The following is a 57,671-nucleotide window of genomic DNA, read 5'->3' as shown; positions in this document are numbered from 1 at the left end:
CGCCGAGGGCTTCGGCCAAGCTGCGCAGCGAACCATGGGCACGACTCAGTTCGGCGGCGATCATGGCGCGCTCGAAGGCCTCCACCTGCTCGCTGAGGTTACCGCTGGGCGGCACGCCGCTCTGCGGGCTGTCCAGGCTCAGCTCCAGGCCGAAATCCAGACCCAGGTCGAGACCGATGGCGAAGCGCTCCGCGGCATTCTGCAGTTCGCGCACATTACCCGGCCAGGGATGGCGCAGGAGCATGGCGCGCTGCCCTGGTTGCAGTTCGCGCACGGCCAGGCCATGGCGGGTGCTGGCGCCATCGGCGAAGTGCTGGAACAGCAGCAGGGCGTCTTCGCCACGTTCACGCAGGGGCGGGATGCGCAGCGGGGCGACGTTCAGGCGGTAATACAGGTCGGCGCGGAAGCGGCCCTGATCGGCGGCCTGGCGCAGGTCTTCCTTGGTCGCGGCGATCACGCGGATATCCAGGGGGATCAACTGGTTGCCGCCCAGGCGCTCGACCACCCGTTCCTGCAGCAGGCGCAGCAGCTTGACCTGCACCTCCAGGCTCATGCTCTCGATTTCATCGAGGAACAGGGTGCCGCCGTTGGCGAACTCGAACTTGCCGATACGGCGTTTTTGCGCGCCGGTAAAGGCGCCGGGCTCGTGGCCGAACAGTTCGCTTTCCACCACCGACTCGGCCAGGGCGCCGGCGTTGATCGCCACGAAGGGCCCGTCGCGGCGGTTGGACAGGTCGTGCAGGGCGCGGGCGACGACTTCCTTGCCGGCCCCCGTCTCACCGAGGATCAATACATCGGCGCTGATGTTGGCCAGGGCACCGATCTGCTCGCGCAGGCGCGCCATGGCCGGCGACTGGCCGACCAGGCGCGCGCTCAACTGCTGGCGGTCGGCCAGGGCCAGGCGCAGGCAGCGGTTATCCAGGACCAGGCGGCGCAGGGCGAGGGCGCGGCGTACGCTGTCGAGCAGGTCTGCGCTGGCGAAGGGTTTCTCGAGAAAGTCATAGGCGCCGGCGCGCATCGCCTGCACCGCCAGCGGCACATCGCCATGGCCGGTGATCAACAGCACCGGCAGGTCCGAGTCCTGCTCGTGCAACTGTTCGAGCAGTTGCATACCATCGATGCCCGGCATGCGAATATCGCTGACCACCACACCGGCCCAGTCGCGCTCGATGCGCGCGGCGACGCCGCGAGCGTCGGCCAGGCTGACGACTTGCAGCCCAGCCAGGTCGAGGGTCTGGCTCAAGGCCTGGCGCAGGTGCGGGTCGTCGTCGATCAACAGCACTTGAGTGCGTGGGTCGAGGGTGGTCATAGGTAGTAGTCCTCGGGCGACTGGGTTCTAACGCCGTGTTCGGCGGCGCGCAGGCGCAGGGTCAGCAGGGCGCCACCGTCGGGGTGGTTGGCCAGCAGTAGTTCACCGCCGAGGGCGCGTATCAGGGTATCGCAAATCGCCAGGCCCAGGCCCAGGCCCTGGGCGCTGGTCTTGGTGGTGAAGAAGGGTTCGCGGGCGCGTTGCAGGGCTTCGGCGCTGAAGCCCGGGCCGTTGTCGCGCAGGTGCAGGTCGATGCCCGTGGCGTGGCGTTCGGTGCTGAGCCAGATGCGCCGTGGTGGCGCTTTTTCGCCCAGGGCGTCGAGGGCGTTGGCCAGCAGGTTGCCGAGTACCTGGCGCAGGCGGGTTTCGCCAGCCTGAACCCACAGGGTGGCTTCTGGCAGGTCGCGGATCAGCTCGACTTCCATCGCCCGGCGGCGTTTGGCCAGCAGCGCCAGGGCGTCGTCGAGGGCCGGTTGCAGGGCCACGCTTTCCGGGGCGTGGCGGTCACGGCGGGCGAAAGCGCGCAGGTGGGAAATGATCGAGGCCATGCGCTCGGTCATCTGGCTGATCAGCTTGAGGTTGGCGCGCGCATCTTCGCTGCGCTGGTGGTCGAGCAGCACGCAGGCGTTGTCGGCATAGCTGCGAATCGCCGCCAGCGGCTGGTTGAGCTCATGGCTGATGCTCGCGCTCATGGTGCCCAGGGCCGACAGTTTGCCGGCCTGGACCAGTTCATCCTGGGCGCGCAGCAGTTCCTGCTGGGCGTGTTCGCGCTCCAGTACTTCCTGTTTCAGGCGGCTGTTGAGCCGCTCCAGATCCTGGGTGCGCTCCTGCACGCGCTGCTCCAGTTCCTGGCGGGCACGGGCATCCAGGGCGATGCGTTCGAGGTAATGACGGCGGCGTTGCATCAGCAGACCGAGCAGCAGGATTAGCACCAGCAACGCCGCGCCACCGATGGCGACAGCGCTGCGCACGGGACGATCGAGCAGCAGGCGCGGCGCCAGAATGCTTACGGTCCAACCGATATCGTCGAGATCGCGGCCCTGCCGTAGCCAGGCCCCTGGCTCGAGTTGCAGGGGCGGCGGCGACTGGATGCGGTAAGGCTGGGTGGCGGTAATCGCGGCGCGTTCGGCATTGTCCAGCTCGCGGGTGGCATGGAAGCGCCAATCGGCCTGCGAGGTGAGGATCACCACGCCGTAGTTGTCGGTGACCAGCAACTGCTCGGGGCGATTGCCCCACAGTGTTTCCGTATGATCGAGGTCGACCTTGACCACCAGCACGCCGAGGATCTGCGCGCCCTCGCGTACCGCGGCGGCGAAGAAGTAGCCACGCTTGCCAGATGTGGTACCGAGGCCGAAGAAGCGACCGGGACGGCCTTGCAGGGCTTCGCGGAAATAGGGCCGGTAGGAGAAATTGCGCTCGACGAAGCTGTCCTCTTGATCCCAGTTGGAGGCCGCCAGGGTCTGGCCGTCGGGGTCCATCAGGTAGATCACGTCGGCCCCGGTCTGCTGCTGCAGGCCGGCGAGCAGGCGGTTGGTCTGGTCGCGCAATTGGACATCGGCGCTTTGCTGCAACAGCTGGCGCAGGGTCGGTAGTTGGCCGAGGATCGGCGGCAACACCTCATAGCGGTTCAGGGTGCCGAGCAGGTTGGCGACGTACAGGTCGAGGGTCTGACGGTTCTGCTCGCTCAACACGCCGCGGTAATAGCGCTCGGCCAGTTGTTGCAGCGGCCAGAGTAGCGGGGTCAGGAGCAGGGCAAGCAACACCAGGCTACGCCAGCGGAGACGTTTGGGAGTGCGGAGGGCTGCGGTCATGAAGTCAGGCGCCTGGGTGTCGCAGGAATTATGCATCTTCGAGCTTTAGCAAGGGATGTGCCAGTGACGCTTGGCTGGCCAGGCCACCCTTTGCCTGGCCAGCCCGCTCGAGCCGGCAACCCTGTCACCTGGATAAGCCGCAGGGCGCCGTACAATCCTGGAAAGTCAGCGCGGGTGCGCGGGCGCCTATGCGGACACCGCCGGGCCGCTCAGCGGCGTGCGCGTTATGCCTGGCGAGGGCTGTGCAAACATTCCAGCAGGGCGCTGTGCCAGTCCGCCAGCTGGACCTGCCAGTCGCGTTGCAGGCGACTGCAGTCGAGTCGCGAGTTGAGCGGGCGCTGCGCCGGGGTCGGGTAGGCGCTGCTGGGGATGGTCTCTAGCTGGGCCGCCGATTTACCCTGGGTGCGCAGTTGCTCGGCGATCGCGCTGGCAAAACCGAACCAGGAGATTTCGCCCTGGGCGGTCAGGTGATATACGCCCCAGGGGCCGTTTTGGCCGTTGCGCCAATGCTCGATCAACTGGGCGCTGGCGCTGGCGATGCTGCCGGCCCAGGTTGGCGCGCCGATTTGATCGGCCACGACTTTGAGCTCGTCGCGTTCTTGCAGCAGGCGTTGCATGGTCAGCAGAAAGTTGCGCCCGTGCAGCGAGTAGACCCAGCTGGTACGCAGAATCAGGTGGGCGCCAGCGACGGCCTGAATCGCCCGCTCGCCGGCCAGCTTGCTCTGGCCATAGACACCGAGCGGGTTGGGCGTATCGTCCTCGGCATAAGGCGCCGGCTTACGGCCGTCGAACACGTAGTCGGTGGAGTAGTGGATTAGCGGCACGCCTAGGCTGGCGGCTTCCTCGGCCAGCACGCCGGGCGCCGTGGCGTTGATCGCGAAGGCCAGTTCTGGCTCGCTTTCGGCCTGGTCGACCGCCGTGTAGGCGGCGGCGTTGACGATCAAGTCGGGGCGCAATTGGCGCACCTGCTGGCGAATCTGCGCGGGCTCGGCCAGGTCGAGTTGAGCGCGACCGCGCACGATCAGTTCCCCTTGCCCGTGCAGGCTCAGCTGCAATTCGCGGCTGACTTGGCCGTGTTGACCGAGCAGCAGAATCTTCATGGGAACAGCTCCGCATCGGCCAGGCTGAGGCCGAGTTGGTCCTTGGCCGACAGCTGCGGCGCTTCGCTCAGCGGCCAGTCGATGGCCAGGCTCGGTTCATCCCAGCGGATGCAACGTTCATGGGCCGGGGCGTAGTAGTCAGTGGTCTTGTAGAGGAATTCGGCGAATTCGCTAAGCACCAGGAAACCATGGGCGAAGCCCTCCGGCACCCACAGCTGGCGCTTGTTCTCGGCGGACAGGTGCACGCCGACCCAGCGGCCGAAATTCGCCGAGCCGCGGCGAATATCCACGGCCACGTCGTACACCTCGCCGGCAGTCACCCGCACCAGCTTGCCCTGGGCCTGCTGCAGTTGGTAATGCAGGCCGCGCAGCACGCCGCGCTGCGAGCGCGAATGGTTGTCCTGGACGAATTCGCGATTCAGGCCGGTGGCCTCGGCGAAGGCGCGGGCGTTGAAGCTCTCGTAGAAGAAGCCGCGCTCGTCGCCGAACACCTTAGGCTCGAGGATCAACACCTCCGGTAGAGCGGTTGGGATGACCTTCATGCGTGCTCCTCCGCCAGTTTGAACAGGTATTGGCCATAGCCGGTCTTGCCGAAGGCCTGGGCTTGCTTGAGCAACTGTGCGCGATCAATCCAGCCATTGTGGAAGGCGACTTCCTCCAGGCAGGCAACTTTCAGGCCCTGGCGATGCTCGATAGTCTGCACGTACTGCGAAGCCTCCAACAGGCTGTCGTGGGTGCCGGTGTCGAGCCAGGCGAAACCGCGACCGAAGCGTTCGACGCGCAGCTCGCCGCGCTCGAGGTAGGCGTTGTTGACGTCGGTGATCTCCAGCTCGCCACGCGCCGACGGCTTGACTGCTTTGGCGATCTCGATCACCGCGTTGTCGTAGAAATACAGGCCGGTGACCGCGTAGCTGGACTTCGGTTGCTGGGGCTTCTCTTCGATGGACAGCGCCCGGCCGTCGGCGTCGAACTCGACCACGCCGAAGCGCTCGGGGTCTTTTACCCAGTAGCCGAATACGCTGGCGCCTGAGGGTTGCGCCGCAGCCCGCGCCAGTTGGTCGCCGAAGTGCTGGCCGTGGAAGATGTTGTCGCCGAGGATCAAACACACCGAATCGTCGCCGATAAACGCCTCGCCGATCAGGAAGGCCTGGGCCAGGCCATCTGGCGAGGGCTGCTCGGCATAACTGAAGTGCACGCCGAACTGGCTACCGTCGCCAAGCATCTTCTGGAAGTTGGGCAGATCCTCGGGGGTGGAAATGATCAGAATCTCGCGGATGCCGGTCAGCATCAGCACCGAGATCGGGTAGTAGATCATCGGCTTGTCGTAGATCGGCAGCAGTTGCTTGGATACGCCCAGGGTGATCGGGTGCAGGCGGCTACCGGAGCCGCCTGCGAGGATGATGCCTTTCATGCCGATGCTCCCAATCGTTCGCGTTGATAGCTGCCGTCCTGTACGCGGCGGCACCAGTCGAGGTTGTCCAGGTACCAGCGCACGGTCTTGCGCAGACCGCTGGCGAAGGTCTCTTGCGGCGTCCAGCCCAACTCGCGTTCGATCTTGCTGGCATCGATGGCGTAGCGCAGGTCATGGCCGGGACGGTCAGCGACAAAGCTTATCAGCTCGGCATAGGCGCCGCCTTGCTGCGGTCCGGCGCCCCGGCGCGGCGCCAGCTCATCGAGCAGGGTGCAAATACTCTGCACCACATGCAGGTTGGTCTGCTCGTTGTGGCCGCCGATATTGTAGGTCTCGCCGACCTTGCCTTCGGTCACCACCTTAAACAGGGCGCGGGCGTGATCCTCGACATACAACCAGTCGCGCACCTGCTGGCCATTGCCGTACACCGGCAGCGGCTTGCCATCCAGGGCATTGAGAATCACCAGCGGAATCAGCTTTTCCGGGAAGTGGTAGGGGCCGTAATTGTTCGAGCAATTGGTCAACAGCACTGGCAGCCCGTAGGTGCGCTGCCAGGCGCGCACCAAATGGTCGGAGGCGGCTTTGCTCGCCGAATAGGGCGAGCTGGGCGCGTAGGGCGTGGTTTCGCTGAACAGGTCATCGACCCCGTGCAGATCGCCATACACCTCGTCGGTGGAAATATGATGGAAGCGAAACGTTTGCTTGCGCCCGGGCGGCAGCGCCGACCAGTAGGCGCGGGTGGCCTCTAGCAGGCTGTAGGTACCGACTATGTTGGTCTGGATGAACTCGGCTGGGCCGTCGATGGAGCGGTCGACATGCGACTCGGCGGCCAGGTGCATGAGCGCGTCCGGCTGGAACTGCGCCAGCGCGGCGCTGACCGCAGCCTGATCGACAATGTCGGCCTGAAGAAACTGATAGCGCGGGTTGTCCGCGACGCTGGCCAGCGACTCGAGGTTACCGGCGTAGGTCAACTTGTCGAGGTTGAGAACCTGGTGCTGGGTGTCGTTGAGCAGGTGGCGAATCAGCGCCGAACCAATAAATCCGGCGCCGCCGGTGAGCAGAATACGCATGAAATGAGTGCCTTTTTCGACATACTTTGAGCATCCGGCTTAGCTTGTCGGCTGAGCGGCCCGACCGCAAGCGCTGGATGCCGGCAGACGTGCAGTTGTAGGCCCATGAAATCCGAGCAAAGCCAGCGCCGGTAATATCTGCCAACCAAGGCCCGCGCTCAGGCGCGCAACTCGGCAGCCCCGACCATCACCGGCACTATCGTATAGACCACCCGCGCAAACGCCGGCTCTTGCTCTGGTATCCAGCACTTCCAACGAGAATCCTGCGTGAGTGGATACGGGGCATAGCTGCACCAGCTTGGCCCTTCAGTTCGGGTGGCGAGCAACAACCCTAAGTCGCTTGATGTCCTTGTCAGATATGTACCCCAAATCCACCCCGCGCCGAATTTCAGGCACAAAAAAGGGCTACGTCTTCACGTAACCCTTTGTTTTGTATGGTGCCGGCACCAAGAGTCGAACTCGGGACCTACTGATTACAAGTCATTAATCTACGCTGATTATCAGTGGGGTTGAGCAGTTAAGTTATTGTTATTTCTTATTAAAAAAACCTTTTAAATCAAGGATTAGGTGTAAATCTTTAGAAGATATGTGGAAATCATATCACTGTGTTTTAAATCGTCAAATTCCTACCCCAATCCTACCCCGTGAGCTATATTCCTACCCAGAGTCTACCCAGGAAATGGTCAGGTTTTAGTTATGGCAAGAACTGCTCCCATCAAGGACCACACCCTCAGGAACCTTAAGTACGACCCTAAACGGGGGCGTTTTGAGATATTTGATCCGACCAACTGGGGGCATGGAACCTTCGGGTGAGGGTCAATAAGGCATCGATTGCATTCATCTATCTGTACAGCTTTCATGGCGCGGCGCGGCGGATGACGCTGGGCCAGTACCCGGCCCTTAGCTTGGCGGATGCGCGTGCCGCAGCGCACCGTGCCGCTCAACTAGTGGAGCAGGGTCTTGATCCCGGGCAGAAAAAGGTGATGGAGTTGTTCGAGTACCGCGAAAGTCCGAGCGTGGCTGAGGCGGTACAGACCTACATCAAGTGGGCAGAACTCAATAAGAAGTCATGGAAGGAGGATCAGCGGCAGCTTGAGCGTGAGTTGGTAGAACCGCTCGGACGGATGAAGATTCAGGACGTTAAGCGTAAGCAGATTCTTGCGCTGCTTGATGAGAAAGCCAAAACAGCTCCTGTTGCTGCCAATCGCATCCAGGCCGTCATCCGAAAGCTCTTCAACTTCTGTTTGGAGCGCGAAATCATTAGTGCCACGCCCTTGGTGCAAATGAAAAAAATTGCGAAAGAGGCGCCGCGTGAGCGATCGCTCAATCGCCATGAGTTGGTCTGGTTTTTCCATCGACTCGTTGAGCCGACGCTAACGATCGATACGCGCTTCGCTCTGCTTATGTCGCTTGTCCTAGCGCAACGTTCGGGACAGGTCGTAGGTATGCGCTGGGTCGATCTGGATCTGGAAGAAGCTCTCTGGGACCGTACCGGTAAGTTTGAGAAGAACAACAATCCGGTTGCGATTCCGCTCCCACGGGGCGTGATCGATATTCTCGAATACCTGCGTGAGCGACGTCTGCACAAGTTGCGACAAGGTCAGCCTGAAGCTAAGAGCAAGATCAGAAATCCAGGGGCGTGGGTTTTCCCTGGACGGGTGGCCGGTACGCACATGTTGCAACCGACGCTCAACCGCGGCATGCGCCGTTTCTACGACAACTACGTTGCCCAGGAAGGCAAAGTGGAAGAGGAGGGGTTATTGCGGGTCGCGGTGGGTTATCCGCGTCCAACGGTTCACGATCTGCGCCGCACCGCTACGACACATATGTCTAGCCGCGGTCTAGGCAAAGATGTACGTGGACGCTTGCTCAACCACAAGGATGTGTCGGTTGATGCTATCTATGATCGTTACTCCTACTTCGATGAAAAATCGCGGGCGCTGGACGATTGGTTTGAGTATTTGATGGGGCTCTTCAGGAAAGAGTTTGGCGACGTCAGCTGGGTGGAGTTTTATGGTTCGCGGATGGAGCATAGGGAGCTGGCAGATAAGATGGAGCCGTCATAGTCCGACCTGACTCATCGAATCGATCAGCGTCCATCGAGAGGTTTGCTGGAGCGGGAGAAGCACGACGGCAAAGCCGGGCGGATTGCCCAGGCACTGCTGCGCATGGATTTGGTCATCCTCGACGAGCTGGGCTATCTGCCGTTCAGCCAGGCAGGCGGTGCCCTGCTGTTTCATCTGCTGTCCAAGCTTTACGAGCACACCAGCGTAGTAATCACGACCAACCTGAGCTTCGCAAAATGGTCGAACGTGTTCGGCGACGCCAAGATGACCACCGCCTTGCTGGATCGGCTTACGCACCACTGCCATATCGTCGAAACGGGCAACGAGTCCTACCGCCTGCAACACAGCCGCTTGGCGGCTCAGGCAAAGATCAAATCACGCGAGCGAAAACGTAAGGGCGACAACGACACGGCGGTTGACGAACTGTTTTGATTTTACGCAATGGATGGTCTGCTACATGAAGTATGTGGCAGGTCTTCAGTCGCCGACTGGGACGATCGAAAGGAAGGGATGCAAAAGCAGCTCCGCTGTTAAACGTATCCACAGTTGCTGTTGCAAAAATCAGCAACCAGCCCTGGGCCAAATTTCAATCGGCAGAATGGGTCAATTTTCCATCAGCGCCAACATGCCTAGAAAACCCGGGGCGATTCAACGATCGGATAGTTGCACACCACCAGGGTGGAAACTATTGGACGGTGTTTACCCCGGGAATCTGGAAAATTTTGCACGCTGATTAACAGTCAGCGAATTCCATCAGGGCCAGCATGCGTTCGGTCTGCGTAAACAGGCCGGATATAGACTGCTCCTACCTAAAAGCCAACAACGTTACCTATTGAGCTCCGGGAGGCGTCCATCTAGGCCATCCCTAGGCGCCGATGGCGATTCCCATATAATTTGAGTACATAAGTTAATCTTAATGCTGAATTTAGATTATATGGCTTTATATTTTCAATGGGTTGCAATACTTTAACAATTGATATAAGTCTGCTGGTAATCAAATAAAAAATAAAAAGGAGGTGGTAAGAATTCATTGTTTTTCTGATATTTGAAACGTCGGTTTGGCAGACGAAGCTTTGTTGTAGTTTCGCTTGCTGCCAAAATAATAACAATTATTCCTGCCCGTTTGTATATCTTGGAGAAGATATGATTACTATCTTGTCAGTTTTTTCTGTAACGATAATAGGTGTTGTGCTCGTGTTCTTGTTACGCTGGGGCAATACCACTTGTAAGGGCTCAATGCCTTCTTCCCTCTTTGTGTTTATTGCGATTCTATTTACGTCAGGTCTGGATGTGGGGTTGATTATGTTCCCGTTGATGGAGTTTCCAGATTACGCATCGAAGCCTGATTACAGTTTTACCAATCCGTTGGCAATAGAGTTTGGCTTTTGGGGAGGGTTGGTTTGGCTCTTCTATTTTGTACCAACTTTCTATTTTTGCGTCATTGAGCCTAAGCTTCAACTTTTTGAAATCCCGATAATAAAATTGGCAAATAATTTTGTTATTATTGCAACTTGTGCCTTTACTGGCTGGCTCTTTATGGATTATTTGCCCAGTTATATCGAAGGCATCAGTGACTCGGCACGCTATGCATTAGTCGCAGTTGTAGTTCTTTTTGCTGTAATGTCCAGCACTCATATACGCTATATTAAGATTCTTAGTGTTTCATCTACTTGGGTGTTCTTTGGCCTAATTGGCGTTATGTGGATTAACTCGGAAATGGGGATTATCAAATTCGCTGAAACCGCTTCGTTAGCGGGAGATTATGTCGTCAATGTGGAGCACTTTTTGAAGCCATTTAACGATTATCATGGCTTCTACATTGCCTGGTGGACCACGTGGAGTATCATGATCGGTCAGTTCGTGGCTCGTTTCGTTGGGGGGATCAAGACCTGGCAGTTACTTATAGCGTTGTTGGTATGCCCCTCAATTCCCCTATTGATTTGGTTTACGGTTCTTTTCTATTACTTTGATACCGGTCTGGCTGTGGCGGGAGCACTCAATGTAGCAATGATAGTTGTTGGAATCGTTTTTGTGGTGAACTCATTCGACTCGCTGATCCGCCTTTACACAGTTAGTCTCAACCTAACCGTGCAGCGGCTTAAACTACCTGGCTATATTGCTTTAAATTTTTCAATGATGTTTGGGCTTATTCTGTTCTTTCAGTTCACTCCCCTGAAGATCGAGTGGATTGCAATGGTTTCGATCAGTATCTACTGTATGGTCGGCACATTGATATTCCTACGTCGTAAGCAACTTGGTAACGATTGCTCTGACAAAGAACTTGCTAAGCAACAAGTGCTCTGATCTATTGCTAAGCGGGCTAGAATAATTTGAGAGAATAATGAACGGCATTAGTAGAGTGAATGCTCTCTAATGCCGTTCATTAGAAATATTGGATCGCCGCTATTTCTTTAGATACACGCTGATCGTTTCTCGGAAACTATCAACAAACCGCACACTGGGTTCCGTTTTCTAGTGAGGTACCATGACGACAGCCTCTCGATAAGGACTACGATTATGAATCGCCACGGATTTTCTAGACACTCTCTAAGCTTACTAAATGTCGCCATGCAAACCCTGCTGGGGATAGCGGGCTCTCGAAACCGTGTCGAACTTAGAGGTTGTAAAATTCGGTGTAATTGAACACATCAGCACGAGCATCCTGTAGCGTGATGTAGATATCTCACTTGAATCGTTCCCGTTACAGCAACTGAAAAAGCTCCATGCTACGGCATTGTATTGGCAGTTGTCGCGTCAATTCATGATACCAGTCAAGTTGTTGGCGTTAAGAAAATTGCGCTAATCAGTGCTGCTGTACTGGCTACCTTGAATTGAATTGGTCATCACTTCCTGTTTCAGCCTGCGCTACCGTGCCGCCATCAGCAGCGCATCAATTGACGAGCGGGTGGTCATTTGCGACTTCATCGACCAGCCGATGATCTGCCTAGAAAACAAGTCAAAGATAAGGTCTGTTCAACAAGCATGCTGTAGTGCTTTGGCAGGCATGAAGGCTATGTACGAACATGCCCAGTCGTGGAACAACCTCGGTAACGGGTAGGCCGCGATCAGTCACTTGCTTGACGGCTTCAATTTTGAATTCTCCGGGATAACGCTGGTTGATCATGGCACCTCTTGGTGGGCCTTAGTTTAAGCCTGAAGGTGTCCACGAAAAAAGTAACGACTCATCCCTTGAAGGAGCTGGTTACCCGATAAGTGTCAGATAAAGTAAATTATCGATGTAGATCAAATGAATTTTAAATTTATCTGTTACGCCTTATATTTAAAGCATGTTTCGCGTAGGTGTTGTTTGTTTGGTTGGATTATCTATTTAATCTAAATAACGAATATTTTGGCAGCAGTGTATGCAGTCTTATAGCAGAGGGTCTATATTGATGGGTAACTCAATTCATTCAGATACGGAAAACACTGTTCAAGTCGGCGCGAGGCGCTTCGAGAAGTCTCCATATTATGACTTCTACGCAAACTCAAGCACAGTTCTTGGGGTTGTTGCTGGACGATACTATGGTGTATTCAATGGCGAAGATCCGATAGATACATATTGGACACTACGTCGAAAAGCTGTTCTGTATGATGTGCCCGAAAAACCCTGGCAAATCGAGGGGCCGGACGCCGTCCCTTTCATGGAGCGTGTGTTTGCTCGTCGCATAGAGAATTTTAAAGAAGGGCGGGGGCTCTATGCTATTGCCTGTACCCATGACGGCGGCACTTTCATGGATGGTATTCTGTTCAAGATGGGTGAAAACCGGTTTTGGTACGTGCAGCCTGATGGTGCACTGGAGCCTTGGTTGATGGCGCTTAGTGACGGGTTCGATGTGAAAATATCTGACCCAAAGTCGCGCGTACTCCAAATACAAGGCCCTAATTCTATGAAAATCATGTCCGATCTGACCGGTGGAGCGGTTAATGACGATATGAGGTATTTTCAATCCGGTTTCTACGATATTAAAGGGCAGGAGCTTTATGTCTCCCGCACGGGGTGGACCGGAGAATTGGGATACGAAATCTATTCTGAAGGGGGCAAAACAGATCACAAAAAGCTTTGGGATGACGTGATGACTGCCGGAGTCCCGCATGGCATGGTCTATGGAAGTATGGCCTCAATGGAGATCCGACGAATTGAGGCTGGTATTTTGGACAATGTCACCGATTTTGACACCTCGATGACGCCTTTTGAGGCTGGGCTTGGTGCCTTCGTCGACGTAGATAAAGAGGGTTTTGTAGGCCGGGATGCATTGCAGAACGCGGATAGGCAGGTGGCGCTTTACGGTGTGAAATGCCAGGCGGATACACCTGAGTATCGCGGGGAAGTCCTTGATGGTTCTTCAGCGGTTGGTCACGTCACCGCCGCAGCCTGGTCACCATATTTGAACTGCGGAATTGGCTATGTCCGTTTCAAGAAGTCAGGAGACTGGGCTGGAAAGAAGCTGTCAATGAAAAATCAGAACGGAGAGACCGTGGAGTGCGAGATTGTGGAATTGCCTTTCTACGATAAGGAAAAACGCATCCCACGGGGGCAGGATAAGACAATTCCATAAGAATGCAGCGGGCGGGCGCGATCTTGGTTCGCGTCCTCATTGACCAATCACCATCGGAAGATTTTCGCTGAAAAGGGCAAGTCTTCAGATGTTTTGATTGGAATTATAAAAAACTTATCTATCAAGCCCCAGTCTATCGTTGTTTGGGTTCTGGGCGACTTTTCAATGTTGTGTTGAGATTAGGGTCGATCGTTAATCCATTTTGCAGGATGCTTTTTCCAGAAAGCACACGATGCTGCATTTTTAGCGATGAAATAGCCTAAGTTTACCAAAAAGTTGGGTTTTGACTGCCTCATTATGGCGCCGCTCACAGGTGGCCATGTATAAAAACTCGCTTTAATCACTGCATTCAAAATGTGCAGACTGGGTGTCTAACCGTTATTCATCCCAGCCAAGCTGTTAACTGTTCAGCAATGAGGAGTTTCGGGAGTCACGAGTCTGTCCCTGATAATGATCAAGTACTTTTCATCTGACTTATAGGTTTGTGTCATGTCAAAAAAAATTAATAACGCCAATCGTTTTATATTGACTATCAGCTGTAGTGCTGCTCCAGGCATTGTTGCAGGGGTAACATCTTATTTAGCGGGTAGAGGTTGTGATATCGTCGAATCTGCGCAGTTTGATGATGAAAATACAGACAAGTTTTTTATGCGCCTCGTGTTTAAGATTCTAGAAAATTCCACTCATGCTATCGAAGAGATAACAAGTGGATTTTCTGATGTGTCGGAAAAATTTAACCTGAATTGGGCCATACATGATTCTTCTCGCCCAACAAAGGTTCTGTTGATGGTTTCTAAGTTTGATCACTGCCTGGATGACTTGCTCTACCGGTACCGTAAAGGCGAACTGTTTATTGAGATTACTGCGGTGGTCTCCAATCATTTGGATCTCCGTTCCATGGCCGAACGGGAAGGAATTCGGTATGTCTATCTTCCAGTGACGCGAGAGAACAAGGCGGAACAAGAGGCCGAACTGCTTAATATTGTGAACGAAACTGGCAGCGAATTGGTTGTTTTGGCGCGCTATATGCAGATACTTTCAAATAACCTGTGCTCCCAGTTACATGGGAAAGCTATTAATATCCATCACTCATTTTTACCAGGATTTAAAGGTGCACAACCTTATCATCAAGCTTTTGAACGAGGCGTTAAGCTTATCGGAGCAACGGCGCATTACGTGACTTCTGACCTGGACGAAGGGCCCATCATTGAACAGTCCGTACAACCCGTCTCCCACACGTACAGCTCAGATGAATTGGTTACTGTCGGTCGTGATACTGAGACCATGGCTTTGGCACGTGCAGTAAAGTTGCATGTCGAACATCGGATCTTCTTAGATGGAAATAAAACTGTAATTTTCAAATAAGGACTGGGAACAGCATGGCTCAACTAATTGACGGCAAGCAGATATCGGCACAGGTTCTCGCAGACGTTGCCCGCGATGTCGAAATACTAAAGGCTTATAATGGGGTCATCCCTGCGCTGGCAGTGATACTCGTCGGCGAAGACCCTGCAAGCCAAGTTTATGTCCGCAACAAGATTAAGCGTGCCGCTGAAGTGGGGATTATCTCCATCGAGCATCGATTAGAAGCGGGTACTTCCCAAATCACACTGAATACGTTGATTGAAGAGTTGAACCAGGACTCGTCGGTTCACGGCATCTTGGTGCAGCTGCCCTTGCCTGACCACTTAAGCGAAGAGGAAATTATCTCATCAATCAACCCGAAAAAAGACGTGGATGGGTTCCATCCGCTGAACGTAGGCGCTCTGGCTTCCGGGAGATCAGTACAGGTGCCATGCACCCCGCAGGGCTGCATGATCATGCTACAGCAGATACACAAAGACCTGAGTGGTAAATTTGCGGTAGTCATTGGTCGATCCAATATTGTCGGTAAGCCGATGGCGGCCCTATTGTTGCTAGCCAATTGTACCGTGACCATCGCACACTCACGTACGCGCGACATTGAAAATCTGTGCCGCCAAGCGGACATAGTGATAGCAGCGGTTGGCCGGGCGAAAATGGTTAAAGCAAATTGGATTAAACCAGGCGCAACTGTGATTGATGTAGGCATCAATGCAGTTGATGAAGATGGCAAGCGTAAGCTGTGTGGCGATGTTGACTTCGAGGCGGTTGAACTCATTGCCGGTGCAATTACTCCGGTGCCGGGCGGCGTCGGTCCGATGACAATAGCATGCCTACTCTTAAACACTCTAAATGCGGCAAAGCGATTGACTGCTTAAAGCACTGGGATGGACCCCCTTCAATCGACATCTATGTGCCAGAACACCGAAACACAATGTGTCTGCTATCCTGGGTATCCCTGGTCCTACTACAGTTATGACAGGCTGTATAATTATTTTGCAGCCTCTGCTTGAATCCACTCAATGAATCGGACAACGCTGGGGCGTGATAGCGCAACCTCAGTTGTGACAAGATCGTACCCGATGTCTGTTGCAATTGATGCGGTGAAGGGATTAATAAGTAGATTTGCGTCGACAATGTTTTGCAGGATTGGCTGGCTACCGAGAATCAATCCTTGTCCGGCGATCGCTGCCTGGACCGCTAAGTTGTAATCAGTGAATCTAATACGTTCGCCAGGCTTGATGTGGTCGGCTCCCAGATGCGAAAGCCAGTGCGTCCATTGATTCCATTTCCTCGTATTTGATGCTAATTCTAAATGCGATAAATCCCAGCACAGCAAGGTTGTATTTTCAAGGTCCTCCAGGCGAGTGATTTCCGGGGGGCCCTTCGCCAGCACGGGGCTACAAAAGACGCAGAGCTTTTCATCGAAAAGACGGTGCACAACCATATTCCCGTGATCTACTACGCCAAAACGAATGCCGATATCAGCGTTACTACGATCGAGATCGATAACCTTTATCGTTGAGTCAATTAGTAGTTCGATGGCCGGGTGTTTGATCTTGAAATCAGCCAATCGGGGAATGAGCCATGCTGAGGCAAATGATGGATCGACGGAGACGATCAACTGCGTATCCTGATCTGGCGATCGCATTTTCTCAACAGCCCTAGATATTTTTCGGAATGCGTCGATCAGGTCAGCGCTCGCTCGGATGCCTGCAAGGGTCAATGCAAGACCGCGACCTTGCCTCTTCAATAACGGTGTTCCAACGGCTTCTTCAAGCTTGACGACCAACTGTTTGACAGCCGCAGGAGTTACGCAGAGTTCATCTGCCGCTAGGCGATAACTTAAATGTCGGGACACAGCCTCAAAGGCGCGCAACGTATTTAGGGAAGGTAACCAATCGTTCATAGTAAAAACCTTAATCCGGCCGGTTAATGTATGAAGTAGAGATGCTTCATCATTGGACCGTCCTCAGAAACGATGGTCCAAAACCAACGCTACTCCTTCCCCAAAAAAAGTCCAGTATGTCCGCATCCCTGCGCCACTTTTTTTGATTAAACAACCTGTGGCGTGATCGCATGCGCGCGTCCATGAGTACGCGGCATACCGTACTTCCTATGCATAGCGGACAAATAGGGAAGGAGCTTGTTGGTCCGCTACGTTGATTAGAAAATCTAAACTATAAGTTCAGATCAAATGATTTCGGAAAAAGAATCTGATCTGTATTATTTAGAAAATATCGGCAGTTATGGTGGTTATCAGCGTGACTACGGAGTATGGGAGCAAGGAACTGGTTGCCGTTGAGGATGGTTGTCGAGAGTCTAAGGCTCGCGGGTCAAAGCTGTCGTCGAGCTGAGAGCCAAGGGACTGACAGTCAGCCGGTGGCAATAGGCGACTTGGCTTTGGGCTTCTGGAATACGCCGGCTAACCATTAAGAATGGTCGTGGAGGAATAGTGTAATGAGAAGTGTACGTTATTGGTCGGTTGAGCATGCCGGTCTAATGGAGTTGGTTTACAACCTGTTTGAAAAAACGATGGTTAGGTTAAATCCACTGTGGAAATTGATCGGTTATGAACGGATAGAGAAGCCATTTGCCTTGGTGGAAAAAGCGGTAAAGGGTTTCCTATTCGATTGCAAAATGTGTGGCCAATGCATGCTGTCATCGAACGGCATGTCCTGCCCGATGAATTGCCCTAAGACCCTACGCAATGGCCCCTGCGGCGGTGTGCGCGCCAATGGTAACTGTGAAATCGATGCCGATATGCGCTGTGTCTTTGTTGAAGCGGCCAAAGGGGCACGCAAGATGCAAGATGGCAACTTGATACAGATTGTTCAATTGCCTGTGGATCATACCCAAACGGGACGTTCCTCCTGGTTGCGGGTAACGCGTGAAATGTCTGAAGCCAAAAAACGCCGCGCCGAAGGCGCTCCTAAATCTGTGTAAAGATTAAAAATCAAAAGAGAAACGCCATGAGATTCTCCGATGAACCTGTCGATCCAGCAGTTCTTTATCCCATTCTGGAAGGACACGTTTCACCTAGCCGCTTGGAGCGTTTGCTGCGCATGGGTACCTTCGCGGTGACCACGGAGCTTGCACCGCCGGATTCGGCTTGCCCTGAGGACGTTTACGAGCGGGCGCGGATCTTCGATGGCTATGTGGACGCTATCAACGCCACCGATGGTTCAGGTGCGCACTGTCATATGTCCAGCGTTGGCGTATGTGCGCTGCTGACCAGGGTTGGCTACTCGCCGATTATGCAAATTTCCTGCCGCGATAGGAACCGCATTGCTATTCAGGGCGATGTGTTGGGAGCGGCTGCCATGGGCGTGTCCAATATGTTGTGTCTAAGCGGCGATGGAGTGCAGAACGGTGATCACCCCGGCGCCAAACCTGTGTTTGATCTGGATTGTATGTCCGCCCTAGTGATTATTCGCGGAATGCGCGACTACAGCCAGTTCGAAAGCAAGCGCAAATTGACCACTGCCCCCAAGGTATTTTTGGGAGCGGCAGCCAATCCCTTTATGCCGGATCACGAGTTCCGTGTGCAGCGACTGGCCAAGAAGATCGCTGCCGGGGCGCAATATATTCAAACCCAATACTGTTTCGATGTGCCCATGTTGGAAGAGTATATGAAGCGGGTCCGTGATTATGGCCTCGATAAAAAGGTGTTTATTCTCGTTGGCGTCGGTCCCCTCGCCTCGGCCCGGGCAGCTGAGTATATTCGCAGCAATGTGCCGGGTGTTCATATTCCCGATGCGGTTATCAAGCGTCTGGCCGGTTCTGATAATCAGAAGGAAGAAGGCAAGAAGATTTGCACCGAAATCATCCAACAAGTAGCCGAGATAGAGGGTGTGTCGGGCGTGCATGTGATGGCTTTCCGCATGGAGGAAAGTGTGGCGGAGATAATCGACAAGACCGGTGTCCTGCAAGGACGCGTACCTTGGTATCCAGGACGCGATAAGAAATATGGAGATAGCCTACCTGTGGTTAAAGTGAACTAGTTCTTCCTAGGGCCAAAACCTGTGGTCAGTGATAGTGTCGGATTAAGAGACTTGTGAAATGAGTCGGAGTGTTCCGTGAGGGACTTAGAGCGGCCAAATTCATGAATGCATAGCCTTATGTGTTATAAAAATACACCAAAGAATAAAAAGATGCTTAAGCGTTTAAATCGATGGTGGGCGACTCAAATGCACCAAAAAATATAGGAATACTTTCTTGATGGGGTCGACGAGGCAGCTGCGTGATTTAACGTGGATCGAATGTTAGGTGCCTCCAGATTTTTCTACTTATTTTACCCGGTCTTCATCGAGTGCGCGCCGCAAGGCAATGGTTAGTGTCGCGCGAGTTGTTTGGTGGTAAGTTTTTCTTTCAGAATCGATATTTCTGGAATTTGTTGGCTTTCCGTCGCTGATCATTTTTGTGCGTTGTTGTTGTTGTTGTTGTTGTTGTTGTTGTTGAGAAATATTAATAACGCCAAATGTCGCATATAAAACCATTATTTTATGATTGTTCCTGGATGACTCTTGGCTGTTAAGGACTCGGGTTCGGCTAAGTATCGATCGTGTATTTTAGCGCGATTTAGTATTTCTATATTCTGCATTCAGATCAAATAACTTGGTTTTTTTCGTGGTCATGAATAGTATTTCAAATATCGTTTTTCTACTCAGTGACATTCAAAGTGTTGGTCCTGTGAATTAATTAGGCCTCTTTCTGTTTCTGTGCCCTTCAAGTATCACCGTCCAATAAGTTAATAATAAATCTTTCTCAAGAGAGGACATTACATGACGAATTCACCTAAGGTGCCGAAGGAGGCTGACGTTCTAATCATCGGGTCTGGTCCTTCAGGTGCGGTTACCGCAAAGCTCTTAACCGAAGCAGGAATGTCGGTGGTGACATTGGAGCAGGGCACCTGGTTCGATCCGGGTGACTATCCCGGTGATAAGAAGGAATTTGAACTGGCGAGTGGGAAGCAATGGCATCCCTCGCCTAACGTTCGTGATCGCGAGCGTGACTATCCGATCAACACCTCGGAAAGCGATGTCGAGCCATTGATGCAATCAGCCGTTGGCGGCAGTGCCACGATCTGGGCTGGTCACTGGGTCCCGTTCCTTCCGTCCGACTTCAAGGTCTGGTCGCTTGATGGTGTCGCCGTCGACTGGCCATTCGACTATTACGAGGTTCTACCGCACTTGGAAGCGGTGGAAAAACTCGTTAGCTCTTCGGGCACACAGGGTAACCCGAGTTATCCGGCGCAGGCAGGCTATCCCACACCACAGATTCCGATCGGAAAGACCGGGATGAAGCTTGCCGAAGGTATGGACAAGATGGGTTGGCACTGGTGGCCGGGCCTGAATGCGATGCCGTCGATCCCCTGGCAAGGCCAGAATCCCTGTGCCCGCCGCGGCACCTGTATGTTCGGTTGCCCGGAAGCGGCGAAATGGTCGCCCGATCTGGTTCTGTTCAAAGAGGCCAAGAAGTACGGCCACCGTATGATCTCAGGCGCACGTGTCAGCGAGATTATCTATGACGACAACCTGGGGCGTGTCACTGGGGCCATCTATATCGACCAGAACGGGCGCAAGCGCAAGCAAATGGCGAAGTCTGTCGTCTTGTGCGCGAACGCTATAGGTACACCTCGTATCTTACTCAATTCAAAATCCAAGCGTTTCCCGGATGGCCTTGCGAACTCTAGCGGACTGGTGGGCAAGAACCTGATGATGCATCCCTTCAGTTTGGTCATGGGCCATTTTGAAGAAAATATCGAAAGTTGGTACGGGCCATCTGGGCAGTTGATTAACTCACTGCAGTTCTATGAAACAGATAAATCACGCGGTTTTGTGCGTGGCGCGAAGTGGGGTGGAATGGCCGCTGGCGGTCCGTTGTCTTCCAAAGGATTTGTTGGCTCAGAAGTCTTTTCGGACGATGGGAAAATTGAAGATTCATGGGGCGATAACTGGCACCAAATGATCGACGATAAATTCGGCAAAACTGCGCTATGGGCGATTGTAGGTGAAGACCTTCCCGAAGAATCTAACCGCGTTGTTATCGATGACGAACTTGTGGACAGCGACGGAATTCCAGCGCCGAAGGTTATCTACAAAACGTCGGAGAACTCTCGAAAATTGCTGGAATTCAACGCAGATCGAGCAGAGGAATCCCTACTGGCTGCCGGCGCGAAGTCCACCTCCAAGCAAGTCCAAATGCGTGAAAGCGGCTGGCACCTCCTTGGTACCACGAGGATGGGTAACGATCCCAAAGATTCGGTTCTGAACCAATACGGACAAAGTCACGATGTCCCAAACCTTTACGTCTTTGATCTGAGCGCTTTCCCTACCGGTGGGGGCGTGAACCCAACGGCGACCCTAATGGCCGTGGCGCATCGCCAAGCAACTCAAATGATTAAAGAAGCACGTAAAGAGGAGACGGCTCAATGACAATCTTTTCTGATGAGGAACGCACTAACTACGGGAAGCTGGCCGACTACTTGATCCCAGCATGGAAAGACCGTCCGGCGGCAACGACAGTTGGCGTTCACCTGCACATGCTGGACGAAGTCTTGCGGATTCGACCTGATCTCGAAGACGGGTTTCGGCGCGCAATCGAATTTTGCGCCGGTAAGGATACTTCAGCGGCATTGAATGCCCTGGCGCGCGAAGACAGCGGCGCATGGACCGTGCTAACTGCCGTGACCACAGGTGGATACATGATGACCGATGAGGCGCGTGCTGCTGTCGGGTATCCCGGTCAGGAAGCACCACCTTACGATCCTTACGAAACCCCCGAATACCTGGCTAACGGCATGTTGGACAGGGTCAAGGCTCGCGGCAACATCTTCCGCGATACACGGCATCTTTCGTAGTCACTGGAGTTCAAAACAATGCAAATAGTGGTGATTTTGCGGCTCAATCCCGTGTTGACGGATGAGCTAGAGCTGACAGATGACAGCAAGGATATTGACCGGGAATGGATAGGCCTCGAACTGAATCCCATGGACGACCAGGCTCTTGAACAGGCTGTGCTTCTGAAGGAAGCCGCCGGCGCCAAGGTCATCGCCATTGCGGTCGAAGCGGATGGGGGAGAGCGATTGCTAAAAACTGCTCTGGCCCGAGGCGCCGACGAAGTTTTGTTGATCCTGCGCGATGAGGACTCTCCCGCCCCTTCTTCCCGGGCACGAACGCCGTTGCTTGTCGATGCTATCGAGAAGCTGAACCCGGATCTTGTGATTACCGGAATTTTGTCGACCGATGACCTCTATGGAGAGCTGGCGCCTCAACTTGCGGCCAGGTTGAACTGGCCGCAAGCCTCGGCCATTTCTGACGTGCGGTTGAGCGGCTCGACCGTGATGGTCCGTCAGGAGTATGCAGGCGGTTTGGCCGCGCATCTTGAAATCGATCTACCTGCAGTCATCGGCCTGCAAACCGCTACAAGTCCTCCACGCTATGTGGCCGGCTCCAAATTGCGCGAGCTTCTGAACGTCGATGTTCCCAAGATGGATCCGTCGGTGGAGTACGGGGGCGACCTTTCGTATTCGACAACGCTACAACTGCCCGACACCAGTGGTGGAGCCGAGATGATAGAAGGTGATGCAGTTGCGGTTGCCGCAAGAATCTACGAAATACTGGTCGAAAGGAGGATGGTCTGATGCGAGCGCTGATTTTAATAGAACACGTCAATGGGACAGTTTCTGAGTCTGCGTTTGAATTGGCTCGATTGGCCAAATCGATTGGTGCCGAATGCCAAGGTTTTGTTTGCGCCGGTGATGCAGAGGCAGTTAGCGCACTTGCCTCACAATTGAACGGTTTTGACAGTGTACTTGGTGTGGCGGACGCAGCGGTCGAACACTACAACCCTGACGCCATTCTGACCGCTTTGAGCAATGTGGTCGAAACACACGTTCCTGATTTGGTCATGACCAGCTACAGCACTGCTGGAGTTGACCTAGCATCGGCCTTGGCCGTGCGATCCGATCGTCAAATGCTGGGTTATGTGACAGCAATTGAGTCCGTTGACAACAAGTTGTCAATAACTTCGCAGGTCTATGGCGGAAAATTAATGGCTCAGACGTCTGTCCAGCTGCCTGCGGTGATTGCGGTCATGCCTGGCGCAGCCAAGGCAGGCGAGGTGTCCGGTGCGGCACCGAGCCTCACGATGATAGATGTAGATCTGTCTGGGACCAGAATCCGAGTGAGTGAGCTTATCTTGCCGGACTCTTCAGGCGTGAACTTGGCTGATGCGGACAAAATTGTCTGTGTTGGACGGGCGCTTGGTGGAGTCGAAAAATTACCTATGGTTGAACGGCTTGTAATGTCTCTCAAGGCGGAGATAGCCGGTTCTCGTCCGGTGATCGATGCAGGCTGGCTTCCGAAGGTTCGTCAGGTAGGCAAGTCTGGTACCAAGGTGAAACCCAAGCTTTATCTGATGGCAGGCGTCTCCGGTGCCCCTGAACACCTGGAAGGTATGGAAAGCAGCGAACTGATCATTGCCATCAATTCCGACGAACAGGCGCCGATCTTTCGCAAGGCACATTATGGGGCGGTCTGCGACATGTTCCAGTTGCTGCCGGCGCTGACCGAGCGCCTGGAAAACGGAGGCTGAGCGATATGTCTAGCATGCATACTCCAATTCTCTGGTTGGTGACGCTTGCTGCGTTTGCCATTACAGCCTGGCGCTTTTGGGTCAGGCTGCGCCCCCTGACAAGAGCGCAGAGTTTGACCCGTACGGATTTTCCGCAGGAAAGATTGAGTGGCGTCTTTGGAGATATTGGCCTGCATCGCAGACTACTCAAAATTCGCTATTCCGGTGTATTGCATCTGATGATTTTCAGCAGCTTTCTTATTTTGCTGACTGCGATCATTCAGGCTTTCGGTAGCGGTCTCTTCCCGGGCTTCAGCCTAGCGCCTATCGGCGGTGAAACCTGGATCGCGATGCTTCAGGAGATCTTTAGCCTGATTATCCTTAGCGGTCTCGCCATGGCGGCCTGGCAGCGGTTCATCCGCAAACCAGCTCGATTCATCGGTTCCAAGCAAACTGACGCAACGATCATCTACGTACTAGCAACAACAATCGTCACAACGATGTTGCTGGAGTTTGCGTCGGAGATTGTCGCGGCGGCCGCAGGGCCTCACCCCTTTCGCCCAGTTTCTTCTGCTCTGGCGCAAGCGTTGGTCAGTTTGGGAGTCGATGGGCAGACCGCGAACAGGGCGCGTGAAGTGTTTTACTGGCTACACGTTGCCGCCGTCCTGTTATTCCTCGTGTATATCCCCGGTTCAAAACACCGGCACATGTTCCTGGCGGCCTTCAATATATACTTTCGGCCACTCACGCCAAAGGGGCAACTTCCCAGTCCACCCAAGAAAGGGATGGCAAGCGACGTCGTCGAGCGTTTTGAAGACTTCACCTGGAAGGATCTTTTCGACACATTATCTTGCACCGAATGCGGCCGTTGCCAAGACGTATGCCCAGCTCATGCGGCAGGTAAGCCGCTTAGTCCGAAACAGCTGATCATCGACCTGCGAGACGGCATGCTCGCTAATGAAGGGCTAGTTGACAAAGAGGTCAAGTTTCCTATCGCAGGAGGCATTATCAATGAGGAAACTCTTTGGTCTTGCACAACCTGCGGTGCGTGTATGGAGGTTTGCCCGGTACATATCGAGCATGTGCCGAAGATCGTGAAACTGCGCCGCTCCATGGTGGAACAAGGCAATGTCGAGCCACTGCTACAAGTCACCCTGACAAACTTCCAAAACCAAGGGAATTCGTTCGGCAAACCCTCCAAGCAGCGAGCGCGTTGGACAAAGCAACTGTCCTACAAAATCAAGGATGCACGTAGTGAACCGGTCGACATCCTGTGGTTCGTAGGTGATTTCGCAAGCTTTGATGAGCGCGCCCAGAAACTGACAGTGCAGGTGGGCGAGCTTCTGGCGCAAGCCGGTGTGGATGTCGGCATCCTGTATGACGGCGAGCGCAACAGCGGAAATGATATCCGCCGTGCCGGTGACGAAGGTCTTTTTGTGCTGCTGGCTACTCACAATATCGATCAGCTTAAAAGTTGCCAATTCAACCGGATCATGACGACAGATCCGCATTCGTTGAATGCGCTGAAGTCGGAGTATCCGGCCCTGGGGGCCGAATTCGAAGTTGTTCACTATTCACAACTTTTTCTGGAGCTGATCAAGCAAGGGAAGTTGAAGGTGAACCCGACCTCTGGCGCGAATGTGACCTACCACGACCCATGCTACCTGGGACGTTACAACGGTGGTTTCGATGCGCCACGCGATCTAATCGCGGCGATGGGGCACACACTTAAAGAGATGCCACGAAACCGCGAGAACTCGTTCTGCTGCGGTGCCGGCGGCGGGCGCATCTTCATGGTAGACAACCCGACAGGTGAACGCCCCAGTGAAAACCGCATCCATGAAGCACTGGAACTTGGCGATGTAAGCTACTTCGTCGTGTCCTGTCCCAAGGATGTCGTCATGTACACGGCTGCGATCCAGGCTGTCGGTGCGGAAGGAAAAATTGCTGTTCGTGACTTGGCGGAGTTGATCTTTGACAGCGTGATGGTGCCAGAGGAGGTAACGCAATGAACATGCAACCAACGCCTATTCAGATTGGGACTACGATGACTGACAATCACAACAACGACATTTTGTGGACACCAAGCGACGAGCAGAAAAAATCCTCAGCGATCTGGCGCTTTGCCGAAGCCAATGGGTTTGATCCGTTGGATTATGAGACTCTGCATCGCTGGTCGATTGACCATAAGGGTGAGTTCTGGTCCGCTCTTTGGGCTTTTTGCGACGTCATTGGTGACAAGGGGCAAACGGCCTTCCAGCCCGATGAAGCGGCATGGATGACCGGTGCGCGCTTCTTTCCGGAGGCACGGCTGAATCTTGCCGAAAATCTCCTCCGCGGTGATGAAAATGCCACGGCCATTTTCGCAATGAATGAACTGGGCGATCGTCAGTGCATATCCCGAGGCCAGTTGCGGACCAAGGTCGCCAAAGTCGCTCAGGGTTTGCGCGATGCAGGTGTTAAGCCTGGGGATCGTGTCGCGGGCATCCAGCCGAACGATATCGATGCGCTCGTTGCCCTGCTGGCGACTTTGGCGATTGGCGGCACCTGGACGTCCTGTTCACCGGATTTCGGCGAAGCCGCGATCATCGACCGGATCGGACAGGTCGAACCCAAGGTTCTCTTTGCGGCACCTGTCTACAGATACGGTGGAAAACAGCATGATGTATCTGATCGTATCAACGCGATCATGGCAAAGATGCCATCAGTCGAAAAACTGGTTGTCAGCGGCAGCGGCGATGTTGCACCAGGTCTGAACGCAGTGCGGCAGGACGAGTTCGGCTCGGATGCAGAACTCGTGTTTGAACGCCTTTCCTTCGATCATCCCGCGTATATTCTGTATACATCGGGGACCACGGGCGCACCCAAAGCGATTGTGCATCGCTCGGGCGGTGTGCTGATGCAGCACCTCAAAGAGCATGTCCTGCACGGTGACGTCCGCCGAGGCGATAGCGTGATCTGGTACACGAATACGGCCTGGATGATGTATCACTGGTTGATTTCAGCTCTGGCCGCCGAAGCAACTGTGATTCTCTATGATGGCGCGTTGATTCTAAAGACCGAAAGTGGTTTGGATTGCTCTCCGCTCTGGACCACTGTCGAGGCTACCAAAGCGACTCATGTGGGCGTCAGCCCGAAATATCTCGCCACGCTTGCTGCTGAAAACTACCATCCGGGCAAGCAGGTCAATCTCGAGAATCTGCGCAGCCTGCTTGTCTGCGGTGCACCGACACTGCCGCACCAGTTCGACTGGGTTTATCAGGCTGTCAAGCAGGACATGTCGTTTGCGTCCATTTCCGGCGGAACCGAGATTCTCGGTAGTTTCCTCATCGGATCCCCGCTGCATCCCGTTCGCCGCGGACAATTGACCGTCAAAGCTTTGGGGCACGCGGTCAATGTGTTTGATGGCCGAAACTGTCCGGTTGTCGGTCAACGTGGTGAACTGGTCTGCACGGAGCCGTTTCCTTCCATGCCATTGACCTTTTGGGGGAGGGTGGAACCAAGCGCTACCATGACACCTATTTCAACGAACACGTCGAAATCTGGACGCATGGTGACGTGGCCGAGCTGACGTATACGGGCGGTGCCTATGTTCATGGTCGTTCGGACAACACTCTCAAACCAGGCGGTGTACGGATCGGAATCTCGGAGATTTACGCCGTTTGTGAGACTTATCCTGAGTTTGAAGACTTTCTCGTATTTGGTGCGGATAACGAAGGCGACGAAGAGGTTGTCTTGTGCCTGAAACTTACCGAGGGCGCAGACGTTTCGCGCGATACCCTGACATCGTTGCGCAAAGACATCCGCACCCAGGCCTCACCGCGCCATGTGCCCGCCCGCATCCACCTGGTTTCGGATGTGCCGTATACGATCAACGGCAAACGAGTTGAAAGCGCGGCGCGCACGACACTGGCCGGCTTGCCGGTCAAGAACATCGGGTCGCTGGCAAACCCGCAATGCCTTGACGAATACAAATCCCTGACTCGAGACGCCGCCTTATGAGACACATGAGCTCAAGGGCAGCCTTGGTTGGCATTGGCGAGCTGAAACCACAGCGGCGCACCGAAGGTGTTACCACCATGGAATTGCTGATGAAGGTCTCAGCAGAAGCCATGTCCGATGCGGGGCTGTCGCCCGAGGAGGTCGACGGGTTATTGGTCGCTCCACAGGTTGGCGAAACCCCACAACATGTCCCGGCAACGGTGGCCGAATACTTCGGCATGCAACCTACCATGGCCAATATGGTTGATCTTGGCGGTGCCTCAGGCCTCGGCATGATCTGGCGTGCTGCGGCTGCTATCGCGGCGGGTCAATGTGAAACGGTTCTGTGTGTGATCGGGAACCACCGCAACACGCCGGCACTGCGTGCTCCCAACCGAAACCCTGCGCGGGAATTCGACACGCCGTTCGGGGCGTCCGGGGCAAACACGTCCTATGCGTTGCTCATGCAGGCCCATATGGCCGCCTATGGGTGTCGTCCCGAGGATTATGCTGCGATCGCTGCCGGATCACGGGCGAATGCTCAGTACAACGAAATGGCAATCTTCCACGGTCAACCCGCCTCGGTCGAGGAGGTCCTGGCCTCGCCCATGATCGCGTCACCCTTGCATCTATTCGAGATCGTGATGCCGGTGGCTGGCGCCGATGCGGTGATTGTAACCACGGCAGACAGGGCAAAGTCCCTGCGTCATCCGCCGGTGTTCCTTAACGGGGCAGGTGAAAAAGTGACCCATCGTGCGGTCAGTCAGGCACCCAGTCTTACGTCTGGGCCGCTCAAGCCCTCTATTGCGCGGGCACTGGGACAGGCGGGGATGGATGTGAGCGATATCGATTTCCTGTCTCTCTATGACTGCTACACCATCATGGCGGCGATTACGATCGAAGACGCCGGGCTTTGTGCGCCGGGCAAGTTCGGGACCTGGCTCAGAGACAATGGCGGCATGTCCCCGGACGCCCGCCAGCCGATCAACACTCATGGAGGGCAATTGGGGTTTGGCCAGCCGGACCTTGCCGGTGGCATGACCCATGTTGTTGAAGCCGTTCGCCAAATTCGCGGCACAGCACCCAATCGCCAAATTAGAAACTGTCAGAGCGCACTTGTCACGGGCAACGGTGCCACGATGTCCGAGGCTGTCGCCCTAGTTTTGGGGGCCGACCTATGACCGATTACAGCAGACTTGAAGTTCCCGGCCCGACGGTCACTGAACTGTCCAAGCCATTCTGGGATGCCGCGGCGCAGGGGCGTCTGGTGATCCAGCACTGCACATCTTGTGAGAGGGGTATTTTCTACCCCCGCCCGATCTGTCCACATTGCTGGAATGATGCGTTGGAGTGGCGGGATGCCAATGGAATTGGTCGTCTTAAAAGCTTTTCCCAGATATGGAAGCCCGGTCATCCAGGCTGGATCCCTGCCATTCCCTACATAGTTGGATTGGTGGAGCTGGCGGAAGGAGCAACCATGCTCAGCCTCATATTGACGGATGGAAAAACCGTGACGGTAGGGGAGCTTCTGCGCTTCAAACCCCAGAATATCGGCGGACGCATTTTGCCCTGCTTTGAAATAAGCCTTTCCTGAAAGGGGAAACAGAAATATTGGTTACTTCGGACACATGTGAGAGCTCTATGCGATGTTGGACTGGCTTCTTACTTATGTAGTGCCAATACGGATGGGCTGGAGTTTGCGAGCGTACCGACACTGACATTTGCCGTTGCCGCCATGGAGGCAACGTATGTCTGATCGGTGGGGCTGGCCTACAAGACCGGACGGTGCCCCACCTCGATCCTGATGATAGGCACTTCGGGGCTGACTGTGCTGATGATTAGTTTCGCCTACGATAGACCCTTTTGGATTTTCGTGTTGGTCGTACTGCTCTGGTGACTCACGGTCATGGCGGATAGTGCCCAGTTTTCGACGGCCATCACGGAACTGTCCGATGCCCGGTTTGTTGGCTCTTCGCGGGCCTTTCAGATGGGAGTGGGCTTTGCGATCACAGTCTTTGTTATCTAACTTATTCCGATCATTCTAACTTACTCCGATTATTGCGGATACTTTGGGATCATGATGCTCGTACCAAGCTCCCTGGTCAGGGTATTAATGATGACAGTGTTACGTAGAGATTCAAAGTCCATCCATATGGAGGGCGGCTTGCGTTAAGGAGTTAGAAAGACGGCAATAGAACAAACCGTTATTGATAGGTATTAATTGAGAAGACCTCAAGGAGAATGCATGATTAACATTGATAAGTTCTACATTGGTGGAAAGTGGGTCGCACCCCATGGTCAAACCATCCATCAGCTCACCAATCCGGCCACCGAAGAGCAGATCTACCCTATTCCCATGGCCGATGAAGTGGACGTGAATCTTGCAGTCGCCTCAGCGAAAGCAGCTTTTGACAGTTACTCGATGACCACCAAGGAAGAGCGTCTCGGGCTCCTGCGACGCCTACTCGAGCTATATAACGCCGCCTATAATGAAATTTCCGAGTTGATGGTCGAGGAAATGGGGACAACGCTCGCCTTCTCTCGCGCAGCTCAAGCCTGGGTGGGTACCGCTCACCTCGAAGCCACGATAGAGGCGTTGGAAAAGGAGGTGTTTGAAGAAGTCCGAGGCAATACGTTGATTTCAAAAGAAGCGATCGGTGTTTGTGCACTCATCACTCCTTGGAACTGGCCAATGAATCAATTGGTTGTCAAGGTTGCTCCAGCTTTGGCGGTTGGTTGCACAATTGTTGCTAAGCCTTCGGAATACTCACCGCTTTCGTCGATCCGTTTTGCGGAGCTGATTCACGAAGCGGGTTTCCCTGCTGGCGTCTACAACCATATCACGGGTTCAGGCGAGGTCGCTGGAGAGGCTTTGTCGCGTCATCCCGACGTAGACATGATTTCTATCACCGGCTCTACCAGAGCTGGAATTGCCGTTGCTCGGGCTGCGGCCGATACGGTAAAGCGGGTGACCCAGGAACTAGGAGGTAAATCTGCTAACTTGATCATGCGAGATGTGGATCTTGAGAAGGCCGTCAAGGACGGCGTTGACGCATGCTACATCAATTGTGGACAGGCGTGTCGTGCACCAGCTCGCATGCTTGTACCAGCAGAACGCATGGAAGAAGCAAAGCGTGCCGCCAAAGAGGCGGCGAATAAACATACTGTAGGCGACCCCAAAACAGCAGTTTCTTTAGGGCCGGTTGTGAATGAATTGCAGTTTCATCGGATTCAGTCATTAATTCAATCAGGCATCGATGAAGGCGCAACGTTGGTTGCTGGCGGCATCGGTCGGCCTAAAGGTTTGGATCGGGGCTACTACGTTAAACCAACCGTATTTGCGGATGTGACTCCGAAGATGACGATTGCGATCGAGGAGATCTTTGGCCCGGTGATCGCATTAATTCCCTACGAAACCGAAGAGGACGCCATTCGGATTGCCAATGACTCTGTCTATGGTTTATCCGGATACATTCAATGTGCTGATATTGAAAAGGCAAGAATGATCGCTCGACGTCTCAAGGTCGGGTCCATTTGGATCAATGGCGCGGATTGGGATGCGCGGGCTCCATTTGGTGGATATAAACAATCTGGTAATGGTCTAGAGCATGCGGAGTGGGGGCTACATGATTATCTTGTGATCAAGTCTACCGCAGGATATGCATAGAAGAATGGAGTGCAATATTCGCTAATTGGGAGTCAACCTGATTGGGCGTTATGATGTTTCCGGGATAATAGTCTGGTGCTTTGTTGATTGAGATGAAATAGGAGAGGCGTGATGATTAAGTCGGGTTGAATAACCACCAAATTGCTAACCTATTTGATTCCTATCAATACAGTTGGGCGGAGCCGGTGAGCTATCTATAGTGATCCAGCCCCACCTTATCCCGCCGGTAGTAGTCACTAGGAGCAATCGAGGAGCGGTCGACCAAGGCGTCTGCTATAGGGACGATGGTTTACAATCCCTGAATTTATATAATAAGTGCAATGCTTGAAACGATAAGCAGAGGGCCCGCCGCATGATGACTGCCCAAACCATGGACGTCGACGGCGGCGTCGTGTGACGGGATGAGGCGGATAGCTGGGTGGGGCACCAGCCGCATGCGTGCCTCTGCTCTGACAAACGGAGGCGAGGTGTTGGCCCGTGCCCAGAGCGACCAGAGCACGGCGGGTTGGCGCCGGTGTATTTCAAGCTGGCGTTATTACGGCTGGTCGAGGCCTGACTCGCTAGAGGCCGTACCACGCAGGTGGTCGCCTCTGACATGGTCGACGCGCGCCAGCGTTGGGTCGAAGCCGAGTATCAGAGTACACCTGCCGGCCTATGGGGCGCTGACGGCCGCGCCGGTTCGTGATTCACGGTTAAGTATCTAGCTGTGCCGAGTTGAAACAGCAGAGACCGGCGTGATAGTGGGTGAAAAATGTTGTGGCTCAATGATTCTGGACTCCCCGATAGGGCGTTAAGCTTCGCCCAGCAATGAGGTGTTAAGTGACCAGAAGATATTTCAGCCCGTATTTCAAACTTGAAGCTGCAGGCTTGGTTCTAGATCAAGGTTATTCAGTGCCTGAGGCCTACAAGTAGAGGGGAGTAAGTCCGACATCGTTGCGCCTATGGGTTGAGCAACTCCGTGACTAGCGCGGTTGAGCAACACCACAGCGCATCAAGGCCATGACGCCTGAGCAAAAGAACCTACAAGACCTGGACGCTCAGGTTCGACGCTTGGAGGTGTCGACCGAAGCGGGGGTAGTCCAGATAACCCTAAACCAGTGTCCACAATTTGTTGACCATTACAAAGCGATGGCAGATAGATATGGTCGGGCAATAAACATCCACTGCCAGTTCTTCCGTATTAGGTCTTCGCTTTCGTGCAGAGCACTAGGCTTATCCCTCCGAGCACCGCGACCGACGCGATTGCTATCCGCAGGGTCAGGGGCTCGCTTAACAGTGCTACCCCAGCGAGTGATGCGAGAATGGGTACGCTCAACTGTACGGTGGAAGCCTGCATTGCGCTCAGACCTCGGAGCGCGCTGTACCAGATGGCATAGCCAAGTCCCGACGCTACAGCGCCAGACAAAACAGCGTAAAACGCCCCCCATCCATCGAGCCGTAGACTCCCAATGAACGGCAAGCAAAGGACGAGCGCGATGGGGACCGCCTTGCGAAAGTTCGCGGCTGTCAGCGCGAGCGGGTCCACAACGCCCCGACCAAGCAAGGAATAGGCGGCCCAGGCCAGCCCTGCGGCAATCATCAGCGCCGCACTGCCTGTCGGGGGGGTGCTGGCACCGGGAAGCAGTAACACGACGAGCCCCGCCAGCGACAGCAACAGTCCAGCGGCGGCCAAAGGCGCCAACCGCTCGCCGCGAAGAAAACCGTAGGCCAGCATGCTTAGTTGAACGGCGCCAAACAGCAGCAGGGCCCCCATCCCGGTGTCCAGCTTGATATAGGCGAATGTAAATGCAACAACGTAGATGCTCAGGGCCAGCGCGCCCGACCATGACCCAGTGTTGCCGTTGCCGTTGCCGTTGCCGCGTTTGCGTAAGGCGAGCAGCAACCACAATACCAGCGCACCACTAGCCAGACGAAGCATGGAGAAGGTCGCTGCGTCAATGTCAGTGTTCTTTAACGCTAGTCGGCAGAGTACTGAGTTGCCGGCAAAGGCAAGCATCGCGATTGTGGTGATCGGGACAATTCCCATTGCCGTTGCCGTGCTTGTTTGAAACAACGATCTATTCATCAACGGTTCCTAGTTAACTACTGGTTGCGGTCATGAGATCGCTTCTTTCGGTCGTTTTTTTGACCGCATCGAGCGCGCGCGCCGAATAGACGAGCGCCGCTCCGGCATTTAGCGCGACCGCAACGCCGAGTGCCTCGGCGACTTCTTGCTCGGAAGCGCCTTGTTTGACTGCCCGTTCGGCATGCACGCTAATACAGCCGTCGCAGCGGGTGGTCACCGCCACGGCAATCGCGATCAACTCGCGAGTCTTGCCGTCTAGGTAATTGGTTTTGGCACCTGCGCCGCTAGCTTGAACGTAGCCACCTACTGTATCGGGAGACAGCGCCTGAAGGTCGCCAATACCTGCCATAAGCTTTTCGCGATATGCGTTCCAGTCCATCATTTCAGTGACCTCTAGATTTATTGGAGGGCAGCCCGCAGAGCAGCAGGCTACGGGTAATTCAGCGGGGCAGGTCAGCTGTGTACGTCACTGCCTTGCCTTCAAGGCAGAGCTCGCCTTTCTGGTTGTGCACCTTGGTCTCTATTGTGCAGAAAGGCTTGTCTTCACGAACCTCTAGGACCTTGACGGATGCCGTGATTCGATCGCCAACATAAGTCGGTTTAATGAATTTCCATTCCACACTCATGAATACTGTTCCCGGCCCCGGAAGGTCTTCGGCGACCACCGCATTGAGCATCCCCGTTGTCACCCCACCTTGGACTATCAGTCCACCGAAGCGGGAGGCTTCGGCTGCTGCCTTGTCTGTATGCAAAGGGTTTCGGTCGCCGGTCATTGCACTAAAAAGCTCAATATCAGCCAGCGTGACGTCCTTGCCGCGCTCGGCGGAGGCGCCGACTTGAGGCATGCCCTTCCGTGTTCCGGTCCAGCCATTAACTTGCTTGGTTACTTCGCTCATCGCTTCATCCTCTCTATGATTACTGCAAAACCTTGCCCACCCCCACCACACATGCAGGCCACCCCGTAGCGCGCCTGTTGGCGGACAAGCTGGTGTGCAAGAGTAAGTAACAGACGAAAACCTGTGCCGCCGAGCGGGTGGCCGATGGCAATCGCACCGCCATTTACGTTCACCACGTCTATCGGGATGCTCAACCGCGAGCAGCTTGCGGCCACGACAGCGGCAAAAGCCTCGTTGATTTCGAAAAGGTCAATATCGCTCAGCCGCAAGCCCGCCCGGTCGAGCGCTCTTTCCACCGCAAATGCTGGCTTGAGGTGCAAGGTATTGTCCGGTCCGGCAACCTCGGCGAACGCGACGATCCGAGCTAGTGGCTCACGTCCGAGCGCCTCGGCGTAGGCCAGCGAAGTCAAGGCTCCGACCGAAGCTCCGTCACTCATCTGCGAAGCGTTTCCCGCAGTGATAGACCCGCCCGCGACAAAGGCAGGCTTGAGTTTCGCTAGTCGTTCGGCACTGATGTTGGCGCGGATACCCTCGTCCTGTTCCAGCGTCGTGTTGCCAATCGTAATCGGGATGATTTCCTCGCGCAGGCGACCCGCTGCAACCGCCTGGCTTGCCAGGCGCTGAGATCTGAGCGCGATGTCATCCTGGGTGACGCGGCTGATACCCAACGCCTGGTTCGCCCGCTCGGAGACATCCCCCATTCCTTCGTCGGTCAGCGAACACCAGAGGCCGTCGCGAATCAATGTATCGACTAGCTCCAAGCTGCCCGGTCGTGGCACGCCCGGGCGCAAAAGGCTGGTATGCGGCGCACGCGACATGGAGTCGCCGCCTCCTACCAGAAAGGCTTTCCCTTCCCCCAAGCGGATGCGTCGAGCCGCATCGGCGACCGTACCCAGGCCGGCCAGACACACGCTGTTCATGGTAGCGGCCGGGACGGTGGACGCGACGCCAGCGTCGACCGCGGCCAGGCGTGCCGGATTCTGGCCTTGCGCGGCTTGAAGAACTTGGCCGAGTAGCACGCCATCGCACTCGACGAGTTCGGGCTGACGTTTGAGCAAGGCTTTCAGTGCGATGGCGTTCAGTTGCCTGCCACTTAGCCCGGCGAGCGCGCCGCCGAGTTTGCCGAATGGAGTGCGAATGCCGTCGAGCAACACCGGAGTGTATTCAGTGGTCATGCCAGTGATCATCTCGAGTACTCGTTCTTCAACCGGAGTACAGGAAAGGTCAGATCGCCCCGTTCTTCCCAATCCACGCTGAGCGGCATCCCGGTCCGGATCTGTTCGCCCGGTACGCGCATAATGCGTTCGAGCCTCAAGAAATGAGCGAAGCGGGTTATCTGTGCGCTCTCGATTTGCGCTTTATTGGGTGACCAGAGAGCTTGGGGTGCATTGATGTTCTTATTCATCGAGTAGCACCTCATTCAAGTAAATAACAGCGGAAGAATTGTGACGCCGACGCCGAATATCACAAACGCAACCATCATCATTACTGCCGTGTAACCAAGAATTTCGCGGGCTTTAAGCGCTGTAACGCCAAGCAGGGGCAGCATCCACATAGGCTGAATGCCGTTGGTGAGCTGATCGCCATAGGAGAAGGCCATTACAGTGACACCGATATCTGCCCCGATTTTTTGTGCGGCCTCTATCAATAGCGGGCCTTGCACGGCCCACTGCCCCCCAGCCGAAGGAACGAACAGGTTGGTGATGGCCGAACTGATGAGTGTCATCAGCGGGAATGTGTACTGGTTGGATGCTGCGACCAGAGACTCCGCGAAGATCGACACAAGACCTGAGCTAGCCATCATTCCCATGATCCCGGCATAGAACGGAAACTGCAGAACGATCTGGCCACAGCTTCGGATGCCATCGTCGATCGCTTCGACATAATCTGTGGGTGTTTTGTAAGCGATTAACCCAAGGATCAACAGGGTGAAGTTGACGATGTTGAGGTTGAGGTCGAAGCCCTTGGTCGTGAAGTGATAACCCAGGTAGCTCAATCCCGCGACTGCAACCAGCCAGGACAGAGGTTGCGCCTGTTCAAGGCGCTCGGCGAACGACCGAGCCGCTTGCTCACTACCGATTTGGTCAAATTCTGTGGGAGCGGCTGTCATCACTCCGGTCGGGCTGATCTGAAAGAGCTGATCAAACTCTACAGCCGAGCGCTGCATGGCCGTGGCCGCGTCTCCCGTGCCAACCGAAAACGGTAGTTGTTGGGGTGTATCGACGGGCTCATCGCTTACTTCTTCAGTTTGTGTCTCGGCCGGATGCATGGCGCGATAGACCAGCGGAATGATCAAAAGGAAGGCTGTGATAACGATGAGGTTGTAGGGTGTGAAGATTGTCTCGGCGATTGGAATCAGACCGATTTTGTCTGCCAGGAAATGGCCTTCCGTGTTTACCAATAATGGGGCCGAGGCGGAAAAGCCGCAGTTGAAAATGATGAGTCCGGAAAATCCCGCTGCCGCTGCGAGCGGATAGTGAACTTTGATGCCGCGTCGCTTGGCCTGAAGGCAAACCTCCTTGGCCGCAATGGCCCCGATGATCAGGCCTAACCCCCAGCTGATGAAGCCGAAGACCACAGCCAGCACTGTGATCAGAACGATAGCCTGCCCGGCACTGTTTGGCAGGCGCGCTGCCCAACCGATAATCCTGAGAGCGGGGGGCGAGGATGCGAGCACGTGACCGAACAGCAAAATCACGACCATTTGCATCGCAAAACTGAGCAGATTCCAGAAGCCGCCATACCAGTACTCGACCATCTGGAACGGCCCCGAATCGGTCAGAGCGATCCCAAGCAGATAGACAACTACCGAGAGGATGATGGCAAAAATGAAGGGATTGGGTATGTATTCCCGAGACAATCTTGCGCAAAACGCGCCTGCAGTCTGCAACATGACGTTTCTCCTGCAACCGGTAGGTCGCCTCTTGTTTTTGTGTGGAATCGTCCTAATTGCTCCGCTAGAGAGCAGCAACTAGCGCAACAGATAGCTAGATTTATAGATGATCTGTACTGACCGGTCAATATTTAATGTACCGATCGGTCAGTGCTATTATTGGTTGTGAAAGTTTCCCGCTCTAGGGCGGTAATTTGGGCAGAAGGAATGAGAAAAATGGTAAAGACCAATGCGACTTCGGATGGGGACGCGAATACGGGCGGAAGCAAGGAACGGATTTTCAAGGTGGCTGCAGAGTTGTTCGCAACTCGCGGCTTCCATGCGACGGGCATGGCGGATCTTGAAAAGGCCACTGGCCTCGGAAGGGGCGCGCTCTACTACCATATCTCCAGTAAGGAAGAGCTTCTGTTCGAAATCACTAGTCGCTATCTGCGCGAACTGCTGAACGCGGGCGATGCTCTACTGGCTACACCCATGTTGGCGGAAGCCCGATTTCGCCGGTATTCAGGGGTCGTAATGGCCACTATCGTCGACCATCTCGCGGAGCTGACGGTGTGCTTTCGTGAAGTTCATTCGGTCGTGGGCGAGCGCAAGCTGGAATTGTTGGAGCTACACCGACAATACGAACGCGTCTGGACCGATATCCTGAAGATCGGTGTCGCCGAGGGTGTGTTTCATACAGCCGACTCGCTGGCCGTCAAGGCTGTGCTCGGCATGCACCACTACACCTATCTCTGGATTCGTCCAGGGGGGCGTCAGACGCCGGAGGAAATTGCCAATTTTTTCTGTGAGCTGATGCTGCCTGGTCTCAAGGCCTGAATAGATTATGACCTGACGGACAGCGAGATTTTCGCGCTGATCGGTTGACTGGCTGCCTGCGCTTTGCTTGATAATCCGCGCATTGGGTTCTGTGGTATAAAACGTTATACTGACCGATCGGTCGGTAATGAGAGCGCCGGCAATCGTATCAGAGCTACAGGAGACGCTCACGATGGGCAGGGGAAAAAGAACACGCGGACCGTCGCATCGGATCCGAACGCCTTGGGCTTTGCCGAAATTCCGGCGCGATGCGAATTCTTGCGCAAAAGTGGCGTTGCCTTTTTCAACGCCATGTAGTCATGCACAGTAGTTGTTACTCGGTAAGCCAGCGATATGGCAAGGCCTTGGCGTGTTGTGGAGAGAGTGCTTGAACGCAGTTTTTATTAAAGGCCTGGAAGTCGATACGGTAATCGGCACCTACGACTGGGAACGTACTATTCGGCAGTACTTGCGCCTGGATCTGTGCCTGGGTTGGGACAATCGCCCGGCAACGGCTGGTGATGAGCTGAGCAAGTCGCTCAATTACACAGCGGTGTCGGCGCATGTCCAGGGCTTCGCCAGCGAAGCGCAGTTCATTCTGGTGGAACCCTTTGCCGAGTGGCAGTCGAGGTGTTGATGAGCGAGTTCCAGATTCCCAGGCTGCACTTCAGGTGGACCAAGCCTGGTGCAGTACCGGCAGCGGTTAATGGTGTTGGCGTGGAGATCGAGCACGGATGTCGCTAACTCCGGTTGTGCTAGGTCTGGGCAGCAATATCGAGCGTGAGGCGCATTTGCAGGCCGGGCTCGATGCGTTGACCCCAATGTTGCGCGACATGCGCTGCTCGCCGGTATTCGAAAGCCAGGCGGTGGGCATCAAGAGTGGACCCTTCTTGAACCTGGTGGTGGCGGGCTACAGCGAGCTGCCGTTGGGTGAGCTGGATCGGCGGCTGAAATTCATCGAGGCGGACAATGGTCGTTATGCACCCGGGCGCAAGGGCTTGCCGCTGGATATCGATGTGCTGCTGTATGGCGATCAGGTCGGCAATTTCGACGGGGTGGTGCTGCCGCGTGCAGAAATTCTGAAAAACGCCTTTGTGCTCTGGCCGTTGGCGCTATTGGTGCCAAATGACCTGCATCCGGCTGAACAGTGTAGTTTTGCTGCCCTGTGGCAGAGTGCGCAGATCGAGCAGCAGCTTCACCCTGTGGCATTCCAGTGGCGGGGGGCCGAGCTGACCCCCGTCGAGCTGCGCCAAACCTTCCCCGCGCACCGTTGACGTCGGTTGCACGGTTTGGCCTATGGCTGTGCTTTGTAGGTCATGAGTGCCTCGCCCTGTTCGGGGCCTTGCAAGCCCTGCTCCGGCAGCGACTGTACCTCCATGGAGCGAGCCGCCTGCATGGCACCGCGTAGGTGGGCAGCTTGCAGGTAGTTGCGCTGTTCCAGTCCGCCCCGCCCCAGGCATCCATTCCGCAGGCTGCGATGAGCGCCTCGAAGCGTTGCGGGCGGCGAAACACATCGAAGTGCTGCAACAGCTCCAGTAGGGGCGAGGCTTTCAGCTCAAGGGCGCGATGGCCGTGTGTGTAGTACTCACCGGCCAGCAGGGCCAGATCCTGGCAGTCCTTCGGTGCCTTGCTGCGCTCGTTGATCGCGCTGATCGTCTTCAGTCCGCGTTGCTCATGGGCAATATGCCGGGCCAATCGGCCATCGGTGTCAAGCCTTTGCCGACATCGTGTAGCGGGCAGACCCCGCGCACTGTCAGCGGCTCCTGGTGTTTGGCGCACTGACGCTGCACGCATCTGAAGCGTGCTATGAGAATTGCAAGTTGCGTGATCCGGGTCTCTGATCGTTGTCAGGGCCTGATGTGGGTGCATTGCTCCAAATCGTTTGCCCCCCCCGTCGGCACGGAAAACTATTAGTGCGCACGGGGAAACGGCTTACTAGGTATGGACAGCAACTGTCAGCAGCTTCCCAGGCGATGGTCGATCATCCGTGATCCTAAGCGCGTCCTGCACTGCAAAGCACGGGACGACCTGAACGATACATTATGGTGAACAAACTACTAATTAGGAGGCAGTCCTTGCAGGCGCAACGGGCTACTTCACGCTGACTTTGCGGTGTTTAGTAACCACTCGCGAAAGAGCAGCACCTCTGGACGCGGGGGCTCTTCACCTTCGGGAAGGAGTAAATAATGGGACTGTTCAATTTTCAGCTCTCCTTCAAAGGGCGAAATCAGCCGACCGGCTTCTATGTAAGGGGTCGTGAAACTTCGTAGTATCAGGGCGCAACCAGAGCCCGCGCAGGCTAGCTCCAGGGCGATGAGCGAAGAGTCAACCTGAATACCTTTTGGGGCGGTGTAGTTTTCTGCGCCGGCTGCGCGAAACCAGCGCGTCCAAAGGTCTTCGCAGCCCATGATATGAATCAGGTGGCGCTGGGCGTATTCGGCCAGCTCCGCTGGGCTGCCCGCTCGACTGTGCCACGTTGGACTACACACAGGCACTGACGACTCTTTCCTGATCAGCTCTACCTCATAGCCCTCCCAGCGGCCGTCGCCGAAGCGGATGTCAATATCCGACTGATCGGCCTCCAGCGCATCCGCCCATATAGCTGTAAACAGACGCACATCAATATCTGGGTAGGCCTCCAAGAATGAGTTAAGGCGCGGTGCCAGCCAGAGGATTGCGAATGAAGCCGTAGAACGAACCGTCACTGACCGATCGCCCCTGCTGCCGAACAGGCCCACGGTTGAAAGCGAAAGCCCATCGAAGGCCTTGCGAATTGACGGTAGGTAGGCGCGGCCCATATCGGTAAGCCGCACGCCGCGTGGCAGTCGCTCAAACAGGGGAAATCCCAAGTGTTGCTCCAGCGAGCGAATTTGCAGGCTCACTGCTGCGGGCGATAGATGCAATTCGCTGGCCGCTGCGGTGAAGCTCAAGTTGCGCGCAGCTGCCTCGAAAGAGCGCAACCAGGGCAGGTGGGGAAATGAGTAACTCATAGGCTAGCGTTTAATCCATTGACCCCAAAGGGCTATTTTTGCTTGTTTGATTGATGGCTAGATTACCTGAATTATGTGTACCCACAAGATTGGCGTACGGCAGACCGACTACCGAAGGTCGGACCGCTACAACTGCAATCGTTTAAACACGGAATGGGCGCATAAGGCACAAGCATGGGTGAATTCGACTACATCATTGTGGGCAGCGGTTCGGCTGGATGCGTATTGGCGGATCGGCTATCCGCCGATGCTCGAAATCGCGTGCTGGTGCTTGAGGCCGGCGGCACAGATCGCCGCTTCTGGATAAAACTGCCAATCGGTTACGGTCGGACTTTCTTTGACGAGCGCATCAACTGGAAATTCGAGACCGAGCCGGAGCAAGCGATGAAGGGCCGCAGCAGCTACTGGCCCCGAGGTCGGGTAATTGGTGGCTCCAGCTCAATCAACGCCCTGGTCTATTGCCGCGGTCTGCCAAGCGACTTTGACAGCTGGTTGGACAAGGGCAACGTCGGCTGGGGCTGGACTGACGTGGAGAGCTACTTCAGGCGCTCTGAGTGCCGGGTTGATGCTGAGGGTAAGGCCGGGCCTGGCGGCCCCCTGCATGTCTCAGACGTCAGTCGCGAGATGCATCCATTGAAACGGCACTTTTTCGCCGCAGCCCAGGAGATGAAACTACCCTACACCGACGACTTTAATGGTCCAACTCCGGAAGGTGTTGGTCTCTATCAGATCAATACGCGCAAGGGCGTGCGCTGCTCTTCGGCCGACGCTTTTCTGCGCCCGGCGCTGGACCGAGCCAATCTGCGCCTGGAGACCCATGCGCTGGTGCGTCGAGTGTTGTTCGAGGGGCGACGTGCGGTGGGTGTCGAATTCGAACAGAACGGGCAGGTATTTACTGCCCAGGCAGCTCGCGAAGTGATCCTCAGTGCTGGGGCGGTTAACACGCCTAAGCTCTTGCAGCTCTCTGGTGTCGGCCCTGCTGCGCTGTTGCGCAAGCACGGCATCGACGTGGTGCTGGATCAGCAGGCGGTCGGAGGGCAGTTGCAGGACCACATCGCCGTCAGCTATTTCTACAAGGCGACCGAGCCGACGCTGAATGATGCGCTCTACCCGCTGAGAGGCAAGCTGGCGGCGGGTTTACGCTATGTGTTGAGTCGCAAGGGGCCGTTAAGTTTGGGCGTGAATCAATGTGGGGGCTTCGTCCGCTCGCGTTCTGATGCGACTCAGCCAAACATTCAGCTGTATTTCAACCCGATTACTTACTCTACGGCCCCGGAAGGCAAGCGACCGCTGATGAATCCCGATCCGTTTTCGGGGTTCATCCTGTCTTTCCAGCCCTGCCAGCCACTCAGTCGGGGGCGCATAGATATTTGTTCGGCCGACCCCAAGGTGCCGCCGGCCATTCGACCTAATTATTTGTCTGAAGAGCAGGATATTGCTGACGTCATCGCCGGTGGGCGCTTCATCCAAAAAATGGCCCGGACCCAGGCGATGCGTGGCCTGATCAAGGAGGCCATGCCCCCTTGTCTGGATATCATGACGGACGAGGACATAGTCGAAGATTTCCGCGAGCGCTGTGGCTCGGTGTTTCATCCGGTGGGTACCTGTGGAATGGGCCCAGACCCTCGACACTCGGTGGTCGACCCCATGCTGAGAGTGCACGGTCTCGATGCACTAAGGGTGGTCGATGCCTCCATCTTCCCTTCAATTACTTCCGGCAATACCAACGCGCCAACCATCATGGTCGCGCAGAAGGCTGCCGACATGATTCTGGCCGATCGCCTGAACAAGGATGCTGCATGATGAAGATCAGCAAACTGGAAACCTTCTGCAACGAGTTCGTCGGCTTCGTCCGGGTGACCACCGACGAAGGCGCAGAAGGCTGGGGTCAACTGTCGACCTACAACGCGGACATCACCGCCCAGGTTTTCCATCGTCAGGTGGCGGTCTGGGCACTGGGCGCCGATGCCCTGGACATCGGCGCGCTGATGCAGCAGATCCCTGAGCGCGAGCACAAATACCCCGGTTCTTACCTGCTCCGGGCCATGGCCGGGCTGGATACCGCACTGTGGGATTTGCGCGGCAAGCTGGAGGGCAAACCGGTGGTGACCCTGCTCGGCGGCACGCCGGGCAGCCTGCGCGCCTACGCCTCGTCGATGCGTCGCGACATCACCCCGCAAGCCGAGGCTCAGCGCATGCAGAGTTTGCGAGATAAGTACGGTTTCGATGCCTTCAAGTTCCGCGTCGGCCGCGAGTGTGGGCATGACGTCGACGAGTGGCCCGGGCGTACCGAAGGCATTGTGCCGACCATTCGCCAGGCATTGGGCGATGAGGTGGCGTTGCTGGTTGACGCCAATTCGGGCTACTCGCCGCAGCGGGCCATCGAGGTCGGCCGTTTGCTGGAGCAGCATGGTATCGAGCATTTCGAGGAGCCTTGCCCTTACTGGGAGCTGGAGCAAACCCGTGAGGTCAGTGAGGCACTGGATGTGGCTGTGACTGGTGGCGAGCAGGATTGCGACCTTGCGACCTGGCGGCGCTTGATCGACATGCGCGCCGTCGACATCGTGCAACCCGACGTTCTCTACCTAGGCGGCATCACCCGCTCCATGCAGGTGGCCGAGATGGCCGCCAAGGTCGGACTGCCTTGCACACCGCACTGCGCCAACCTGTCGATGGTGACCCTGTTCACCATGCATTACCTCAAGGCGATCCCCAACGCCGGCAAGTACCTGGAGTTCTCCATCGAGGGTCCGGATTACTACCCCTGGCAGGAGGGGCTGTTCGTCGAGTCGCCTTATCGCATCGAGGACGGCGGCATAGTCGTCTCGGACGCGCCCGGCTGGGGCGTAGAAATCGCGCCGCAGTGGCTGGCGAAATCCACCTATCAGGTCAGCGAGGCCAAGCAATGAGCAGCATCACCGAACAACTGATTGGCGAGTACTTCGCTACCGGCACGCTCGCTGGACTGCCGAGCGGGCACTTTATTGACGGCAAGTCCCGTCCGGCTGCCACTGGACGAACCATGGAAACCTTCGACCCGGGTACGACTAAGGTGTTCGCCCAGTTCGCCGCTGGCGATGCCGAGGACGTTGAAGCCGCAGTTGCCTCATCCGACCGCGCTTTTCGCGACTGCTGGCGCAAGGTCGCCCCGGCCGAGCGCGGGCGCATCCTGCAGCGAGCGGCCGAGGGCATACGCGCCAACGCCGAGCGGCTGGCGGTGGTGGAGACCCTGGACAATGGCAAGTCCCTCGCCGAGGCTCAGGGCGATATCCGCTCCGCGGCCCGGCTGTTCGAGTACTACGCTGGAGCAGCCGACAAGCTGCAGGGCGAAACCATACCACTGGGCATGGATTATCTGTCTTACACCAGCCTGGAGCCGGTCGGCGTCACCGCCCATATCATCCCTTGGAACTACCCCACCTCGACCATGGTGCGCGGCATCGCACCTGCACTGGCCGCCGGCTGCACCGTTGTGGTCAAGCCGGCGGAACAGACGCCGCTGACCGCGCTGATGTTGGCCGAAATCCTGCGCGATGCCGGTTTGCCTGACGGCGTGTGCAACGTGCTGACCGGTACCGGCACTGCAGTGGGCGCGCCCCTGGTGGCCCATGCAAAGGTCCGCCACATCACCTTCACCGGTTCGGTGAACACCGGCAGCCTGGTGATGCAGGCGGCGGCCCGCAACATCACCAGCGTCACCCTCGAACTTGGCGGAAAATCGCCGGCGGTGATGCTCGCCGACTGCGACATCGATGCCGCAGTCGAGGACGTGCTTTGGGCGATTTTTTCCAACTCTGGACAGACCTGCTCGGCTGGCTCGCGTCTAGTGATCGAGCGTTCGATCCATGCCGAGTTCGTCGAACGTCTGGCTGCACGCACGCGCAAACTGAGCTTCGGCCATGGTCTGCGCAATCCTGAAATCGGCGCGATCAGCTCGCAGGAACAACTGAACAAGATCGCCGGCTACGTCGACGAGGCCAAGAGCCGCGGAGTGCGGGTTGCCGTGGGCGGCTCGAGGACTGTGGATCAGGCCAGCGGCAGTGGTTGGTTCTTTCAGCCGACCATTCTGGATGACGTAGGCCCCCTAGACGTGGTGGTGCAGGAGGAGATCTTCGGCCCCGTACTCTCGGTGCAGATCGCCGATTCTGCCGAGCAGGCCCTGGAGTTGGCCAACGGCACCGCTTTCGGACTGGCCGCTGGCATTTACACGCGGGACATCAAGAAGGCCCTGCGCCTGGCCCGGGACATCGATGCGGGGCAGATCTATATCAATGAGTATTACGCCGGCGGCGTCGAGACACCATTCGGCGGCAACAAGCTGTCCGGTTTCGGCCGCGAGAAGGGCCTGGAGGGGCTGCGCGCCTATTGTCGGGTCAAATCGGTTACCGCACGGATCTGATTCGCGCCAATGCATCGACGGCTGGCAGTCGGCCGAGCTGCGCAAGGTTTCTTGCATCGATGCATACGGGGGGCGTGGAGTCCACCCCGTTACGGTGAGTGTTGTTTTGAGCTACATCCGAATAAGACAGCCAATTAAAGGAGAGCAACTCATGAGCACGATTTTCGATGACATTGCCACACGTTTCCGTCAGGGGCGGATCGATCGGCGCACCTTCATGATGAGCATGGTGGCCGCTGGCGCAAGCGTCGCGCTGGCCAGCTCCCTCGTCGGGCGTGCCGAGGCGGCGATGCCCAAGCCGAAGAAAGGCGGACACTTCAAACTCGGTATCGGTTCCGGTTCTACCACCGACTCCTTCGATCCCGGCGCCTACAGCGACAACTACATGCAGTCGGTCGGGCATGCGGTGCATAACTACCTGACCGAGGTGACCAATACCGGTCAGCTGAAGTCCGAGCTGGCCGAGAGCTGGGAGCCTTCGGCTGATGCCAAGCAATGGTCCTTCAAATTGCGCCAGGGCATCGAGTTCCATAACGGTAAGACCCTGGAGGCCGCCGACGTAGTGGCCTCGCTTAATCACCATCGAGGCGAAGCCTCGAAATCGGCGGCCAAGACCATTGTCGACCCGATCGTCGACATTCAGGCCGACGGCAAGGGTACGGTGGTCATCACCCTCAGTGGCGGCAACGCCGACTTCCCGTTCCTGCTCTCGGACTACCACCTGCCGATCATGCCGGCCAAGAATGGTGTGGTCAGCCCCAGTGAGGGTGTTGGCTGCGGCGCATTCGTTCTGGAAAGCTTCGATCCGGGTGTACGCACACTGGTCAAGCGCAATCCCAACTACTGGAAGGATGATCGTGGCTGGTTCGATTCCGTGGAGTTTCTGGTCATAGCCGATGTGGCGGCCCGCACCAACGCGCTGACCACCGGCGAAATCCATGCGATGAACCACGCCGATCTGAAGACCGTGCACCTGCTTAAGCGTATCGCCGGCCTTGAGCTGTACTCGGTCAACGGTGGCCAGCATTACAGCCTGCCGATGAACACCACGCTGGGGCACTTTAAGGACAACAATGTGCGCCTGGCGCTCAAGCATGCCCTGGACCGCAAGACTCTGCTGCAAACCGTGCTACGCGGTTATGGCGAGGTGGCCAACGATCATCCGATCAGCCCTGGATATCGCTACTACGACAAGCAACAAGCGCAACGCGAGTACGACCCTGAAAAGGCCAGGTTCTATCTCAAGCAGGCGGGCCTAAGTTCGCTCAAGGTAGACCTGAGCACGGCCAACGCGGCTTTCGCCGGTGCGGTGGATGCTGCAGTGTTGTTCAAGGAACATGCCGCCAAGGCTGGCATCGACATCAACGTGGTGCGCGAGCCCAACGATGGCTACTGGGACAACGTATGGATGAAGAAGCCCTGGTGCGTGTCTTACTGGGGCGGCAAGCCGACCGAGGACTGGGCCTTCTCCGCGGGCTATGCCAAGGGTGCCGCCTGGAACGATACCTTCTGGGATAACGAACGCTTTAACAGCCTGCTGGTGGCGGCGCGCGCCGAGCTGAACGAGACACTACGCGCCGAGATGTACAGGGAGATGCAAGGCATGCTGCGCGACGATGGTGGCGCCTTGATTCCGTTGTTCGCCAACTATGTCGGCGCTACCTCGAACAAAATCGGCCACGACGCTCTGGCTGCCAACTGGGACCTCGACGGGCTGCGCTCCGCGGAGCGCTGGTGGTTCGTGTGACGTTGCCGCTCTCGTCAGTAGAAGGAGCCTAAAATCATGAACCCGCTCCTGAAAATGGTGGCCCAGCGCATTGCGCTGGGCTGCCTCAGCCTGTGGATCGTGTCGCTGATCATTTTTCTTGGCATGGAGTTTCTGCCCGGCGATATCGCCACGGAAATACTCGGTCAGTCGGCGACCGCGGATACCGTTGCGGCCTTCCGGCTGTCCCTCGGTCTCGACCAGCCGCTGCATGTGCGCTATGTCGACTGGTTTCTCCGTCTGCTTCAAGGCGACTTCGGCCATTCGCTGGCCAACGGCCGGGAGATCGGTGAATTGCTCGGCGGTCGCTTCGGCAACACGCTGTTCCTGGCGGTGGTGGCGGCCTTGATTTCGGTGCCTCTGGCGCTGGCCCTGGGCTTTCTCGCCGCCTTGTATCGCAATGGCCTGTTTGACCGGGTAATTAACGCAGTGACTCTGACTTCGATCTCCTTCCCCGAGTTCTTCGTCGCCTACATCTTGATCCTGTTTCTCTCGGTCAACGCCGGCTGGTTTCCCAGCCTGGCTAATGTCGATGCCTCGCAGTCGCTATGGCAACGCTTGTACAGCGTGGCGCTGCCGTCGCTGACCCTGACTCTGGTGGTGGTGGCGCACATGATGCGCATGACCCGGGCGGCGATCATCAACCTGCTGGCCAGCCCCTATATCGAGATGGCCACGCTCAAGGGCGTCGGCCGCTGGCGCATCATCATGCGCCATGCCCTGCCCAACGCCTGGGCGCCGATCATCAACGTGGTAGTGCTCAATCTCGCGTATCTGGTGGTGGGCGTGGTGGTTGTCGAGGTGGTGTTCGTCTATCCGGGCATGGGTCAGTTGATGGTGGACTCGGTACAGAAGCGTGACGTGCCGGTAGTCCAAGCCTGCAGTCTGATTTTTGCGGCCACCTACATCATCCTCAATCTGACCGCGGATATCCTCTCGGTCGTTACCAATCCACGATTGAGGCATCCCCGATGAGCGAACGAATTTCTCCGATCGCCGGAGCCGGGCCAGAGGAAGGTGTGCCGGAAACTGAACAAGCACTCGAATCCTTTCACCTGGCCGAGCGGCGCAGCACAGGGCAGTCCGCCTGGCGTGAGTTGGTCAGCGCGCCGTGGACGGCCAAGCTCGGCCTGCTAATCATCGTCACCTACGTGTTTGCTGCGCTGTTCGCACCGCTGCTCACACCCTACAGCGAGTCGCAGATCGTCGCGGCCGCGTTCGAACCTTGGAGCAGCGAGTTCCTCCTCGGCACCGACAACCTCGGTCGCGACATGCTCACCCGTCTGCTTTACGGCGCGCGCAACACCATCGGTATCGCCACGGTGACCACTGCCCTGGCGTTCCTCATCGGTGGCGCCGCTGGATTGCTGGCGGCGACCCTCGGCGGCTGGGTGGACCAGACCATGGCGCGTGTTGTCGATGTGCTGATGGCAATTCCCCAACTGATCTTCGCCTTGCTGCTGCTGACCATATTCGGCACAGAGGTGCCGGTGCTGATCGCCATCATCGCGGTGCTCGACTCCACCCGAGTGTTCCGCCTGACCCGGGCGGTGGCAACCAACGTGGCGGTATTGGACTTCGTCGAAGCCGCGCGTATTCGAGGGGAGGGGGTTGGCTGGATCATGTTTCGCGAGATTCTGCCGAACATTCTGCCTCCGCTGGTGGCCGAGTTCGGCCTGCGTTTCTGCTTCGTGTTCCTGTTTATCAGCGCACTGAGTTTCCTCGGTCTGGGTATTCAACCGCCCACGGCCGACTGGGGTTCGATGGTGCGCGATAACGCCACCCTGATCAGCTACGGCGATATCACGCCACTGCTTCCGGCCGCGGCCATCGCCTTGTTGACCGTAGGGGTTAACTTCGTGGTCGATTGGTTCCTACACAAAACGAGTGGTTTGCGCGATGAGCATTGAGACACAAGAACGCACCCGCGGTGAGCTGCTGCTGCAGATATGCGATCTACGCATCGAAGGGCAGAGCGGCGAGGCCTGGCAGGAAATCGTCAAGGGCGTCGACCTCAGTCTGCACCGCGGTGAAGTGCTGGGGCTGATCGGCGAGTCGGGAGCGGGCAAGTCGACCATCGGTTTGGCGGCCATGGGCTACGAACGTCCCGGCTGCCGCATCAGTAGCGGTAAAATTTTATTCGACGGCGTCGACCTGGCCCAGCTTCCCGTCGAGCGCAAACGCCGGCTATGGGGCTCGCGCATCGCCTATGTGGCGCAGTCGGCCGCAGCGTCCTTCAACCCAGCACACACTCTGATTGATCAGTACGTCGAGACCGCTGTGCTGCATGGGGTGATGAGTGAGGCCGAGGCACGTGCCGACGCGGTGGACCTGTATCGCCGCCTACGCCTGCCCGACCCGGAGCGCATTGGCCTGCGTTATCCGCACCAGGTCTCCGGCGGACAGCTGCAACGGGCGATGACTGCGATGGCCATGGCCTGTCGGCCCGACCTGATCATCTTCGACGAGCCGACCACGGCCCTTGATGTGTCCACCCAGATCGAGGTTCTGGCCGCCATTCGCGACCTGGTCCAGCAGTTCGGTACCGCCGCCATCTACATCACCCACGACCTTGCAGTGGTGGCGCAGATGGCCGACCAGATCAAGGTGCTGCGCCACGGCCAGACGGTCGAGGAGTCCGACACCCGCAGCATGCTGACGGACCCGAAGATGCCCTACACCAAGACACTGTGGGCGGTACGCTCGCTGCAACGCGAACCGAAGGCCCCCCCGGTGGACGAGCCGCTGATCAAGGTGAGCGGAGTGCATGCCGCTTACGGTCCCGTGAAGGTGCTGCAGGACGTCTCGCTGAACATCCATAAAGGTTCCACCGTGGCGGTGGTCGGCGAGTCCGGCTCGGGTAAATCGACCCTGGCGCGGGTGCTCACCGGCCTGCTACCGCCCACCAACGGCGAAGTGCTGTTCAAGGGCCAGGCGCTGGCGAACGACTACCGTCAGCGCAGCAAGGACTCGTTGCGGCATATGCAGATGATCTACCAGATGCCGGATACGGCGCTCAATCCGCGCCAGCGCATCGGCGACATCATCGGCCGTCCGCTGGAGTTCTATCTGGGCCTCAAGGGGCGGGCCAAGCAGCAACGGGTGTGTGAACTACTCGAACAGATAGAGTTGGAACCTAACAAATTCATCGACCGTCTGCCGGGCGAACTCTCCGGCGGGCAGAAGCAGCGCATCTGTATCGCCCGGGCGCTGGCAGCCGAACCTGAGTTAATTATCTGCGACGAGGTCACTTCTGCCCTGGACCAGATCGTCGCCAAGGGCATATTGCAGCTCCTTAACCGGTTGCAGGAGCAGCTCGGCCTGTCCTATCTGTTCATCACGCATGATCTGGATACGGTGCGCGGCATCGCCGACGAAGTGGTTGTGATGTTGCGAGGCAAGGTCGTTGAGCAAGGGCCGACCAAAGAGGTGTTTGCACCGCCGCATCATGACTATACCGATCTCTTACTCGCATCCGTTCCGGAGATGGACCCTGATTGGTTGACCCGGCGGTTGGCGCAAACGGCGCACGGCTAATGGACCAAAGCTTAGTAGAGCGTTATCTACCGCTAGCTCACATAAGAGCGGCGCGCCGCGCCGCGCCAAGTAAGCATCGAGATAAGTAGCGTGCTACGTCTTCTGAAAACAGCGTGTGCCGTGTTGCCATTTGCAGGGGACTACTTTATTTGCAGACGACAACTCGTTCGGCCCCTTGGCACGTTCGCCTTATTCCCTACATGACTGATCGCAAACCTTTGTGGAGTTAAGCATGCACAGCAAAGCTGTATTGAGCCAGACCGAAGTCACCCGCATTCTCGCTGCCGCCCGGGCCGAGGCAATGAAGAACCATTGGGCCGTGGCCATCGTAGTGGTGGATGACGGTGGCCACCCTTTGGCGCTGGAACGTCTCGACGGATGCGCCCCGATCGGCGCCTATATCGCCACCGAGAAGGCACGCAGCTCGGCCCTCGGTCGCCGTGAGAGCAAGGGCTACGAGGAGATGGTCAACGGCGGGCGAAGCGCCTTCCTGTCAGCGCCGCTAATCACTTCCCTGGAAGGTGGCGTGCCGCTGATCGTCGAAGGCCAGGTTATTGGCGCCGTTGGCGTCTCCGGGGTCAAGGCAGACCAGGACGCTCAAGTGGCCAAGGCCGGCATCGCCGCCCTAAGCTGAAGCGAATATCGATTCGGCTCCAGTACGAGCCGCTGGTAATGACCCACATCGCATACGTACAGTTTAAGGTGAAGTGCAGATGACTGATCGGGTGAACTGTTAGGGCCTGCAAGTGGCCGCCCGTTGCGGTGTGCTTTCAGCGAGGGTGTGCCTCCGGGTAGCGGCATTAAGCGCGAGGCATTATGGACTGACATGCCGGCCTACCGCGCCTTCCGCGAAGCCATCGGTTTGCTGCTGCGGGAGCCGGCCAAAGCATGCAGATCTACTGGGACGCCTATATCGGCACCGCCGACGGAGTGCCGATCGCCTGCCACCTCAATGAGATAGTCGAAACCATCCTCACCTGTCGCACCGAACTGCGCGAACATCTCGGCTGGATCATGGATAGCTACCTGCTGCGTAAGAACGACAAGCCCCGTGACTGAGTGCCTAGCTGCACCTACTTGGCCATTCAGCAGTATCCGGCTTGATCACTCTGGCTGCGAGACGGTCGATTTTCTGAACGAGGGGATTACCGTGCCACACACTTTCTCACCAAAACCCTGACGCGGGGGGGGGGGAGTACCCGGCCACCAATTGCTGCTGAGAACAGCATTGAGCCAAGGAATTGAAAACGAGCTTGGATCTGCCACTGTGCACCCCGGTGCTACATGCTGAAGTCTGTAGCTCAACCTACTTGAATGGGCATTTCCCGCGTCTACTTGTTCGCGAGGCGTGCCTTTGATGGGTACTTCGCCCAATAGAGGAAACGATCCTTATGCTCGAAAAGTGATCAAATAGAGAAGCCAGGAGAGGATGTTTTAGAGCTTAGAGTGGCCAGCTTCTCGTAGATACTTTATGTCCGCTCTTGGCCGATTGCGGCGGCTACGGGCGTAGTCGCCGCCAGCCGAAAGTTACACCTCTGTCTGCTCTGCTATTTCTAGAGCATCGTCGACCTCAATGCCAAGATATCGGACGGTGCTTTCTAGCTTCGTGTGGCCAAGCAGCAGCTGGACTGCTCTCAGGTTCTTTGTCCGTCGGTAGATCAGCGATACCTTGGTGCGCCGCAGAGTGTGAGTGCCGTACAGCGCTGGCTCCAAGCCTATGGATGTCACCCAGGCTTTGACTATGCGTGCGTATTGCCGTGTGGAGAGATGCTCTGAGCAGTGCAGGCGACTTGGAAACAAGAAATCGTCGCTTCTGAGCTTAGCCAGATTTACCCATGCTTCCAGAGCAGTACGGGTTTGCTCGGTGATTTCAAATTGCACTGGGCGCTGGGTCTTCTGTTGCATCACGATAGCTCTTGGCGATACGTGATCTCCATGGGCTACATCCCGCAGCCGTAGCTTGGTTAAGTCACAGGCGCGCAGCTTGCTGTCGATTGCCAGATCAAAGAGGGCTAGGTCTCGTACCCGAGCGGCAAGCTGCAATCTGACCCGAATGGCCCAAATATCTCTTAGCCGGAGTGGAGCCTTCTGTCCGACAAGTTTTCCCTTGTTCCAAGGCTGATAGTTGTAGAAAGCAGCAGTATTCATGGCTTGTCCTCCAAGTTGAGGAAGGACAAGGGTGGATCAGTCATAGCGCGCGGTCGCTACCTGATTCAAGCTCCCGGTAGATGTAGCCAGCAGCCGACAAGTGGGGCCATCCAGCAAGATGCGTTCCGAGGCTTTCTGGCCCATGCAATATTTTCGAGTTGCGCTGACTATCTATCTGGGTGCACCGGAAATGTAGTTGATGAATAGTCGGAATAGATCGGCGTTACTGGAGATCTGAAGGCGCTGGTAGATGTTGTGCTTATGCACCTTTACCGTGCCTTCGGAGATTCCGAGCAGGTGGGCAATGGACGCGTTGCTGTGGCCTTGGAGGAGTAGCTTGGCGATGTATCGCTGAGCGTCAGTCAGCTGCCCCTGAAGAATGTCCACAAAGGCGCTTTCGAGGTGGTTTTCGGGATTGCCGGGGGCTACGCCGGGTTCTTCCGGACGCAAGCGCCAGTGTGCCTCAAATGCCTTGTTTACGATCGGTGCCAGCGTTTGCAAGCGACGGACTTCTGATTCTGTGAAAGATCCATGACTTTGCTCTTTCATTAGCGAGAAGACGACGGCTGTGTGTGCCTGAAGCGGGATGATGTAGCCCAACTCCTCGACCAGACTACCGTGAGTGGATGAAATGCAGGGGTGGATATCAGGCGAGATAGCGAAACCCGAGGAGAGGAAACTATCCGGCGCCAGGTCGCTCATTCGCCAAAGACCTGCCGGGTGCTCATGCATGCAAGCGACGTAGAAAGGGTCTAGTAAATAGCCGCCGCGAACGTAGGCGCTCAAAGTCTTTGTTGGCACCATGCCATTGTAGCCATCGTGCACTAGCACGGCGGTACGATCGAAGCGAAAGACGTAGGCGCAGCTCATGTCGAAGCGCACATCGCCCTCCAGCAAGGTGCAGAGGCTATGACCCAGATTATCGGTACCCACGGCGGCGATCACGTCTGCCACCTTGATTGCTTCCTGGTTGTTCATACGTAACCGTACTGTTTGTCTTAACCCGGGAATTTCAGCGCCGTCCCATGATGGGACAGCGCTGCACGATTCAGGACAGACCGGCCGAGGCTCGCAAAGAATCGCGGGGGAGTTCTTCGCTGCCGAGCTGTAACGCCTTCGGCACTGCCAGCCAGTAGGCGATGGCCATGCCGATGAAGCCGCCACTGAGTTTTCCAATAATCAGCGGAAGGATCAAGGTGGGTTGGAAGTTAGCCGAGAAGGCCATGTGGTCGCCAAAAGTGAAGGCAGCGCAGACCGAGAAGGCGATCACTAGGACCTTGTCCTTGGGCGGCATATCCGCGACCAGGCGGAACATCGCCAGGATGTTCGCCGAGGCGGCGAGAATGCCAGCCGCACCAACTGGTGACATGCCCAGTTTGACGGCCACCAGTTCGAGGGGGCGGGAGAGGTAACGCTTGATCAGGCAGACCATAGGGAAGGCGCCGCAGAGCATGATGCCGATGTAGCCGGCGATTTCCAGCGCACGGAACTGATCTTCCTCGTCGGCGATGATGGGGGCGAAGCCCCAACTGCCGAAGGTATTGGTGAAGGCACCGGTGAAGTACTCAACGATGGACGCCACCAGGATCAGCGTGACCGCAGCGTAAATTATGCGTCCCAACGCCAGGAACAGTCGCACCATCAGGCCAGGGAGGTATCGCAGGGCGGCGGCTAGGAAGACGCAGAAGAGAATCAGCGGTAGCAGATTGCGCAGCAGCAGCGGCAGCGTGAAGTTCAGCGCCTGAGTGGCTGGGCCACTGGTGGCAATATCTGGGCGTACGCCCAGGCCCAGCCACTGCATGGCCATGGCGACGGTAATGATGCTGATCGGGATACTCAGCAGCCCGGCCATGATGCCCAGTGCCATGTACTTATGGTCGGCTTTGTTGAGCATGGCCAAGCCCACGGGAATGACAAAGATAAGGGTCGCGCCGGACTGGAAGCCGGTGATCAGCCCAAGAACCCAACCCTCAGGGTCTTCGGCCAAGGAATGGGCGAGCTGATAACCCCCCATGTCCGAGGCAATGAAGATGGGGCCGGCGATGCCGGGGTCGGCGCCCAGCGCAGAAAACAGTGGGGCGATCCAGTGGCCGATGAAGCTGGAGATGAAGGGAATAGCTGCCATCGTGCCGGCCACGGGAATGAAGATGGGGCCGATGCTATGCAGGCCGGCCGTGAACTCTTTGCCCAACTCTGACTCCGCGTTGACCACGGAGGCGATTGCGCCAATAACGGCGCAGGCCATGATGAGGTAGATGACGTACGTACCGATGTTTTCCATAGCTGCCTCGTCTCTTGTAAATTTTTTGTTGGGTGGCAGAACGTAAGTAGGTTGAGTACTTATTGTTTTGGTGTTCAGTCCTTTTGAGCTCGGAGGTCAGGCTGCGGTATAAGCGTTGTCGACGAACAGATGCGTGCCGTTGACGAAACTGGCGTCGTCACTGGCCAGGAATAGCGCGGCGGCGGCTACTTCGGTTGGGTCGCAGAGTCGGCCCTGCATGGCACGTAGTGCCTCGTCGGTAACTTCTGCGCCAAACTCACGCAGTAGGTCAAGCTCACGTCGGCCGTGGGTGGTGCCGATAAAGCCCGGGCAGATGGCATTGCTGCGGATATTGCGGTCGCGGAACTCGACGGAGAGGGCGCGGGCAAACATGTGGCAAGCACCCTTGGTAGTGCAATACAGGACCTCCATGGGTGTGCCTACCACGCCGGAGATGGACGAAGTGCAGATGATACTGCCGCCGCCGGCCTCAATCATCTTCGGCAGTACGGCCTTGGTCACCAGGAACATGCTCTTAACGTTGATATTCATCAACCGCTCCCAGTCATTTTCGCTGGTATTGAGGAAGGGCGCTGCGTGAATGGTGCCAGCGTGGTTCATCAGCACCGTGATGGGCCCGAAGCGCTCTTCAGCCTGGGCCACCGCGCTGTTGACCTGCTCGGCTACCGAGACGTCCGCAGGTACGAAGAAGGCGCTGCCGCCAGCTGCGTTAATCCGCTCGGCTACCGCCGCACCGTCGCTGTGGGGCAGGTCGAGGATGGCGACCTTGGCGCCTTCGCGTGCAAAGAGCTCAGAAACGGCTAGCCCGCAACCACCTGCGCCGCCAGTGATCAGAGCCACCTTGTTGTTCAGTCGTCCCATGATTGTCTCCATTGCTGTTGGTGAATTCGACCGTTCTCACGCTAGGGGCGGGCTGAAGAACTGTCTATATATCGATGGATATATGAATCGATAACTAACTGTTTTCAATGAAATTAATACCAAGGGCGAGATGTAGAATGACCTGCGCTGGCTCGACGAAGGTTCGCAACTGAGTTCGCTGATGGCAGATACGGCGGTGGCGACTTAAAGCCCTTGCAGCCACTGACGCTCCTGTTGGCCGTTAAGAGCCTGTAGGCGTAAGGGACCGTGCGACGTTGATTGGGAGACTCGGCGGACCCGACACATCAGGAGGGCTCGTCTTGAATCTACGTCCAAGCTCTATACCCATCGACATATGGTGGTTGTTTTAGGGCGCCTTCATTCTGTCCCCAACGAATCCGATAAGGGCGCTGGCCATATGCTTGCCTGTGCGGCTTAGTTTCTTGTCAGTGACGACGCGAATTTCTTGAGCAAAACACATCCATTTTCCGGCAACGGCTACATCGCAATCCAAGTAAAAAGTAGGAGAACAATAATGAACACTTCATCGCACAACATGCACATCAACGAGTTCGGGCTTGAACACGCACATTGGCGCAACTGGGTCGGCAACCAGTCTTGTATTCGCGCAGCTCGTGGTGCTCCGTCAAGTGAGGATGAGCTTTGCAGCATGATCATTGATGCAACCGGCAAAGGACTGAACGTCCGAGTCGCGGGCTCCGGCCACTCATTTACTCCTGTTGCACTCACCAGTGGCCTGCACCTGACGCTAGCCAACATGCAGGGTGTACGCCACATCGATCATGCTAAGCGTCGAGTCACGGCCGCCGCGGGGACGACGATCAATCAACTCGTTCGAGTCCTCAAGGCCGAAGGCCTGTCGATGATCAACCAGGGCGACATCGACAGTCAGGCTCTCGCAGGTGCTTTGACGACAGGAACGCATGGCACGGGCCTCACGCTCGGCAATATGGCGTCGTCAATCGTGGGCATGAGGCTCGTTCAGCCGAATGGCGAGATCATAGTCGTCGACGAAAGCACGCCGGACTTGCTCCATGCTGGGCGCGTCTCGCTCGGCGTTCTTGGAGCAATTTCCGAAATAACGCTTCAAGTGATGGATAGCTTCAATCTTCACGAGCGCATCTGGCGCGAAGATTTCGAAAGCGTCATGGAAAAGCATGATGAAATGGCGAAAAAGCATCGCCACTTCAGCTTCTTCTGGTGTCCGTACGAGCAGAGCCGACATTGCTACTGCCTGCCCGATACCGCAGCGACCTCCAAGACTGGCCGTACAACCGATGTGTGCGAAGTGAAGGTTATGGATATAACCGACCGTCCAATTTTCGAGGGTGAGTTCGAAAAGGTAGCCTATAGCTCGGATGCCTATCCGATCGAGTACGTTCCGAACTTCCACGAGCTCGAATATGCAGTGCCTGTTGCACATGCAAAGGAAGCGCTCAGAGCTGTGCGCAAACTTATGCTGGAGGACTTCCCTGAAGCGATATACCCAATAGAGTATCGCTTCACCGCGGGCGATGGCGCATGGATGAGTCCCTTCTTCGAGCAAGATAGCGTCACCATTTCCGTCTCCGGAGAACCAGGAACCGACTACTGGGACTACTTGCGGAGCGTCGATAAAATCCTGCGTTCTTTTGGGGCAAGACCTCACTGGGGCAAGATGCATTTTCTGACCGGAGAAGATGTCACCTCCATCTACCCTCGCGCGAATGACTTCCGCAACCTGCGTCGGAAACTCGATCCTCAGGGTTTCTATCTGAACGATCACCTCAGTGCTCTCTTCAAGTAGAGAGCGCCGGTTCGCCATACTCCGTGGCCCTGGGAGGCCATACTGGCCTTCCTAGGGATACTCCTTACAAGTCAGCACCGATCCAACTAAGTCGCAGTCGGCGGATTCATCCAACAACCCGGGTTTACCGGGTTGTTGCGTTTTACATCCTGAATGGGGCCAGAAATGTCACGAGCCACCCACATGTCCGACTGAATGAACAACGTGATCAGGTGAGCGGCGCTTTTGGCTCAGTGCGAGCTCTCGGCAGGTTGTTCTTCTGGAAGATAATGTCAGGGACCGGACACCGCGGGCTGTCGCGGGTGTCTGCTATTGGCCGAT

Annotated in this window: 48 protein-coding genes and 4 pseudogenes (1 of these 52 running past the window's edge); 31 read left to right on the top strand and 21 right to left on the bottom strand. The window is 56.3% G+C overall.

Annotated elements, in window-relative coordinates; translation table 11 throughout:
• From B2D37_RS15905 to rfbB, 6 genes are all read right to left on the bottom strand, one after another.
• Nucleotides 1-1,309: the 5' portion of a sigma-54 dependent transcriptional regulator gene (locus tag B2D37_RS15905; protein ID WP_079203599.1), read on the bottom strand. Its footprint begins 89 nt before the window's first position; only the first 1,309 of its 1,398 coding nucleotides appear in the window; the start codon lies at nt 1,307-1,309; its stop codon lies beyond the left edge, outside the window.
• Complete coding sequence (locus B2D37_RS15900) at nt 1,306-3,120, bottom strand: ATP-binding protein (RefSeq protein WP_079203598.1); 1,815 nt, start codon at nt 3,118-3,120, stop codon at nt 1,306-1,308. Before B2D37_RS15900 ends, B2D37_RS15905 begins: the two co-directional genes overlap by 4 nt.
• Nucleotides 3,121-3,344: 224 nt before the next feature.
• Nucleotides 3,345-4,220 carry a dTDP-4-dehydrorhamnose reductase gene (gene rfbD / locus B2D37_RS15895; RefSeq protein WP_079203597.1) on the bottom strand — a complete coding sequence of 292 codons (876 nt, stop codon included), beginning with the start codon at nt 4,218-4,220 and terminating at the stop codon, nt 3,345-3,347.
• A complete protein-coding gene (gene rfbC / locus B2D37_RS15890) occupies nt 4,217-4,762 on the bottom strand; it encodes a dTDP-4-dehydrorhamnose 3,5-epimerase (RefSeq protein WP_079203596.1) in 546 nt (181 codons plus the stop codon). The genes rfbD and rfbC overlap by 4 nt, the downstream gene beginning before the upstream one ends.
• Nucleotides 4,759-5,631: a glucose-1-phosphate thymidylyltransferase RfbA gene (gene rfbA / locus B2D37_RS15885; RefSeq protein WP_079203595.1), complete on the bottom strand. Its 873-nt coding sequence runs from the start codon at nt 5,629-5,631 to the stop codon at nt 4,759-4,761. The genes rfbC and rfbA overlap by 4 nt, the downstream gene beginning before the upstream one ends.
• Nucleotides 5,628-6,701: a dTDP-glucose 4,6-dehydratase gene (gene rfbB, locus B2D37_RS15880; protein WP_079203594.1), complete on the bottom strand. Its 1,074-nt coding sequence runs from the start codon at nt 6,699-6,701 to the stop codon at nt 5,628-5,630. Before rfbB ends, rfbA begins: the two co-directional genes overlap by 4 nt.
• A gap of 809 nt (nt 6,702-7,510) precedes the next feature.
• On the opposite strand from rfbB, the gene B2D37_RS15870 reads away from it, so the two are divergent.
• The 3 genes and pseudogenes from B2D37_RS15870 (at nt 7,511) to B2D37_RS15860 (ending at nt 11,071) form a co-directional block, all read left to right on the top strand.
• Nucleotides 7,511-8,767 (top strand): integrase arm-type DNA-binding domain-containing protein, encoded by a 1,257-nt coding sequence (locus tag B2D37_RS15870; RefSeq protein ID WP_177345236.1) that lies wholly within the window; start codon nt 7,511-7,513, stop codon nt 8,765-8,767.
• A 42-nt stretch (nt 8,768-8,809) separates the two neighbouring features.
• Nucleotides 8,810-9,199, top strand: a pseudogene (locus tag B2D37_RS15865) (ATP-binding protein); the annotation flags it as partial.
• 711 nt (nt 9,200-9,910) lie between these two features.
• Nucleotides 9,911-11,071 (top strand): BCCT family transporter, encoded by a 1,161-nt coding sequence (locus tag B2D37_RS15860; RefSeq protein WP_079203592.1) that lies wholly within the window; start codon nt 9,911-9,913, stop codon nt 11,069-11,071.
• 697 nt (nt 11,072-11,768) lie between these two features.
• Here B2D37_RS15860 and B2D37_RS24225 read toward each other — a convergent pair.
• Nucleotides 11,769-11,891 (bottom strand): annotated as a pseudogene (locus B2D37_RS24225) (transposase); the annotation flags it as partial.
• Nucleotides 11,892-12,159: 268 nt separating this feature from the next.
• Between B2D37_RS24225 and B2D37_RS15850 the strand changes: the two are divergent.
• The 3 genes from B2D37_RS15850 to folD all read left to right on the top strand — a co-directional run bounded on the left by B2D37_RS15850 (nt 12,160) and on the right by folD (nt 15,563).
• Nucleotides 12,160-13,323 carry an aminomethyltransferase family protein gene (locus B2D37_RS15850; protein WP_079203590.1) on the top strand — a complete coding sequence of 388 codons (1,164 nt, stop codon included), beginning with the start codon at nt 12,160-12,162 and terminating at the stop codon, nt 13,321-13,323.
• A 489-nt stretch (nt 13,324-13,812) separates the two neighbouring features.
• Entirely contained in the window at nt 13,813-14,688 is an 876-nt protein-coding gene (purU, locus tag B2D37_RS15845; RefSeq protein ID WP_079203589.1) for a formyltetrahydrofolate deformylase, read from the top strand.
• A gap of 14 nt (nt 14,689-14,702) precedes the next feature.
• Entirely contained in the window at nt 14,703-15,563 is an 861-nt protein-coding gene (gene folD, locus B2D37_RS15840) for a bifunctional methylenetetrahydrofolate dehydrogenase/methenyltetrahydrofolate cyclohydrolase FolD (RefSeq protein ID WP_079203588.1), read from the top strand.
• Nucleotides 15,564-15,676: 113 nt separating this feature from the next.
• On the opposite strand, the gene B2D37_RS15835 is transcribed toward folD, so the two are convergent.
• Nucleotides 15,677-16,594 (bottom strand): LysR substrate-binding domain-containing protein, encoded by a 918-nt coding sequence (locus B2D37_RS15835; RefSeq protein WP_079203587.1) that lies wholly within the window; start codon nt 16,592-16,594, stop codon nt 15,677-15,679.
• 551 nt (nt 16,595-17,145) lie between these two features.
• On the opposite strand from B2D37_RS15835, the gene B2D37_RS15830 reads away from it, so the two are divergent.
• Together B2D37_RS15830 and B2D37_RS15825 are read left to right on the top strand one after the other, a co-directional pair.
• Nucleotides 17,146-17,631 carry a methylenetetrahydrofolate reductase C-terminal domain-containing protein gene (locus tag B2D37_RS15830; protein ID WP_079203586.1) on the top strand — a complete coding sequence of 162 codons (486 nt, stop codon included), beginning with the start codon at nt 17,146-17,148 and terminating at the stop codon, nt 17,629-17,631.
• Nucleotides 17,632-17,657: 26 nt separating this feature from the next.
• Nucleotides 17,658-18,689, top strand: coding sequence for a methylenetetrahydrofolate reductase (locus B2D37_RS15825; protein WP_079203585.1), 1,032 nt, complete (start codon nt 17,658-17,660; stop codon nt 18,687-18,689).
• Nucleotides 18,690-18,974: 285 nt separating this feature from the next.
• On the opposite strand, the gene B2D37_RS23180 is transcribed toward B2D37_RS15825, so the two are convergent.
• Nucleotides 18,975-19,184: a hypothetical protein gene (locus tag B2D37_RS23180; protein WP_154067105.1), complete on the bottom strand. Its 210-nt coding sequence runs from the start codon at nt 19,182-19,184 to the stop codon at nt 18,975-18,977.
• A 285-nt stretch (nt 19,185-19,469) separates the two neighbouring features.
• Here B2D37_RS23180 and B2D37_RS15820 point away from each other — a divergent pair, with 285 nt between their 5' ends.
• From B2D37_RS15820 to B2D37_RS15780, 10 genes are all read left to right on the top strand, one after another.
• Nucleotides 19,470-21,122 (top strand): GMC family oxidoreductase, encoded by a 1,653-nt coding sequence (locus B2D37_RS15820; RefSeq protein WP_079203584.1) that lies wholly within the window; start codon nt 19,470-19,472, stop codon nt 21,120-21,122.
• Entirely contained in the window at nt 21,119-21,547 is a 429-nt protein-coding gene (locus tag B2D37_RS15815) for a hypothetical protein (RefSeq protein ID WP_079203583.1), read from the top strand. Before B2D37_RS15820 ends, B2D37_RS15815 begins: the two co-directional genes overlap by 4 nt.
• Nucleotides 21,548-21,565: 18 nt before the next feature.
• Nucleotides 21,566-22,330 carry a hypothetical protein gene (locus B2D37_RS15810; RefSeq protein ID WP_079203582.1) on the top strand — a complete coding sequence of 255 codons (765 nt, stop codon included), beginning with the start codon at nt 21,566-21,568 and terminating at the stop codon, nt 22,328-22,330.
• Nucleotides 22,330-23,283, top strand: a complete 954-nt coding sequence (locus B2D37_RS15805) for an electron transfer flavoprotein subunit alpha/FixB family protein (protein WP_079203581.1) — start codon at nt 22,330-22,332, stop codon at nt 23,281-23,283. The genes B2D37_RS15810 and B2D37_RS15805 overlap by 1 nt, the downstream gene beginning before the upstream one ends.
• A gap of 14 nt (nt 23,284-23,297) precedes the next feature.
• The gene (locus B2D37_RS15800) at nt 23,298-25,274 is read left to right on the top strand and encodes a heterodisulfide reductase-related iron-sulfur binding cluster (protein ID WP_177345235.1); all 1,977 of its coding nucleotides are present in this window, start codon (nt 23,298-23,300) and stop codon (nt 25,272-25,274) included.
• The gene (locus tag B2D37_RS15795) at nt 25,271-26,833 is read left to right on the top strand and encodes an AMP-binding protein (protein WP_218190331.1); all 1,563 of its coding nucleotides are present in this window, start codon (nt 25,271-25,273) and stop codon (nt 26,831-26,833) included. The genes B2D37_RS15800 and B2D37_RS15795 overlap by 4 nt, the downstream gene beginning before the upstream one ends.
• A complete protein-coding gene (locus tag B2D37_RS23445) occupies nt 26,821-27,264 on the top strand; it encodes a hypothetical protein (RefSeq protein WP_218190330.1) in 444 nt (147 codons plus the stop codon). The genes B2D37_RS15795 and B2D37_RS23445 overlap by 13 nt, the downstream gene beginning before the upstream one ends.
• The gene (locus B2D37_RS15790) at nt 27,261-28,424 is read left to right on the top strand and encodes a thiolase family protein (RefSeq protein ID WP_371915403.1); all 1,164 of its coding nucleotides are present in this window, start codon (nt 27,261-27,263) and stop codon (nt 28,422-28,424) included. The genes B2D37_RS23445 and B2D37_RS15790 overlap by 4 nt, the downstream gene beginning before the upstream one ends.
• Nucleotides 28,421-28,837 (top strand): Zn-ribbon domain-containing OB-fold protein, encoded by a 417-nt coding sequence (locus tag B2D37_RS15785; protein WP_079203578.1) that lies wholly within the window; start codon nt 28,421-28,423, stop codon nt 28,835-28,837. The genes B2D37_RS15790 and B2D37_RS15785 overlap by 4 nt, the downstream gene beginning before the upstream one ends.
• A 651-nt stretch (nt 28,838-29,488) precedes the next feature.
• The gene (locus B2D37_RS15780) at nt 29,489-30,910 is read left to right on the top strand and encodes an aldehyde dehydrogenase family protein (RefSeq protein ID WP_079203577.1); all 1,422 of its coding nucleotides are present in this window, start codon (nt 29,489-29,491) and stop codon (nt 30,908-30,910) included.
• Between the two features lie 1,180 nt (nt 30,911-32,090).
• On the opposite strand, the gene B2D37_RS15775 is transcribed toward B2D37_RS15780, so the two are convergent.
• Genes B2D37_RS15775 through B2D37_RS15750 form a run of 6 tightly spaced genes read right to left on the bottom strand, consistent with a single transcriptional unit; the run spans nt 32,091 to nt 36,764 of the window.
• A complete protein-coding gene (locus tag B2D37_RS15775) occupies nt 32,091-32,975 on the bottom strand; it encodes a DMT family transporter (protein ID WP_079203576.1) in 885 nt (294 codons plus the stop codon).
• Between the two features lie 13 nt (nt 32,976-32,988).
• Nucleotides 32,989-33,357, bottom strand: coding sequence for a carboxymuconolactone decarboxylase family protein (locus B2D37_RS15770; protein ID WP_079203575.1), 369 nt, complete (start codon nt 33,355-33,357; stop codon nt 32,989-32,991).
• A gap of 58 nt (nt 33,358-33,415) precedes the next feature.
• Nucleotides 33,416-33,871 carry a MaoC family dehydratase gene (locus B2D37_RS15765; RefSeq protein WP_079203574.1) on the bottom strand — a complete coding sequence of 152 codons (456 nt, stop codon included), beginning with the start codon at nt 33,869-33,871 and terminating at the stop codon, nt 33,416-33,418.
• Nucleotides 33,868-35,046 carry an acetyl-CoA C-acyltransferase gene (locus B2D37_RS15760; RefSeq protein WP_079205000.1) on the bottom strand — a complete coding sequence of 393 codons (1,179 nt, stop codon included), beginning with the start codon at nt 35,044-35,046 and terminating at the stop codon, nt 33,868-33,870. The genes B2D37_RS15765 and B2D37_RS15760 overlap by 4 nt, the downstream gene beginning before the upstream one ends.
• Nucleotides 35,047-35,054: 8 nt before the next feature.
• On the bottom strand, nt 35,055-35,276 hold the full coding sequence (locus B2D37_RS15755) for a hypothetical protein (protein WP_079203573.1): 222 nt from the start codon (nt 35,274-35,276) through the stop codon (nt 35,055-35,057).
• A gap of 15 nt (nt 35,277-35,291) precedes the next feature.
• Nucleotides 35,292-36,764 (bottom strand): short-chain fatty acid transporter, encoded by a 1,473-nt coding sequence (locus B2D37_RS15750; RefSeq protein WP_079203572.1) that lies wholly within the window; start codon nt 36,762-36,764, stop codon nt 35,292-35,294.
• A gap of 216 nt (nt 36,765-36,980) precedes the next feature.
• On the opposite strand from B2D37_RS15750, the gene B2D37_RS15745 reads away from it, so the two are divergent.
• The 3 genes and pseudogenes from B2D37_RS15745 (at nt 36,981) to folK (ending at nt 38,836) form a co-directional block, all read left to right on the top strand.
• Entirely contained in the window at nt 36,981-37,583 is a 603-nt protein-coding gene (locus tag B2D37_RS15745; RefSeq protein WP_177345234.1) for a TetR/AcrR family transcriptional regulator, read from the top strand.
• Nucleotides 37,584-37,950: 367 nt separating this feature from the next.
• A pseudogene (locus B2D37_RS15740) lies at nt 37,951-38,306 on the top strand (dihydroneopterin aldolase).
• Nucleotides 38,297-38,836 (top strand): 2-amino-4-hydroxy-6-hydroxymethyldihydropteridine diphosphokinase, encoded by a 540-nt coding sequence (gene folK / locus B2D37_RS15735; protein WP_079203570.1) that lies wholly within the window; start codon nt 38,297-38,299, stop codon nt 38,834-38,836. The pseudogene B2D37_RS15740 and the gene folK overlap by 10 nt, the downstream one beginning before the upstream one ends.
• Nucleotides 38,837-38,856: 20 nt before the next feature.
• On the opposite strand, the pseudogene cca reads toward folK, so the two are convergent.
• Nucleotides 38,857-39,352, bottom strand: a pseudogene (gene cca / locus B2D37_RS23785) (multifunctional CCA tRNA nucleotidyl transferase/2'3'-cyclic phosphodiesterase/2'nucleotidase/phosphatase); the annotation flags it as partial.
• Nucleotides 39,353-39,658: 306 nt separating this feature from the next.
• Nucleotides 39,659-40,552, bottom strand: a complete 894-nt coding sequence (locus tag B2D37_RS15725; protein WP_079203569.1) for a LysR substrate-binding domain-containing protein — start codon at nt 40,550-40,552, stop codon at nt 39,659-39,661.
• Nucleotides 40,553-40,726: 174 nt separating this feature from the next.
• Between B2D37_RS15725 and B2D37_RS15720 the strand changes: the two genes are divergently transcribed.
• From B2D37_RS15720 to B2D37_RS23175, 9 genes are all read left to right on the top strand, one after another.
• On the top strand, nt 40,727-42,355 hold the full coding sequence (locus B2D37_RS15720; RefSeq protein WP_079203568.1) for a GMC family oxidoreductase: 1,629 nt from the start codon (nt 40,727-40,729) through the stop codon (nt 42,353-42,355).
• The gene (locus B2D37_RS15715) at nt 42,352-43,461 is read left to right on the top strand and encodes a mandelate racemase/muconate lactonizing enzyme family protein (RefSeq protein ID WP_218190328.1); all 1,110 of its coding nucleotides are present in this window, start codon (nt 42,352-42,354) and stop codon (nt 43,459-43,461) included. Before B2D37_RS15720 ends, B2D37_RS15715 begins: the two co-directional genes overlap by 4 nt.
• A complete protein-coding gene (locus B2D37_RS15710) occupies nt 43,458-44,951 on the top strand; it encodes an aldehyde dehydrogenase family protein (RefSeq protein WP_079203566.1) in 1,494 nt (497 codons plus the stop codon). The genes B2D37_RS15715 and B2D37_RS15710 overlap by 4 nt, the downstream gene beginning before the upstream one ends.
• A gap of 151 nt (nt 44,952-45,102) precedes the next feature.
• Nucleotides 45,103-46,698, top strand: a complete 1,596-nt coding sequence (locus tag B2D37_RS15705; protein WP_154067104.1) for an ABC transporter substrate-binding protein — start codon at nt 45,103-45,105, stop codon at nt 46,696-46,698.
• A 36-nt stretch (nt 46,699-46,734) separates the two neighbouring features.
• Nucleotides 46,735-47,691 carry an ABC transporter permease gene (locus B2D37_RS15700; protein WP_079203565.1) on the top strand — a complete coding sequence of 319 codons (957 nt, stop codon included), beginning with the start codon at nt 46,735-46,737 and terminating at the stop codon, nt 47,689-47,691.
• Nucleotides 47,688-48,626 (top strand): ABC transporter permease, encoded by a 939-nt coding sequence (locus B2D37_RS15695; protein ID WP_079203564.1) that lies wholly within the window; start codon nt 47,688-47,690, stop codon nt 48,624-48,626. The genes B2D37_RS15700 and B2D37_RS15695 overlap by 4 nt, the downstream gene beginning before the upstream one ends.
• Nucleotides 48,616-50,253 carry an ABC transporter ATP-binding protein gene (locus B2D37_RS15690; RefSeq protein WP_079203563.1) on the top strand — a complete coding sequence of 546 codons (1,638 nt, stop codon included), beginning with the start codon at nt 48,616-48,618 and terminating at the stop codon, nt 50,251-50,253. The genes B2D37_RS15695 and B2D37_RS15690 overlap by 11 nt, the downstream gene beginning before the upstream one ends.
• Before the next feature lie 232 nt (nt 50,254-50,485).
• Nucleotides 50,486-50,887 (top strand): heme-binding protein, encoded by a 402-nt coding sequence (locus B2D37_RS15685; RefSeq protein WP_079203562.1) that lies wholly within the window; start codon nt 50,486-50,488, stop codon nt 50,885-50,887.
• 254 nt (nt 50,888-51,141) lie between these two features.
• Complete coding sequence (locus B2D37_RS23175) at nt 51,142-51,312, top strand: hypothetical protein (protein WP_154067103.1); 171 nt, start codon at nt 51,142-51,144, stop codon at nt 51,310-51,312.
• A gap of 468 nt (nt 51,313-51,780) precedes the next feature.
• On the opposite strand, the gene B2D37_RS15680 is transcribed toward B2D37_RS23175, so the two are convergent.
• The 4 genes from B2D37_RS15680 to B2D37_RS15665 all read right to left on the bottom strand — a co-directional run bounded on the left by B2D37_RS15680 (nt 51,781) and on the right by B2D37_RS15665 (nt 55,543).
• Nucleotides 51,781-52,401: a tyrosine-type recombinase/integrase gene (locus tag B2D37_RS15680; RefSeq protein ID WP_079203561.1), complete on the bottom strand. Its 621-nt coding sequence runs from the start codon at nt 52,399-52,401 to the stop codon at nt 51,781-51,783.
• 171 nt (nt 52,402-52,572) lie between these two features.
• A complete protein-coding gene (locus B2D37_RS15675; RefSeq protein WP_079203560.1) occupies nt 52,573-53,379 on the bottom strand; it encodes a helix-turn-helix transcriptional regulator in 807 nt (268 codons plus the stop codon).
• A gap of 70 nt (nt 53,380-53,449) precedes the next feature.
• Nucleotides 53,450-54,682 carry an ethanolamine utilization protein EutH gene (eutH, locus tag B2D37_RS15670; protein ID WP_079203559.1) on the bottom strand — a complete coding sequence of 411 codons (1,233 nt, stop codon included), beginning with the start codon at nt 54,680-54,682 and terminating at the stop codon, nt 53,450-53,452.
• Nucleotides 54,683-54,778: 96 nt separating this feature from the next.
• Nucleotides 54,779-55,543, bottom strand: a complete 765-nt coding sequence (locus tag B2D37_RS15665) for an SDR family NAD(P)-dependent oxidoreductase (protein WP_079203558.1) — start codon at nt 55,541-55,543, stop codon at nt 54,779-54,781.
• Nucleotides 55,544-56,078: 535 nt separating this feature from the next.
• Between B2D37_RS15665 and B2D37_RS15660 the strand changes: the two genes are divergently transcribed.
• The gene (locus tag B2D37_RS15660; protein WP_079203557.1) at nt 56,079-57,350 is read left to right on the top strand and encodes a D-arabinono-1,4-lactone oxidase; all 1,272 of its coding nucleotides are present in this window, start codon (nt 56,079-56,081) and stop codon (nt 57,348-57,350) included.
• Nucleotides 57,351-57,671: the final 321 nt, after the last annotated feature.

Source organism: Pseudomonas sp. CC6-YY-74, from assembly GCF_002025205.1.
GTDB classification, from domain to species: Bacteria; Pseudomonadota; Gammaproteobacteria; order Pseudomonadales; family Pseudomonadaceae; genus Aquipseudomonas; species Aquipseudomonas paeninsulae.
Note: the sequence above shows the minus strand (reverse complement) of the source record. Positions and strands in the feature narration are given on the sequence as shown.

Coding starts and splice junctions, on each gene's coding strand:
- B2D37_RS15860 (WP_079203592.1), top strand. CDS start 9,911: ATGATTACTATCTTGTCAGTTTTTTCTGTAACGATAATAGGTGTTGTG.
- B2D37_RS15780 (WP_079203577.1), top strand. CDS start 29,489: ATGATTAACATTGATAAGTTCTACATTGGTGGAAAGTGGGTCGCACCC.
- B2D37_RS15790 (WP_371915403.1), top strand. CDS start 27,261: ATGAGACACATGAGCTCAAGGGCAGCCTTGGTTGGCATTGGCGAGCTG.
- folK (WP_079203570.1), top strand. CDS start 38,297: ATGTCGCTAACTCCGGTTGTGCTAGGTCTGGGCAGCAATATCGAGCGT.
- B2D37_RS15800 (WP_177345235.1), top strand. CDS start 23,298: ATGCATACTCCAATTCTCTGGTTGGTGACGCTTGCTGCGTTTGCCATT.
- B2D37_RS15785 (WP_079203578.1), top strand. CDS start 28,421: ATGACCGATTACAGCAGACTTGAAGTTCCCGGCCCGACGGTCACTGAA.
- B2D37_RS15755 (WP_079203573.1), bottom strand. CDS start 35,276: ATGAATAAGAACATCAATGCACCCCAAGCTCTCTGGTCACCCAATAAA.
- B2D37_RS15830 (WP_079203586.1), top strand. CDS start 17,146: ATGAGAAGTGTACGTTATTGGTCGGTTGAGCATGCCGGTCTAATGGAG.
- B2D37_RS15805 (WP_079203581.1), top strand. CDS start 22,330: ATGCGAGCGCTGATTTTAATAGAACACGTCAATGGGACAGTTTCTGAG.
- B2D37_RS23175 (WP_154067103.1), top strand. CDS start 51,142: ATGCAGATCTACTGGGACGCCTATATCGGCACCGCCGACGGAGTGCCG.
- B2D37_RS15690 (WP_079203563.1), top strand. CDS start 48,616: ATGAGCATTGAGACACAAGAACGCACCCGCGGTGAGCTGCTGCTGCAG.
- B2D37_RS15795 (WP_218190331.1), top strand. CDS start 25,271: ATGAACATGCAACCAACGCCTATTCAGATTGGGACTACGATGACTGAC.
- B2D37_RS15675 (WP_079203560.1), bottom strand. CDS start 53,379: ATGAACAACCAGGAAGCAATCAAGGTGGCAGACGTGATCGCCGCCGTG.
- B2D37_RS15775 (WP_079203576.1), bottom strand. CDS start 32,975: ATGAATAGATCGTTGTTTCAAACAAGCACGGCAACGGCAATGGGAATT.
- B2D37_RS23180 (WP_154067105.1), bottom strand. CDS start 19,184: ATGGTTTTATATGCGACATTTGGCGTTATTAATATTTCTCAACAACAA.
- rfbB (WP_079203594.1), bottom strand. CDS start 6,701: ATGCGTATTCTGCTCACCGGCGGCGCCGGATTTATTGGTTCGGCGCTG.
- B2D37_RS15745 (WP_177345234.1), top strand. CDS start 36,981: ATGGTAAAGACCAATGCGACTTCGGATGGGGACGCGAATACGGGCGGA.
- B2D37_RS15900 (WP_079203598.1), bottom strand. CDS start 3,120: ATGACCGCAGCCCTCCGCACTCCCAAACGTCTCCGCTGGCGTAGCCTG.
- B2D37_RS15705 (WP_154067104.1), top strand. CDS start 45,103: ATGAGCACGATTTTCGATGACATTGCCACACGTTTCCGTCAGGGGCGG.
- B2D37_RS15825 (WP_079203585.1), top strand. CDS start 17,658: ATGAGATTCTCCGATGAACCTGTCGATCCAGCAGTTCTTTATCCCATT.
- B2D37_RS15850 (WP_079203590.1), top strand. CDS start 12,160: ATGGGTAACTCAATTCATTCAGATACGGAAAACACTGTTCAAGTCGGC.
- B2D37_RS15815 (WP_079203583.1), top strand. CDS start 21,119: ATGACAATCTTTTCTGATGAGGAACGCACTAACTACGGGAAGCTGGCC.
- B2D37_RS15685 (WP_079203562.1), top strand. CDS start 50,486: ATGCACAGCAAAGCTGTATTGAGCCAGACCGAAGTCACCCGCATTCTC.
- B2D37_RS15750 (WP_079203572.1), bottom strand. CDS start 36,764: ATGTTGCAGACTGCAGGCGCGTTTTGCGCAAGATTGTCTCGGGAATAC.
- rfbC (WP_079203596.1), bottom strand. CDS start 4,762: ATGAAGGTCATCCCAACCGCTCTACCGGAGGTGTTGATCCTCGAGCCT.
- B2D37_RS15660 (WP_079203557.1), top strand. CDS start 56,079: ATGAACACTTCATCGCACAACATGCACATCAACGAGTTCGGGCTTGAA.
- B2D37_RS15700 (WP_079203565.1), top strand. CDS start 46,735: ATGAACCCGCTCCTGAAAATGGTGGCCCAGCGCATTGCGCTGGGCTGC.
- B2D37_RS15770 (WP_079203575.1), bottom strand. CDS start 33,357: ATGATGGACTGGAACGCATATCGCGAAAAGCTTATGGCAGGTATTGGC.
- rfbD (WP_079203597.1), bottom strand. CDS start 4,220: ATGAAGATTCTGCTGCTCGGTCAACACGGCCAAGTCAGCCGCGAATTG.
- B2D37_RS15720 (WP_079203568.1), top strand. CDS start 40,727: ATGGGTGAATTCGACTACATCATTGTGGGCAGCGGTTCGGCTGGATGC.
- B2D37_RS15820 (WP_079203584.1), top strand. CDS start 19,470: ATGACGAATTCACCTAAGGTGCCGAAGGAGGCTGACGTTCTAATCATC.
- B2D37_RS15810 (WP_079203582.1), top strand. CDS start 21,566: ATGCAAATAGTGGTGATTTTGCGGCTCAATCCCGTGTTGACGGATGAG.
- B2D37_RS15760 (WP_079205000.1), bottom strand. CDS start 35,046: ATGACCACTGAATACACTCCGGTGTTGCTCGACGGCATTCGCACTCCA.
- rfbA (WP_079203595.1), bottom strand. CDS start 5,631: ATGAAAGGCATCATCCTCGCAGGCGGCTCCGGTAGCCGCCTGCACCCG.
- B2D37_RS15695 (WP_079203564.1), top strand. CDS start 47,688: ATGAGCGAACGAATTTCTCCGATCGCCGGAGCCGGGCCAGAGGAAGGT.
- B2D37_RS15725 (WP_079203569.1), bottom strand. CDS start 40,552: ATGAGTTACTCATTTCCCCACCTGCCCTGGTTGCGCTCTTTCGAGGCA.
- purU (WP_079203589.1), top strand. CDS start 13,813: ATGTCAAAAAAAATTAATAACGCCAATCGTTTTATATTGACTATCAGC.
- B2D37_RS15665 (WP_079203558.1), bottom strand. CDS start 55,543: ATGGGACGACTGAACAACAAGGTGGCTCTGATCACTGGCGGCGCAGGT.
- eutH (WP_079203559.1), bottom strand. CDS start 54,682: ATGGAAAACATCGGTACGTACGTCATCTACCTCATCATGGCCTGCGCC.
- B2D37_RS15765 (WP_079203574.1), bottom strand. CDS start 33,871: ATGAGCGAAGTAACCAAGCAAGTTAATGGCTGGACCGGAACACGGAAG.
- B2D37_RS15680 (WP_079203561.1), bottom strand. CDS start 52,401: ATGAATACTGCTGCTTTCTACAACTATCAGCCTTGGAACAAGGGAAAA.
- B2D37_RS15715 (WP_218190328.1), top strand. CDS start 42,352: ATGATGAAGATCAGCAAACTGGAAACCTTCTGCAACGAGTTCGTCGGC.
- B2D37_RS15710 (WP_079203566.1), top strand. CDS start 43,458: ATGAGCAGCATCACCGAACAACTGATTGGCGAGTACTTCGCTACCGGC.
- B2D37_RS15835 (WP_079203587.1), bottom strand. CDS start 16,594: ATGAACGATTGGTTACCTTCCCTAAATACGTTGCGCGCCTTTGAGGCT.
- folD (WP_079203588.1), top strand. CDS start 14,703: ATGGCTCAACTAATTGACGGCAAGCAGATATCGGCACAGGTTCTCGCA.